General features: G+C 34.9%; 52 protein-coding genes (1 of these 52 running past the window's edge). 23 read left to right on the top strand and 29 right to left on the bottom strand.

Features of this window, described 5'->3' with window-relative positions; genetic code table 11:
• Positions 1–131 carry the end of a THC0290_0291 family protein gene (locus ACODSI_RS09240; protein WP_488916647.1) on the top strand. The gene continues 658 nt to the left of window position 1, outside the view, so 131 of the gene's 789 nt are visible here — the last part of the coding sequence; its start codon lies off the left edge, out of view; the stop codon is at positions 129–131.
• A 52-nt stretch (positions 132–183) separates the two neighbouring features.
• Here ACODSI_RS09240 and ACODSI_RS09235 read toward each other — a convergent pair whose 3' ends face one another.
• Positions 184–1,326: a cystathionine gamma-synthase gene (locus ACODSI_RS09235; RefSeq protein ID WP_488916559.1), complete on the bottom strand. Its 1,143-nt coding sequence runs from the start codon at positions 1,324–1,326 to the stop codon at positions 184–186.
• Between the two features lie 118 nt (positions 1,327–1,444).
• Here ACODSI_RS09235 and ACODSI_RS09230 point away from each other — a divergent pair, with 118 nt between their 5' ends.
• The 5 genes from ACODSI_RS09230 to ACODSI_RS09210 all read left to right on the top strand — a co-directional run bounded on the left by ACODSI_RS09230 (position 1,445) and on the right by ACODSI_RS09210 (position 5,418).
• The gene (locus ACODSI_RS09230; protein ID WP_488916558.1) at positions 1,445–2,146 is read left to right on the top strand and encodes a response regulator transcription factor; all 702 of its coding nucleotides are present in this window, start codon (positions 1,445–1,447) and stop codon (positions 2,144–2,146) included.
• A 12-nt stretch (positions 2,147–2,158) separates the two neighbouring features.
• Positions 2,159–3,544 carry a sensor histidine kinase gene (locus ACODSI_RS09225; protein ID WP_488916557.1) on the top strand — a complete coding sequence of 462 codons (1,386 nt, stop codon included), beginning with the start codon at positions 2,159–2,161 and terminating at the stop codon, positions 3,542–3,544.
• A gap of 117 nt (positions 3,545–3,661) precedes the next feature.
• Positions 3,662–4,159, top strand: coding sequence for a hypothetical protein (locus ACODSI_RS09220; protein WP_488916556.1), 498 nt, complete (start codon positions 3,662–3,664; stop codon positions 4,157–4,159).
• 4 nt (positions 4,160–4,163) lie between these two features.
• Positions 4,164–4,619, top strand: coding sequence for a hypothetical protein (locus tag ACODSI_RS09215; protein ID WP_488916555.1), 456 nt, complete (start codon positions 4,164–4,166; stop codon positions 4,617–4,619).
• 4 nt (positions 4,620–4,623) lie between these two features.
• Positions 4,624–5,418 carry a YoaK family protein gene (locus tag ACODSI_RS09210; RefSeq protein WP_488916554.1) on the top strand — a complete coding sequence of 265 codons (795 nt, stop codon included), beginning with the start codon at positions 4,624–4,626 and terminating at the stop codon, positions 5,416–5,418.
• A 70-nt stretch (positions 5,419–5,488) separates the two neighbouring features.
• Here the strand turns inward: ACODSI_RS09210 and ACODSI_RS09205 are convergent, their stop codons facing one another.
• Together ACODSI_RS09205 and ACODSI_RS09200 are read right to left on the bottom strand one after the other, a co-directional pair.
• Complete coding sequence (locus ACODSI_RS09205) at positions 5,489–5,944, bottom strand: DinB family protein (RefSeq protein ID WP_488916553.1); 456 nt, start codon at positions 5,942–5,944, stop codon at positions 5,489–5,491.
• A 17-nt stretch (positions 5,945–5,961) separates the two neighbouring features.
• Positions 5,962–6,399 carry an acyl-CoA thioesterase gene (locus ACODSI_RS09200; protein ID WP_488916552.1) on the bottom strand — a complete coding sequence of 146 codons (438 nt, stop codon included), beginning with the start codon at positions 6,397–6,399 and terminating at the stop codon, positions 5,962–5,964.
• A gap of 70 nt (positions 6,400–6,469) precedes the next feature.
• Here ACODSI_RS09200 and ACODSI_RS09195 point away from each other — a divergent pair, with 70 nt between their 5' ends.
• From ACODSI_RS09195 to ACODSI_RS09155, 9 genes are all read left to right on the top strand, one after another.
• Positions 6,470–6,823 (top strand): arsenate reductase family protein, encoded by a 354-nt coding sequence (locus ACODSI_RS09195; RefSeq protein WP_488916551.1) that lies wholly within the window; start codon positions 6,470–6,472, stop codon positions 6,821–6,823.
• Positions 6,823–7,710, top strand: coding sequence for a DMT family transporter (locus tag ACODSI_RS09190; RefSeq protein WP_488916550.1), 888 nt, complete (start codon positions 6,823–6,825; stop codon positions 7,708–7,710). Before ACODSI_RS09195 ends, ACODSI_RS09190 begins: the two co-directional genes overlap by 1 nt.
• A 52-nt stretch (positions 7,711–7,762) precedes the next feature.
• Complete coding sequence (locus tag ACODSI_RS09185) at positions 7,763–8,623, top strand: YicC/YloC family endoribonuclease (protein WP_488916549.1); 861 nt, start codon at positions 7,763–7,765, stop codon at positions 8,621–8,623.
• A 77-nt stretch (positions 8,624–8,700) separates the two neighbouring features.
• Positions 8,701–9,285: a guanylate kinase gene (gmk, locus tag ACODSI_RS09180; protein WP_488916548.1), complete on the top strand. Its 585-nt coding sequence runs from the start codon at positions 8,701–8,703 to the stop codon at positions 9,283–9,285.
• 59 nt (positions 9,286–9,344) lie between these two features.
• Positions 9,345–9,926, top strand: a complete 582-nt coding sequence (nadD, locus tag ACODSI_RS09175; RefSeq protein ID WP_488916547.1) for a nicotinate (nicotinamide) nucleotide adenylyltransferase — start codon at positions 9,345–9,347, stop codon at positions 9,924–9,926.
• A 4-nt stretch (positions 9,927–9,930) separates the two neighbouring features.
• The gene (locus ACODSI_RS09170) at positions 9,931–10,593 is read left to right on the top strand and encodes a hypothetical protein (protein WP_488916546.1); all 663 of its coding nucleotides are present in this window, start codon (positions 9,931–9,933) and stop codon (positions 10,591–10,593) included.
• Between the two features lie 80 nt (positions 10,594–10,673).
• Positions 10,674–11,840, top strand: a complete 1,167-nt coding sequence (locus ACODSI_RS09165) for an iron-containing alcohol dehydrogenase (protein WP_488916545.1) — start codon at positions 10,674–10,676, stop codon at positions 11,838–11,840.
• 279 nt (positions 11,841–12,119) lie between these two features.
• Positions 12,120–13,115 (top strand): NAD(P)H-dependent glycerol-3-phosphate dehydrogenase, encoded by a 996-nt coding sequence (locus ACODSI_RS09160; protein ID WP_488916544.1) that lies wholly within the window; start codon positions 12,120–12,122, stop codon positions 13,113–13,115.
• Position 13,116: 1 nt separating this feature from the next.
• Positions 13,117–13,341 (top strand): hypothetical protein, encoded by a 225-nt coding sequence (locus ACODSI_RS09155; protein ID WP_488916543.1) that lies wholly within the window; start codon positions 13,117–13,119, stop codon positions 13,339–13,341.
• Here the strand turns inward: ACODSI_RS09155 and ACODSI_RS09150 are convergent, their stop codons facing one another.
• The 3 genes from ACODSI_RS09150 to ACODSI_RS09140 all read right to left on the bottom strand — a co-directional run bounded on the left by ACODSI_RS09150 (position 13,342) and on the right by ACODSI_RS09140 (position 15,284).
• Positions 13,342–13,749 carry a hypothetical protein gene (locus ACODSI_RS09150; protein ID WP_488916542.1) on the bottom strand — a complete coding sequence of 136 codons (408 nt, stop codon included), beginning with the start codon at positions 13,747–13,749 and terminating at the stop codon, positions 13,342–13,344. It lies immediately after the preceding gene.
• 50 nt (positions 13,750–13,799) lie between these two features.
• Positions 13,800–14,819: a phenylalanine--tRNA ligase subunit alpha gene (gene pheS / locus ACODSI_RS09145; RefSeq protein ID WP_488916541.1), complete on the bottom strand. Its 1,020-nt coding sequence runs from the start codon at positions 14,817–14,819 to the stop codon at positions 13,800–13,802.
• Between the two features lie 108 nt (positions 14,820–14,927).
• A complete protein-coding gene (locus tag ACODSI_RS09140) occupies positions 14,928–15,284 on the bottom strand; it encodes a hypothetical protein (RefSeq protein WP_488916540.1) in 357 nt (118 codons plus the stop codon).
• Between the two features lie 148 nt (positions 15,285–15,432).
• Here ACODSI_RS09140 and ACODSI_RS09135 point away from each other — a divergent pair, with 148 nt between their 5' ends.
• A complete protein-coding gene (locus tag ACODSI_RS09135; protein WP_488916539.1) occupies positions 15,433–15,918 on the top strand; it encodes a CvpA family protein in 486 nt (161 codons plus the stop codon).
• Here the strand turns inward: ACODSI_RS09135 and ACODSI_RS09130 are convergent.
• From ACODSI_RS09130 to ACODSI_RS09095, 8 genes are all read right to left on the bottom strand, one after another.
• Positions 15,915–16,658 (bottom strand): tetratricopeptide repeat protein, encoded by a 744-nt coding sequence (locus ACODSI_RS09130; protein WP_488916538.1) that lies wholly within the window; start codon positions 16,656–16,658, stop codon positions 15,915–15,917. The genes ACODSI_RS09135 and ACODSI_RS09130 overlap by 4 nt on opposite strands.
• A gap of 2 nt (positions 16,659–16,660) precedes the next feature.
• Positions 16,661–18,424, bottom strand: a complete 1,764-nt coding sequence (locus ACODSI_RS09125) for a BatD family protein (protein ID WP_488916537.1) — start codon at positions 18,422–18,424, stop codon at positions 16,661–16,663.
• Positions 18,425–18,489: 65 nt separating this feature from the next.
• Positions 18,490–19,305, bottom strand: a complete 816-nt coding sequence (locus tag ACODSI_RS09120; RefSeq protein WP_488916536.1) for a tetratricopeptide repeat protein — start codon at positions 19,303–19,305, stop codon at positions 18,490–18,492.
• Positions 19,298–20,347: a VWA domain-containing protein gene (locus tag ACODSI_RS09115; RefSeq protein WP_488916535.1), complete on the bottom strand. Its 1,050-nt coding sequence runs from the start codon at positions 20,345–20,347 to the stop codon at positions 19,298–19,300. Before ACODSI_RS09115 ends, ACODSI_RS09120 begins: the two co-directional genes overlap by 8 nt.
• A gap of 20 nt (positions 20,348–20,367) precedes the next feature.
• Positions 20,368–21,372 (bottom strand): vWA domain-containing protein, encoded by a 1,005-nt coding sequence (locus tag ACODSI_RS09110; RefSeq protein ID WP_488916534.1) that lies wholly within the window; start codon positions 21,370–21,372, stop codon positions 20,368–20,370.
• On the bottom strand, positions 21,372–23,030 hold the full coding sequence (locus tag ACODSI_RS09105) for a hypothetical protein (RefSeq protein WP_488916533.1): 1,659 nt from the start codon (positions 23,028–23,030) through the stop codon (positions 21,372–21,374). The genes ACODSI_RS09110 and ACODSI_RS09105 overlap by 1 nt, the downstream gene beginning before the upstream one ends.
• The gene (locus tag ACODSI_RS09100) at positions 23,031–23,900 is read right to left on the bottom strand and encodes a DUF58 domain-containing protein (RefSeq protein WP_488916532.1); all 870 of its coding nucleotides are present in this window, start codon (positions 23,898–23,900) and stop codon (positions 23,031–23,033) included.
• An 81-nt stretch (positions 23,901–23,981) separates the two neighbouring features.
• On the bottom strand, positions 23,982–24,986 hold the full coding sequence (locus tag ACODSI_RS09095; RefSeq protein WP_488916531.1) for an AAA family ATPase: 1,005 nt from the start codon (positions 24,984–24,986) through the stop codon (positions 23,982–23,984).
• 169 nt (positions 24,987–25,155) lie between these two features.
• Between ACODSI_RS09095 and ACODSI_RS09090 the strand changes: the two genes are divergently transcribed.
• Together ACODSI_RS09090 and ACODSI_RS09085 are read left to right on the top strand one after the other, a co-directional pair.
• Entirely contained in the window at positions 25,156–26,025 is an 870-nt protein-coding gene (locus ACODSI_RS09090) for an aldo/keto reductase (protein ID WP_488916530.1), read from the top strand.
• A 112-nt stretch (positions 26,026–26,137) separates the two neighbouring features.
• Positions 26,138–27,283 carry an ATP-binding protein gene (locus ACODSI_RS09085; protein ID WP_488916529.1) on the top strand — a complete coding sequence of 382 codons (1,146 nt, stop codon included), beginning with the start codon at positions 26,138–26,140 and terminating at the stop codon, positions 27,281–27,283.
• A 45-nt stretch (positions 27,284–27,328) separates the two neighbouring features.
• Here the strand turns inward: ACODSI_RS09085 and ACODSI_RS09080 are convergent, their stop codons facing one another.
• The 9 genes from ACODSI_RS09080 to ACODSI_RS09040 form a co-directional block, all read right to left on the bottom strand.
• Positions 27,329–29,023, bottom strand: a complete 1,695-nt coding sequence (locus ACODSI_RS09080) for an SPOR domain-containing protein (protein WP_488916528.1) — start codon at positions 29,021–29,023, stop codon at positions 27,329–27,331.
• A gap of 180 nt (positions 29,024–29,203) precedes the next feature.
• On the bottom strand, positions 29,204–30,340 hold the full coding sequence (locus tag ACODSI_RS09075; protein WP_488916527.1) for a hypothetical protein: 1,137 nt from the start codon (positions 30,338–30,340) through the stop codon (positions 29,204–29,206).
• A gap of 37 nt (positions 30,341–30,377) precedes the next feature.
• Positions 30,378–30,830 (bottom strand): hypothetical protein, encoded by a 453-nt coding sequence (locus tag ACODSI_RS09070; RefSeq protein WP_488916526.1) that lies wholly within the window; start codon positions 30,828–30,830, stop codon positions 30,378–30,380.
• Positions 30,831–30,853: 23 nt separating this feature from the next.
• Positions 30,854–31,309: a hypothetical protein gene (locus tag ACODSI_RS09065; protein WP_488916525.1), complete on the bottom strand. Its 456-nt coding sequence runs from the start codon at positions 31,307–31,309 to the stop codon at positions 30,854–30,856.
• A gap of 165 nt (positions 31,310–31,474) precedes the next feature.
• Positions 31,475–32,629 (bottom strand): hypothetical protein, encoded by a 1,155-nt coding sequence (locus tag ACODSI_RS09060; protein WP_488916524.1) that lies wholly within the window; start codon positions 32,627–32,629, stop codon positions 31,475–31,477.
• Positions 32,630–32,687: 58 nt separating this feature from the next.
• Positions 32,688–33,173, bottom strand: a complete 486-nt coding sequence (locus ACODSI_RS09055) for a hypothetical protein (RefSeq protein ID WP_488916523.1) — start codon at positions 33,171–33,173, stop codon at positions 32,688–32,690.
• Between the two features lie 248 nt (positions 33,174–33,421).
• Positions 33,422–34,084, bottom strand: a complete 663-nt coding sequence (locus tag ACODSI_RS09050) for a response regulator (RefSeq protein ID WP_488916522.1) — start codon at positions 34,082–34,084, stop codon at positions 33,422–33,424.
• Between the two features lie 36 nt (positions 34,085–34,120).
• A complete protein-coding gene (locus ACODSI_RS09045) occupies positions 34,121–35,986 on the bottom strand; it encodes a tetratricopeptide repeat-containing sensor histidine kinase (RefSeq protein WP_488916521.1) in 1,866 nt (621 codons plus the stop codon).
• A gap of 196 nt (positions 35,987–36,182) precedes the next feature.
• A complete protein-coding gene (locus ACODSI_RS09040; RefSeq protein WP_488916520.1) occupies positions 36,183–36,461 on the bottom strand; it encodes a hypothetical protein in 279 nt (92 codons plus the stop codon).
• Between the two features lie 207 nt (positions 36,462–36,668).
• Here ACODSI_RS09040 and ACODSI_RS09035 point away from each other — a divergent pair, with 207 nt between their 5' ends.
• From ACODSI_RS09035 to ACODSI_RS09025, 3 genes are read left to right on the top strand one after another with little or no spacing between them, the layout of a single operon-like run.
• Entirely contained in the window at positions 36,669–37,406 is a 738-nt protein-coding gene (locus tag ACODSI_RS09035; protein ID WP_488916519.1) for a metallophosphoesterase, read from the top strand.
• A 41-nt stretch (positions 37,407–37,447) separates the two neighbouring features.
• Entirely contained in the window at positions 37,448–37,942 is a 495-nt protein-coding gene (locus ACODSI_RS09030) for a DUF6646 family protein (protein WP_488916518.1), read from the top strand.
• Positions 37,943–37,954: 12 nt separating this feature from the next.
• The gene (locus ACODSI_RS09025; RefSeq protein WP_488916517.1) at positions 37,955–38,530 is read left to right on the top strand and encodes a PhnA domain-containing protein; all 576 of its coding nucleotides are present in this window, start codon (positions 37,955–37,957) and stop codon (positions 38,528–38,530) included.
• A gap of 112 nt (positions 38,531–38,642) precedes the next feature.
• Here ACODSI_RS09025 and amaB read toward each other — a convergent pair whose 3' ends face one another.
• The 3 genes from amaB to ACODSI_RS09010 all read right to left on the bottom strand — a co-directional run bounded on the left by amaB (position 38,643) and on the right by ACODSI_RS09010 (position 42,130).
• Positions 38,643–40,196, bottom strand: a complete 1,554-nt coding sequence (gene amaB, locus ACODSI_RS09020) for an L-piperidine-6-carboxylate dehydrogenase (RefSeq protein ID WP_488916516.1) — start codon at positions 40,194–40,196, stop codon at positions 38,643–38,645.
• Between the two features lie 212 nt (positions 40,197–40,408).
• Entirely contained in the window at positions 40,409–40,957 is a 549-nt protein-coding gene (locus tag ACODSI_RS09015; RefSeq protein WP_488916515.1) for a 3-hydroxyanthranilate 3,4-dioxygenase, read from the bottom strand.
• Positions 40,958–41,026: 69 nt separating this feature from the next.
• The gene (locus ACODSI_RS09010; protein ID WP_488916514.1) at positions 41,027–42,130 is read right to left on the bottom strand and encodes an endonuclease/exonuclease/phosphatase family protein; all 1,104 of its coding nucleotides are present in this window, start codon (positions 42,128–42,130) and stop codon (positions 41,027–41,029) included.
• Between the two features lie 136 nt (positions 42,131–42,266).
• Here ACODSI_RS09010 and ACODSI_RS09005 point away from each other — a divergent pair, with 136 nt between their 5' ends.
• Positions 42,267–45,119, top strand: a complete 2,853-nt coding sequence (locus tag ACODSI_RS09005; protein WP_488916513.1) for a carboxypeptidase-like regulatory domain-containing protein — start codon at positions 42,267–42,269, stop codon at positions 45,117–45,119.
• Between the two features lie 19 nt (positions 45,120–45,138).
• Entirely contained in the window at positions 45,139–46,464 is a 1,326-nt protein-coding gene (locus ACODSI_RS09000) for a DUF5689 domain-containing protein (protein WP_488916512.1), read from the top strand.
• A gap of 839 nt (positions 46,465–47,303) precedes the next feature.
• On the opposite strand, the gene ACODSI_RS08995 is transcribed toward ACODSI_RS09000, so the two are convergent.
• From ACODSI_RS08995 to ACODSI_RS08985, 3 genes are read right to left on the bottom strand one after another with little or no spacing between them, the layout of a single operon-like run.
• Positions 47,304–49,166, bottom strand: coding sequence for an OmpA family protein (locus ACODSI_RS08995; protein ID WP_488916511.1), 1,863 nt, complete (start codon positions 49,164–49,166; stop codon positions 47,304–47,306).
• Positions 49,167–49,185: 19 nt separating this feature from the next.
• A complete protein-coding gene (locus tag ACODSI_RS08990) occupies positions 49,186–50,109 on the bottom strand; it encodes a PorP/SprF family type IX secretion system membrane protein (RefSeq protein WP_488916510.1) in 924 nt (307 codons plus the stop codon).
• Between the two features lie 33 nt (positions 50,110–50,142).
• Complete coding sequence (locus tag ACODSI_RS08985; protein ID WP_488916509.1) at positions 50,143–57,618, bottom strand: T9SS type B sorting domain-containing protein; 7,476 nt, start codon at positions 57,616–57,618, stop codon at positions 50,143–50,145.
• Between the last annotated feature and the right edge of the window lie 53 nt (positions 57,619–57,671).

Genomic DNA, 57,671 nt, shown 5'->3' with positions numbered 1-57,671 from the left:
ATTTAAGATTCCAATATTACTTTTCAAACTGGGTAGATGGATTAAGCCCAGATCCAAGGGTTTATCTTGAAAACAGAGCCAACGACTGGAACATCTGGTTGAATTTTGGCTATATATACTACTTACAATAATAGATACTAAAACACATAAAAAAATCCCGATTCGTTTGAATCGGGATTTTTTTTATCTAAAAGCTTGTTCTAAATCGGCAAGCAAATCATCAATATCTTCAACACCAGTGCTAAGTCGAACTAAGTCGTCGGTAATTCCAACTTCAAGTCGTTTGTCTTCCGGAATAGAAGCATGTGTCATTAATGCTGGATGATTGGCTAAACTTTCAACACCACCCAAAGATTCGGCCAAAGTAAACACCTTTAATTTTTCTAAAAAGGAAATAGCATCTTCTTTTTTGCCTGATGTGAAAGTAAATGAAACCATTCCACCAAAACCACTCATTTGTTTTTTAGCAATATTATGATGTGGATGATCAGGCAAACCAGGATAATAAACGGTGGCCACTTCGGGATGATTACTCAAGAACTCGGCCACTTTCATTCCGTTTTCGCAATGTCTTTGCACACGCAAATGCAACGTTTTGATTCCTCTCAACACCAAATAACTATCCATTGGCCCAAGTGTTCCGCCAGTAGCAAATTGTTTAAAATGCAATTCGTCACCTAATTCTTTGTCTTTAATAATTAAAGCACCTGCAATAACATCAGAATGGCCGCCAAGGTATTTGGTAGCCGAGTGCATTACAATATCAGCACCTAAATCTAAAGGCTTTTGTAAATAAGGAGTTGCAAAAGTGTTATCCACTGCAAACAACAAATTATGCTTTTTAGTGATTTTAGCAATTTCTTGAATATCAGCTAATTTCATCAACGGATTGGTAGGTGTTTCTACCCAAACCAATTTAGTATTCTCATTGATTAACGACTGAAATTTGTCCAAATCGTTCATATCTACAAAATGAAACTTGATGCCGCTATCTTTGTACAAACGCGTAAACAATCGATACGTTCCACCGTATAAATCGTCCATGGCAATAATTTCATCACCGGCTTTGAACAAGCGCAATAAACAATCGGTTGCCGCTAAACCCGAAGCAAATGCCAAACCACGTGCTCCATTTTCAATTGAAGCTAAAGCGTCTTCTAATGCTTGACGTGTTGGGTTGGCAGCACGACTGTATTCGTAATCGCCAACAGGTTGTCCTGGACTGGTTTGTGCATACGTTGAGGTTTGAAAAACAGGTGTCATTACGGCACCAGTCACTTTTTCGTGGTGTTGTCCACCGTGTATTACTTTAGTATTGAATTTCATTTGAATTAAAATTAGAATACAAAGGTATTAACTTTGAACTATTTTTTTTAATTTGCACTAGCAATTGCAGATAATTATTTTCTTCATCTGCCGTTTTAAAATTCCATCATTTCCTTATATGAAAAAAATACTATTGGTTGAAGATGAAATAAGTGTCGTTTCTTTTATTAAAAAAGGACTAACCGAAGAATTTTTTGAGGTAAGTGTTGCGTTGGATGGAAAAACAGGATTACAATTGGCTACCGAAAATAATTTTGATGTAATCATTCTCGACATCATGTTGCCCGAGATGAATGGCTTAGAAGTTTGTAAAGCCATAAGAACAAACAATACACAAGTTCCTATTTTATTTTTAACCGCTCTTGGAACTCCCGAAAATATTGTTTTAGGACTAGAAAATGGCGCTGACGACTATTTGGTTAAACCATTCAAATTCATAGAATTAGTAGCTAGAATTCGGACTTTAATTCGTCGTGCCGAAGGAAGTTCCGCTGTCAAAACGGAAACACCAGACGAACACGTATATACATTTGGTGATTTAATTGTTAAAGATTATTCCAAAACCGTTACAAGAGCAAAAGAAGAAATTTCATTAACTACAACAGAGTACAAACTTTTACTTTATTTTCTAAAAAACAAAAACAAGGTACTATCGCGACTCGATATTCTTGAAGCCGTATGGGGTGTCGATTTTGATTTAGGAACCAATGTTGTTGATGTTTATGTCAATTATTTGCGTAAAAAAGTAGATGCTCAACCCGACGCAAAAATTATTCACACCGTAATAGGTATGGGCTATGTTTTGCGTGAGAATCAATAATACTATTGGTATATGAAAATCAAAAAGCGTTCTAGAACCACTTTATTGTTATTAATTCCGTTTCTAATTGTAGTAGTACTTTTTAGTATATTCATCTATTTTTCGATATCAAGCTATTCTGAAAAATACTTGTTTAGACTATTGGAAGCAAGAGCCAATAAGGTTGCTAAAGAAAAGCTAGATGGCAATACAACCTTTCTTGACAACGATTTATATGCTAATGATACTTCCGAAAAATTGCCTCATGAAAAAGATTACTTTTTTAAAATAAATCCCACAAAAAAATTCAGTGTTGAATCAAAAAAAACAGGATTAAAAGAAGAGTTCTTCAATAAGGTAATTCAGAATAACAATGCCGAATATATTTCAAAAAAATATTTGTATAAAGCCATTTTATACCATTCAAAATCTGGAGATTATATTGTAATTACTGCGGCAGAAAATTACTTTCAAATCAATCAAGCAGAAAACTTAATTAAAACATTGTTTTTTGCCATTGGAGCTGCTTTCTTATTAATGCTCTACATCGCTATTTATTTCAGTAAAAATATTTTCAAACCCATTTCAATCATTACCGAACAAGTTAAAGATATTAGCTCTGAAAACCTCCATTTACGATTAAACGACAGCAATAGAAACGACGAACTTAACGAATTGTCGAGCACTTTTAACGACATGTTAGACCGTATTGAAACTTCATTTGAAACTCAAAATAATTTCATCAGCAATGCCTCACACGAACTAAGAACGCCATTAACAGCCATTATTGGTGAAGCCGATGTGGTGCTGTCTAAACCAAGAACTGCTGAAGAATATACCGAATCGCTTAAAGTGATTTTAGCAGAAGCCGAAAAATTGGACAACAAAACAAAAGCCTTGTTGTTTTTAGCGCAAACTGGTTTTAATGGAAAAATACAAAAATTTGAAACAGTTCGAATGGACCAGCTTTTATGGGACGTTAAAGAAAATTTAGATACATTAAACAGTAAAAATAAAATTATAATCGATACCGAATTACTTCCAGAAAATCCGGCGAAACTTAAAATAAATGGCAATATGCAACTGCTTCATTTGGCATTAAGCAACATCATTAGCAACGGCTGTAAATATTCTAATTATAAAGACACTATCGTTTCCATTGGAGCTTCAGACGATTTTGTTTACGTAATCATTAAAGATTCTGGAATTGGAATTCCCGAAAACGAAATGCGCTACATTTACGACCCGTTTTTTAGAGCTTCCAACACCAAAAATTTTGAAGGATACGGAATTGGACTTCCTTTAACTAAAAACATCATCCGAATGCATCATGGTGGCATTCATGTTAACTCAACAGAAAACCAAGGAACGACAGTTCAACTTACTTTTCCAATTTTGAAAGAAAAAACAAGTCTGTAAATTCTAATCTCTTTTTAATCTCAAACTCGTTATTTTAATAACATTCTAATCTCAACTTAAGACCAGTCTAATATTGAGCTTCTAATTTTGCCTTGTAACAAAAAAACATTAGAAGCTATGAATAAAACAATCTTAATTCCAACCGACTTTTCAATTCAATCGTTAACTATTTTAAAGAATATTTTAACCAACAGTACTTCAAAATCAAAATTTAACATCGTTCTACTGCACGGATTGTACTTGGGTGATTCTATTCGCGATTTGTTGTTTTTTTCAAAATCAAAACAATTGGAATCAGTAATAACCAACGAATTTGAAGAAGCTCTTGAGGTTATCAGCAACAAATTTGACTCAAAAATTAGCTCGCTTACTATTGATTTATTTACGGGTTATACCCATGCTGCTTTTAACAATTATCTTGAAAGCAAAGCTATTGAACAAATTTATATTTCTGAATATCCCTTTAAAAAAACCAATACTAAAAGTTTTGATTTAATGCCTTTCATAAAAAAATGTGGCATCTCTACACTTAGTGTCGACACTGGAATTTTAGAAGAATCTTTTGAAAAAGGTAAAATAGCCGATGTCTTTGTAAATCAAATTTCTTTAGGATAAGCCTATGAAAACAATTTTCCATTATTTTTTATTCTTTGGTATCGGAATGATACTCTTTCTATCGCTCATAAGCGCTTCAAAAAATCCAGAAACGGCCATTGTTGGCTCATGGAACGAGCTGGCTTGGGAATATGAAAAGGTAAATAAAAACGATACTCTAAAAAGAGATTTTGACACCATCTCTACCTATGTAAAAGAAGTTGTAGGTCAAAATTTAATCATTCACAAAGCTGAAAAATGGGTGTTTCTACCCAAAGGAAAATTGCTTTTAAAAGGTAAAAATTATACTAAAGAAGTGAATTGGTGCATTAAAGGTCGCGGTAATATTTTAGAATTGAAATATGATAATGTAACCACCGAACATTACAACATTGGTGAAATCTCTAAAAACAAACTGACTTTAAATTTTGATTCTGATACCCACACACGAGGTATTGTTCGATTAACCTTTAAAAAATAAAATTATGCTTAGAAAATATAGCAATAGCAGATCGCTTACAGACAATATAAAATTAGGCTCGTTGTCGGCTTTTTCGGCCGGTATGGTTAATATTGGTTCGTTAATTTTATTTCTATCATTTTCATCCAATGTAACCGGGCATTATGCCATTCTAGCCTCCGAAATTGTTAAAGGAAATTACTATCAAATTGCCATTGTTTTTTCTTGGATTTTTTTATTCTTCTTTGGAAGTTTTGTTTCTAACTTTATCGTTATTCACCTCAACCAAATCAATAGTTATCTGGCGCATTCGATTCCGTTGTTTTTGGAAATCATTTGCTTAATGACGGTCGGAATTTATGGCGAATTTTTCTACACCGAAACACTAGCTGAAACTGAAATTCTGTTAGTAATTCTGCTCTTTGCTATGGGTTTACAAAACGGATTGACCGCTAGTATTTCAAATTTTTCTGTAAAAACTACGCATTTAACGGGTACCACAACCGATTTAGGTATCTTATTTTCGATGTTTACCAAAAAAGAATTCCGAAACAATACTGCCTTAGTTGGAAAAGCTAAATTATTAGTAGCCATAACAACTTCGTATCTAGTTGGCGCAATTCTAGCCGGATTTACCTGTGTTTATTTAGGTTTTAAAATGTTTTATCTGGTTAGTTTGGTCTTGGTTGTAATTATTGTTTATGACTTGTCTAAACTTCGAATCAAACAGTATTTTCATCAAAGAAAATTATTCAAACTCAACCTCGAAAATATGAAAACAGTAATGCACATTGATAAAGAAAAATCGGTGGCATCTTAAAAATTACCTTGAAGATGAAAATCCCCTAATAAGCTCACAAATTGCTTTTTCAGGGGATTTTCTATAGGTATTAAACAAACTTTCTAATCGTCAACATCATCCCAAAATGAATGCCTTCATGGTAGTTATTAAACAGAATTGCTTCCTCCAAATTCGCTAAATAAAATCCGGTTTGGGTTTGATATTCGTTAAATTTTTCAAAAACATTACTTTCATAATCGGCTCTAACTTGAGCTGCAGTTGCGACTAACAATTGCTTAATTTCATCCACTTCTGCTTGCGTTGCAGCCGCATCAGGTCGCGAACCGTTTCTGTATTTTTCAAAAAATTCGTCAGAAATTTTCATAGGCAAACCCGACAAAGCATAAATTAATTTTTGCTGGGATGCAATGACGTGACCGGCATTCCAAATTAAATTATTACTAAATCCATCCGGAATCGTATTCAATTGTTCCAACGAATAATTATCAATAATTTTAAGGTATAATGTTCTACTGGTTTCTAATATTCTAAAAGCTTCATTCATGTCTTAATTTTTTAAATTTATAAAAGAATAAAATCGTCTGTTTTCGGAATCGAATGCATCACATCTAAGGCAATTGCTGGAGTTGGTGTAGCTAGTTTTCTCAATTTAGTATCCATCCAAGCGCCGTCAATGGTGATTTTAGCACACAATAATCCATCTTGGTTGTGCAGCTCATGAACAATCGTCCATCGTGAGGCATCGGCTTTCATTTTGCCAATTTTAGTACTGATGGTGATTTTGTCATTCAAATGAATTTCTTTTCTAAAAACACATTCTTCTCGAAAAGCTATCGGGCCAAAATGTTGCTCTTGCATTACCTTCATCGTCAATCCTTGTTGGGCTAAAATCTCGATACGGTGTTGGGCTCCAAAATCGTAATACGCCGAATGACGCATGTGAAAATTAGGGTCTAAATCGGACCATCGAATCGATAATTCTTTAGTAAAAGTGCTCATTTATTGTAATTTTTTTACAAAAATACAGATTATAAGTTCGAAAAGAATTTCCTTTGCAAAAAGAATTCTCATGACAAACAAAATATACTATTTAGCTTCCTGTGATACGTGTAGAAAAATCATAAAATCACTCCCAAATTCAGATAAATTAGCATTTCACGACATCCGTCAAAATCCAATTACCGAACAAGAGTTGGAAGAAATGTATGCGCTTTCTAGAAGTTATGAAGCACTTTTCAGCAAAAAAGCACAATTGTATAAATCGATGGATTTAAAAAATAAATCGTTGACCGAAGCCGATTTCAAAAAATACCTTTTAGAACATTACACGTTTTTAAGTCGTCCTGTCTTTATAATTGACGGCCAAATTTACATCGGAAACGGCCAAAAAAACATCATAGAAGTTATTAAAGCGTTATCCTAATGTCTAAAAGAACTTGGGCCTTGGTTGCCGCCACAATAGTTTCCATAATTTATGGGGTTACCTTTACCATTGCCAAAGACGTAATGCCAAAATATGTCGAACCGTTTGGATTTATCACCATGCGAGTGGGTGGTTCGGTGGTATTATTTTGGTTGATTTCTTTTTTTGGCCCCAAAGAAAAAATTGCCAAAGAAGATTTTCCTCGAATTGTAGCGGCTGCGTTATTTGGCGTTGCCTTAAACATGCTCACATTTTTTAAAGGTTTGAGTTATACTTCTCCCATTATGGGCGCCGTTTTAATGGTAACTACACCCATGATTGTGCTCGTTCTTTCGGCTTTTATCATGAAGGAACGCATGCAAAAAAGAAAGGTTTTCGGATTACTGTTAGGATTGGCCGGAACGGTAACGTTAATTCTGTATGGAAAATCGGTTGTGAATGCACCCAACGCCACTTTGGGAAATTTACTGGTGTTTATCAATGCGGTTTCTTATGGTTTTTATCTGATTTTAGTGAAGAAATTAATGGATAAATACAATGCCTTTACGTTTGTAAAATGGATTTACACCTTCGGATTTATCATGGTATTGCCGTTTGGCTGGAACGAATTTCATGCAATTGAATGGGCAACTATACCAACAGCTATTTTCTGGAAAATTGGATTTGTGGTCGTGTTTTCAACCTTTTTAACCTATTTATTGAATTTGGTTTCCATGCGTGAATTAAAACCCACAACCGTAGCTGTTTTTATCTATTTACAACCGCTTTTTGCTACCATTTTTGCCGTAGGATTAGGAAAAGACGAATTGAGTTTGATCAAATTACTTTCAGCTGTTTTAATATTCACTGGAGTTTATTTAGTTACTCAAAAGAAACCTAATGCCTAACAACTAACAACTACAACCTTTTTCATATATTTGAAGTCTATAAAACATACGAATGATACAATCAATGACGGGTTTTGGGAAAGCCTCTTTGCAATTACCAACCAAAAAAATTACCGTAGAACTAAAATCACTAAACAGTAAAGGTTTAGATTTAAATACCAGAATGCCATCCGTTTACCGCGAAATGGAATTGGGTTTACGCAATCAAATTTCACAACGATTGGAACGTGGGAAAATTGATTTTTCGCTATACATCGAAGTGACTGGTGAAGAAACATCATCTAAAATCAATGTGCCAATTGTGAAAGGATACATCAATCAGATGAAAGCAGTGATTCCAAATGCCGATGAAACTGAATTGATGAAAATGGCAGTTAGAATGCCCGATGCACTCAAAACAGAACGCGACGAAATTGATGAAAACGAGTGGAAACACATTCAAAAAGTAATTGACGAAGCGCTAGAAAATATCGCTAATTTTAGAAAAGACGAAGGCGTTTCATTGGAAAAAGAGTTCTTGCATCGCATCGCCAACATTATGACGTTGATGAACAATGCCGTGGCTTATGATTCTGAACGTGTTGAAACCGTAAAAAACCGATTGAAAACTGCACTAGACGAACTTCAAGTAAATGTAGATCAAAATCGTTTCGAACAAGAATTGATTTTTTATTTAGAAAAATACGATATTACGGAAGAGAAAGTTCGATTGGAAAATCATTTGAATTATTTCATCGAAACCCTTGCTGGAACGGAAGCTAACGGTAGAAAATTAGGTTTCATCACGCAAGAAATGGGACGTGAAATCAATACCATGGGTTCTAAATCCAATCATGCTGAAATGCAAAAATTGGTCGTGATGATGAAAGACGAATTGGAGAAAATTAAGGAACAAGTTTTAAATGTTTTATAAAATTTTGCCACTAATTTCACAAATTATCGCAAATTAATTTGTGGAAATCCGTGTAATTCGTGGCTAAAAAATTAACTATGCAAAAAGGAAAATTATTAGTTTTCTCAGCACCATCAGGTTCAGGAAAAACCACTATAGTAAGGCATTTATTGCAGCAAGACGATTTGAATTTGGAATTTTCCATTTCGGCAGCTACTCGCGAACCTCGCGGCCAAGAAGTTGATGGAAAAGACTATTATTTCATGTCGATTGCTGATTTCAAAAAGCACATCAAAGCCGAAGATTTTGTAGAATGGGAAGAAGTGTATCGCGATAATTTCTATGGAACCTTAAAAAGCGAAGTAGAACGCATTTGGGCCAAAGGCAAAAACGTAATTTTCGATATTGATGTCGCCGGCGGATTGCGTATTAAATCGAAATTTCCTCAAGAAACCTTAGCTGTTTTTGTGAAACCGCCTAGCGTTGACGAACTCAAACGAAGACTAAAAGAACGCTCAACCGAAACCGACGACAAAATCAATATGCGCATTGCTAAAGCACACGTAGAACTGGCAACAGCGCCACAATTTGATAAAATCATTAAAAATTATGATTTGGATGTGGCTAAAGCGGAGGCCTATGAATTAGTGAAAAATTTTATAAACACTGATTTCACAAATTAGCACAGATTGATTAATTTTTTCTGTGAAAATCGGTGTAATCTGTGTTCAAATAAGTAAGAATGAAAATAGGATTGTATTTCGGAACCTTCAACCCCATTCACGTTGGGCACATGATTATTGCCAATCACATGGCAGAACACTCTGATTTAGATCAAATTTGGATGGTAGTCACGCCACACAATCCGCACAAACAAAAAAACACTTTATTAGACGATTACCAACGGTTGCATTTGGTAAATCTTGCGACAGAAGACTATCCAAAAATTAAGCCTTCTGATATTGAATTCAAGTTACCACAACCCAATTATACGGTAAATACCTTAGCGCATTTAAACGATAAATATCCGCAACACGAGTTTTGTTTGATTATGGGTGAAGACAATCTGAATTCGCTTCACAAATGGAAAAACTACGAATTCATTCTAGAAAATCACGACATCTATGTCTATCCAAGATTGAATTCTGGCGACATTGATGAGCAATTTATTAATCACACTAAAATTCATCGTATTGGCGCACCAGTACTAGAACTTTCTTCTACTTTCATCCGCGAAAGCATCAAAAACAAAAAAAATATTCGTCCGTTATTGCCCGAAAAAGTTTGGGAATATGTGGATCATAATAATTTTTATAGGAAGTAAACTTATGTTTCGGGGAGAAATATTTATTCCAAAAAAGAAACCTTTTTTTAATTTAACTTTATCAGAAAAGTTGAGTTGGGGGCCATTCATGGGTGTTTTAATTTGTTATTTCATTTCTCTTTTGGACGAAAAATGGAATGCAAGTGGAATAAAACATTATTTGAACGAACATGTATTCGTATATCAACTATTTGGTGTTGTTTTTGGAGTTACGTTAATTGTTAGTTTTTTTATACGATTTCAAGAATTTGAAAACTTAAATGGCGAATTAAAGGGTAAATTGATTATTGATGAAAGCGAGATAACCATTGATAATAAAATCTATGAGCTATCAAAAATTCAAGATTTGAAAATTAAGATAATCGATTACTATGGACAACGAACTTATTACACAAAACATGGACCTTATTATTATCAGGGAATAAATAACGCCCTAAGTTTTAATTACGATAATGAATTGATTGCAATTAATTTTCAAATCTTCTCTGAAAGACATATTTATGATTTAAGAGTGCTTCTTTTAAATATTATTTGTAAAGAAAAAATCCCTTTTCAAATAAACTATTTAAAAATTATTTCTGATGAATATAAAGACACTCCTACATACAAAAATTTTACTCAAAAACTTTTATCTGAAAAACGTGTAGTTTATTCTGAAACCATATAAAGTAATAAGCAGAACTTAACATTCCTTTACCACTTGTTCGTTCAATCGTTTTGTAGATTTGTGTTCTAAATATTTTTACTATGAACAATTTCGAATTATACAATCCTGTCAATTATATTTTTGGCAAAGGACAAATAGAAAAACTAAGTACATTAGTTCCAAAAAGCGCTAAAATTCTAGTAGCGTATGGTGGCGGAAGCATTTTTAAAAATGGTGTTCACGACCAAGTAAAAGCCGCACTTTCAGGTTTTGAAATTGTCGAATTTGGTGGCATCGAACCCAATCCGAGATTTGAAACCTTGATGAAAGCGGTTCAAATCATTCGCGAACAAAACATCGATTTTATTTTAGCTGTTGGTGGCGGAAGCGTAATTGATGGTGTGAAATTTATTTCGGCAGCTGTACACTTTGAAGGTGACGAAGCCGACATTCTTAAAAAGAGAATTTTATTTACCGATGTGTCTAAAGTAATTCCTTTTGGAACCGTTTTAACCTTACCGGCAACAGGTTCTGAAATGAATTCTGGAGCTGTTGTAACTATTGAAGCAACCCAAGAAAAGCTAACACTTGGCGGAAGTGCTTTGTTTCCAAAATTCTCTATTGTTGATCCAACAGTGATTACTTCGTTACCCAAAAGACAATTGCAAAATGGTGTGGTTGACGCATTTACACACGTAATGGAACAATACTTAACCTATACCCATGATGCGCTTTTGCAAGACCGATTTGCCGAAAGCATTTTGAAAACTTTAATTGAAGTTGGTCCTAGTGTAGTTGAAAATCCGAGTGATTACAAATTGGCTTCTAACTTTGTTTGGAGTGCTACAATGGCTTTAAACGGATTGATTCAAAAAGGCGTTCCAAGCGATTGGGCAACCCATATGATTGGTCACGAATTAACCGCTTTATATGAAATTGATCACGCCAGAACCTTGGCGATTATTGGTCCGAACTTATACAAAGTAATGTTTGAAACCAAAAAAGAAAAATTAGCACAATATGGCGAACGCGTTTGGAATATTACCGGAAATTCTATCGAAGAAAAAGCGCATTTAGCTATTGAAAAGACCATCGAATTTTTCCACACCATGGGAATGAAAACCAAGATTTCTGAAAATGCAGAAAATATAGAAAACACCGCCAATTTTATTGTAAATCGTTTTGAAGAACGCGGTTGGAACGGTTTGGGTGAAAAACAAAACATTACCTTAGAAAAAGTGAGAGAAATTGTAGAAATGAGTTACTAATTACTGTTCTAATACTTTAAATCAAAAGGCGTTCAAGAATTAGTTCCTGAACGCCTTTTTCACCCCAAAACAAAATTTTAACTAACCTAAACCTTATGAAATTAACTTAACTAAAATCATATAGTATAATAACGATGTGTTAGTTGTGTTATTGCTTTGAAAATCATAATAATAAGTTAAAATTTAAAACATCGGCTGCATCAATTTTAATCTAGCCACAGCGTTATCGTTACCCTTTAAATAAATTTCAGTATTTTTGGTTCATCAAACAAACAAATAATGAATCAGAATCCAAAGTTTGCAGTAATTGGTGGCGGAAGTTGGGCCACTGCAATTGCAAAAATGCTGTGTGTTAACCTCAACGAAATTGCTTGGTACATGAGAAACCAATCGGCAATTGACCATATTAAAGCCTACAAACACAATCCCAATTATTTAAGTTCGGTAGAATTTGACACCAATAAACTTAAACTAACGGCAGATATCAATGAAGCGGTGGCTTACGCCGATTATATCATTTTTGCCATTCCATCAGCTTTTTTAAGTGCCGAATTGGAAAAACTTACGGTTAGTTTAAAAGACAAAGTCATTTTCTCGGCCATTAAAGGAATTGTTCCTGAAACATTCTTAATTGTTGGCGAACATTTTCATAAAAACTTTGACATTCCTTATGACAATATTGGGGTTATTACAGGTCCATGTCACGCAGAAGAAGTAGCCTTAGAGCGACTTTCTTACTTAACTATTGCTTGTGGCGATTCTAGCAAAGCTAAGGTTGTTGCTAAAATATTGGCTGGAAATTACATCAAAACAAAAATTTCAGATGATATTATTGGAACGGAATATGCAGCGATGTTGAAAAACATTTATGCTATTGCGGCTGGAATTGCGCACGGATTGGGTTATGGCGACAACTTTCAATCGGTGATTATGAGTAATGCCATTCGCGAGATGAAAAAATTCATCAGAAAAGTACACAAAATGAAACGTAACATCAATAACTCTGCTTATTTGGGCGATTTGTTGGTTACAGGATATTCGGTGTTTTCTAGAAATAGAATGTTCGGAAACATGATTGGAAAAGGCTACACCGTTAAATCGGCGATGATGGAAATGAGCATGGTTGCCGAAGGCTATTATGCCGTAAAAAGCGCTTACAAATTAAACCAGGAATACCAAGCCAAAACCCCAATTATTGATGCCGTTTATGCCATTTTGTATGAAGGAAAAGACGCCAAAAGTACCTTTAAAAAACTAACCGAAAAATTAGACTAAGATGAGTGAAAGATGGAAATATCAAATACTGTCGGGTGGATTTTGGGGTATTTTTATGATTATTTTCAATATTTTGTTTGAAATCAAAGAAAAACCTTTTATGACACAAATCTCTAATCCAAATTTCTACCTTAGAGCGTTTTTTTATTTGGTAACCGGAATATTTCTTTTGGGATATGTTAACTGGAAACAGAAAGAAAAACAGAAAAACTCTAAGGAAAACTAATTACCTCACAATCACTCCATCTACAAACAAAATAGGCACTTCCTCTACATAATCTGGAGTTATGGTTTGAGCACGGAAGATGAATTTTTTGTCGTATAACGTGCTTCCAATGAAATAGGTAACCATAAATTCGTTGTTCAATCGAAGTACACTGGTTTCCACCATTTCAATCTTCACTACAGAAACTGCCGGCACATTGGGAAAAGCATGGCGCAAAAGCGACGTTTTTTTCATTTCGCCATCTAGCGTTCCGAATGCTTTTGAAACCACCATTACGCCGTCTAAATCGTAGTCGGAATCGTTTACCAAATACACATACCAAACCTTTTCCATAAAGTCGTCACTCCATTCTTGAACGGCGGCTAGGAAAACGTTTTCTACTTCTGGGATGGTGATATCGGATTTCATTTTTTTAAATAAACCCTAGCAGAGTTTTGAACTCTGCTAGGGTTGTTAATTTATATACTTGATTTAAACTGCTCTAAGAATCGAACATCATTTTCAAAAAACATTCTGATGTCGCCAATTTGGTGTAACAGCATAGCTATACGCTCAATTCCCATTCCGAAGGCAAAACCTGAAAATTCTTCAGGATTGATGCCACAGTTTTTCAAAACGTTTGGATCAACCATACCGCAACCGCCAATTTCCAACCAACCAGTTCCTTTTGTGATACGATAATCCGTTTCGGTTTTTAAACCCCAATAAATATCAATTTCGGCACTTGGTTCGGTAAACGGAAAGTAACTCGGACGCAAGCGAATTTTTGATTTTCCGAACATTTCTTTAGTAAAATAAAGTAATGTTTGTTTCAAATCAGCAAACGACACATCTTTGTCAATGTACAAGCCTTCCACTTGATGGAAAATACAGTGCGAACGAGACGAAATAGCTTCATTACGAAAAACTCTTCCCGGTGAAATGGTACGAATAGGTGGTTTGTTGTTTTCCATGTAACGCACTTGTACTGATGATGTGTGTGTACGCAACAATACATCAGGATTGGTTTGAATGAAAAACGTATCTTGCATGTCGCGTGCTGGATGGTATTCGGGCAAGTTTAATGCGGTAAAATTATGCCAATCGTCTTCTATTTCAGGACCTTCCGAAACGTTGAATCCAATGGTAGAAAAAATATCGATGATTTGATTTTTAACAATAGAAATAGGATGACGTGAACCAATAACTAATGGCTCACCTGGACGCGATAAATCACCGTAAAACCCTTTTACTTCTTCTTTGCTTTCTAGCTCTTCTTGAATGGTTTTTACACGTTCTTCAGCAACGGCTTTTAAGGTATTGATTACTTGTCCGAAGTCTTTCTTTTGGTCGTTTGGAATGTTTTTAAACTCGGTAAAAAGTTCTTTTAACAAACCCTTACTTCCTAAATATTTAATACGGAATTGTTCTAAAGCTTCTTTGTTTTTTTCGTTGAATGCTTTAGCTTCCTCAATATGCTGTTTGATCTTATCTATCATCTGTCGTTCTTTGAAGGTGCAAATTTAAGTTTTTTTAGTGATTAGTAATAAGTGATTAGTATAAAAGTTAGCAATAAAACTCTTCACTTTTCACTATTTACTTTTCGCTCAATCAATAAGTTCTTTTTCAACGAAATAATTCACAATAGCATCTTTCATCAAAATGGTTTGTTCGCCAGCTTTTAATGATGGTAATTCTTCTTTAATACGGTAATGAGGCCAACCGTCTTTATCGAAAAAATCGAATTCATAATAACCATAAGGTTCCAATAAACGACATATTGCGATGTGCATTAGGTTGACTTTTTCATCTTTGGCAAAAACACGTTTGAATTGCCCCAATTCTTGCACTCCAATTAAGTATATAATGGCGTCTAAATCGAGTAGTTCGCCTTCCGCAAATTGATTGGAAAGGAGAGCTACTACTTTTTCCCAGCGCTCTTTAAGTTGTATATCTCTTGACATTTTTTAGAAAATAGAAGAAAGAGAAAAGAATAAAGACTTTTCGTCTAACTTATTGATGGTGCAAATATATCACATTTAGCTGCTTTTCTATGGGTAATAGATTCTATATTCTTTTCTGTTATCTTTGCCGCTCAATTTTAGAGAAATTATGGGATTTATTGATATTGTTTTGGCTGCTTTTTTAATTTTTGGATTGATTCGTGGATTGCGAAACGGTCTTATAGTAGAATTTGCTTCCTTCATTTCATTTTTTGTTGGAATTTACCTTACTGTAAAATTTTCTTCCCTATTTGGCGATAGCAAAACAGCCAAAGTCATTGCTTTTATTTTTATTTTAGTATTGGTTATGATTGGAATTTATCTGTTAGCCAAAGTGCTTTCTAAAATTGCCAGTAGTTTGTTTTTAGGTTGGTTAAATACATTGGGCGGTGCCTTTTTTGCCGTATTAAAAACCGTTTTATTTCTAGGAGTAGTACTAAGTTTGTTTCAAAAAGTAAACCTCAACAACGCATTAATTTCCAAAAAAACGCAAGAAAAATCATTGCTGTTCAATCCTGTGTTGAAAACATCTGAGTTTATGTTACCCGTTTTAACCGATTGGTTTAAAGATTTGGGAAAGAAAGTTACGAATTAATTCAACTCTTTTAGCGCATCTTCTTCTATCCAACCTGTTGTTTCATCGGTTAGTTGTACTTTTTTCCAATTGGCTACACTTTCCAAAATAGAAACTTTGGCGCCTTCATGAAGTAAAATAGTTTCAGTTGCTGATGACTTTGGTTCGCCTTTTACCGAAGCTTTTTCTGCAAAAACAATGGCGGTTCTGTCGTTTAAAATTCTGTTTTTCTCATAAATCCCAGAGAAAATACTGATGGCAATTCCGAACAAAACCACAAACATTCCAGTGAAATATATTCGTTTTTTAGAAGCTGTTCCTGAAAAATAATATCCGATAAAAAATCCTAAAAATACAAATGCAAAACCAATGGCAATCCACGCCCAAGTATTGTAATTGTAGCTCGAGGTGAAATCTTCTATTAGTTTATGAAATCCTACTTTTGGAACAATTTTGATGTCGTCTATGGTCATTTTTCGAGCGAAATCTAAATTGGTTTTAATTTCGTCATCGTTCGGATTGAGCTGTAATGCTTTTTCATAATTGAAAATCGCTGGCGCTACTTTATGTAGTTTATAATAACAATTTCCAAGGTTGAAATACACTTCTGCCGATTGTTTCCCTGAGGCCAAAACACTTTCGTAATTAGTAATGGCTTCTTGGTAGTTTTCTTTTTGATACGATTGATTTCCTTTGTCAAAATCATCTTGAGCCCAAAGCATTTGAGAAATCAATAAAAATATATAGATTGTATTTTTCATGGCTATGCTAATTGCTTTTCTAAACTGGATATTATTTCAACGGCTTTGTCATAATCTTGCTGAATGGTAACACTAGTTGATGGGGCATATCGTGCCAATTCACAGCTTTCAGTTAACGTAATAAATTCTTTTACTGTTTCGTGATTAGCCTTTTTCGACAGCAGAATTTCGGTAATTTTATCCTTACTCATTTCTGAAGTTTCGATACTCAATTTGGCCTTTAAGAAATTGTGCATGGCTTTTTCTAACGCAATATAAAATGGCTCTTTATCATTGCGGTGTTTTTGAGCTTCCGACAAATATTTCTTCGCCAAAGCATTCGATTTTTTCTTTTGATTTCCAACCACATCGGCATCTTCAGCTTCTTTTCTTTTTCTAAAAAGAATCAACACTGGAATCGCTAAAAAGGGCAACGCCATCAGTGTATAAAACAATCCCGATCCTAAGAAATCATCTTCTTCTATGGGTTTTAAGGTTGTTTTTTGTTTGATGTAAGCAAATGTTTTATTGGCTGAAGCGGCCACTTTTTGATTTCCAGCAACAGTTGGAGATACATTTGATAATCCCGGACCGTCCAAAACATTCAATACTATTTTGGGTGACACAATGGTTTTATAACTTCCTGTGCCCAAATCGAAATACGAAAAACGCAAAGGTTTTATAGGAAAATTGCCTTTAGACTGCGGAATAATGGTGTATTTATCGGCAATGCTTCCTGTCATTCCAGTAAGTGGTGTACTTACATTTTCAGAATGCTCTGGATCATACATTTCTAATGTTGACGGCACTTCTGGTTTTGGCAAACTGAATAATTTTAAGTTTCCAACTCCACTTACACTCACATCCAAATCCAATGATTCGCCAAATTTTAATTCGGTTTTGGAAGGCGTAACTTTGAAATTGAATTTTCCAACAGCACCCGAAAAATCGACTGGTTTTCCTGCTTCTGGTAAAGGCTTCACGGTAATCACTTTACTTCCGGCTGATACTCGTTTGCTGTCGTCAACCACTTGTACTTGTCCGAAATAATTTGGTCTTCCTCTAGGAACTTGGCAATCGATGTCTAACGAAAGGGGTTCTATTTCTAGTTTACCCGATTTTTGGGGATATAAAACTGTTTTTCGAAGCACAACATAGCGGTAGCGTTCGCCTTTAAACAGGCCTTCTTCGGCCACCAACTGTTTGATGTCAATGTTTTGGCTCCAAAAATCGTTGTACTTTGGTTTATTCAATTCGCGCCAATTGGTTATCCCAATATTGTAACTAAAATACAATTTGTAAACCACCGTTATCGGTTCGTTTACATAAGGATTGGTTTTAGAAATATCGGCAACTAAATACAAATTATCATCGGCACGAACTGTGGCAGGTTCGTCTGGATCATTGGGCAAATTAACCGCATTTGTTACGTTAATTCTAATAGGAAGTGTTTTATAGTTTTGACCGTTAATCTCAATTACCGCTTGCTTGATGACCAAATTTCCTTTTCGTAAAGGTTGCAAAAAGTAAGTATATGATTTTTGAAATGAACTTCTGCCATTAACCCACGCCTGACTGATGGATTGGTTTGGACCGCCAACTACTCTAAACCCACAAGCTTCAAAATTGGGCGGAATAAAATTATCGCCATCGTCATTCATGGAGAACTCAATACGTACTCTTTCGTTTAAACCCAAAGTGTTCTTACTCGCAATGGCTTCAAATTTTACTTGAGCTAAAAGCGTGTTGGATATAAATAAAACAATAAATACAAGTATTCTTTTCATCTTTCTTTCATTCATGTTGATATTCAAAAAAATTCAATATCATTATTTCAAATTCAATTTAAAAATTACCAATCTTTTTCTGGTTTTTTCGGATTGGATGGTACTTTTTTGGAGTTCACTTTTTCTTGAACTTTTTTCTCTTCGTTGTTTACAGCGTCCAATAAATTTTTAATGCGTTGTTTGGACGCACCACTGGGTTGTTGTGGCTGGTTTCCATCACCATTGTCTTGGTTATCTGGATTGTCACCCTCTTTATTATCTTTATTTTGACCTTGGTTTTGACCTTGATTCTGATTTTGATTTTTAGAATCGCCTTTATTTTGGTCTTTATTCTGGTTTTGACCTTTGTTCTGGTCTTTATTATCCTGATTTTTATTGTCTTTATTCTCTTTTGGCGGTGGTGGTGGACTGTTTTTAGGTGGCGGTGGATTATTTTTTGGCGGTGGCGGTGGCGGATTGTCTTTTAGCATTTTTTTGGCCAAAGCATAATTATAACGTGTCTCTTCATCCGAAGGATTATTCCGTAAGGCGTTTTTATAAGCATCAACGGCTTGGGAATATTCTTTTTGATGCATCAAAATATTTCCAAGATTATGATATGCCTGATGTTTTTCTTTCTTGTTTTTAGATTCTTTGATCACTTTTTCAAAGTAATGTTTAGCCTCTAAAGGTTGTTTTTGTTTGTAAATGCTAGTGCCTAAGTTATAAGTTGAAATGTGTTTCTTTTTAAATTTAGCCTGAGACAAACGGTAATTAGCTTCGGCATCGATGTAATTTTTGTTGTCGAAATTTTCATTTCCTACAGGCAAATAGTTATCTTTTTCTTGGGCTTTAACAACCAAAGAAAACAGCATCAAACCATATAAAAATACTTTATTCATGATCTTTTTCATTAAATAAATTCATTTTTCTCACCCACTTTGTTTTGCGTTCCAATAAGAAAATATCCAAAAACAACAGAAAAAATCCAAAGCCCAAAAACCATTGAAATTGCGATTTAAAATCAGTTAAAATGGTGCCTCCTAATTCCGATTTTTGAGTAGCATCTAATAATTTTTTTACATAATCAACTACCGTTCTAGTAACGTTTCCGTCAACATAACCGCCGCCTTTAGTTGCTTTGGCGATGGTGGATAGCACTGCAGCATTTCTTTTGGTAATCACCACTTTACCGTCATTGTCTTTCTGATAACTTTCTACAATTCCATTTTTTTTCAATGGAATGGGGCCACCTTTTTCGGTTCCAACACCTACCGTAACAATTTTTAATCCAACTTTTTCGGCCTCTTCGGCAGCACTTTCGGCATTATTGGAATGATCTTCACCGTCTGAAATGATGATGAGTAGTTTGCGAGTTCGGTCTTTTTTATCGAAAAAATCGTTAGATGCCAATTCGATAGCTTGATCAATTGACGTGCCTTGAGAGGAAATAATTCCTGGATTCATGGTTTGCAAAAACATCTTTGCTACGGCATAATCAGACGTCATTGGCAACACTGGAAAGGCACTTCCCGAATAAGCGATGATTCCGATTTTATCTCCACCCAACTGATTGATTAATTGGGAAACAATTTGCTTACTTTTTTCCAAACGATTGGGCGCTACATCTTGTGCAAGCATACTTTTGGAAACGTCTATGGCAAAAACAATATCAATTCCTTGGCGTTTTACTTTTTCAACTTTGGAACCCATTTTCGGATTGACAAGGGCAATTATCAGAAAAGTCAATCCTAAAAGGAACACTGTTAATTTTAATATGGGTTTGAAAACCGATTTCTCTGGACTTAATTTTCGAATTAATGCCAAATCACCAAATTCTCGTTGTTTTTTTCGTTTCCAATACTGCACGTATAGAAATAGCAGTACCAAAATTGGTATGACTAACAACAGATACAGATATCCTTTTTCTTCTAATTCGTACATATTCGATTATGAATTCGTAATTATATAAAACTTTTAAAAATGGTGTTTCTCAACAACACTTCAATCAATAATAAAATTCCAGCTATCCACACAAAAGGGCGAAATTTCTCGTCGTAATCATAATACTTCAATTCCTGAATTTCGGTGGTTTCTAGCTTATTAATTTCATTATAAATGCTTTCTAATTTGCTATTACTATTGGCTCTGTAATATTTTCCTCCTGTATTTTTAGCAATGGTTTTCATGAGTTTTTCATCAATTTCTACGGGCAGTAATTTGTATAAAAAATCGCGCCCATTGGGAGCAAATTGGTATGGAAATTCTGCCATTCCGTTGGAACCAATTCCGATTGTATAGACTTTAATTCCGTATTCTTTAGCAATATCCGAAGCTGTTTCGGGCTCAATAAATCCGGAATTGTTTACACCATCTGTTAGTAAAATAATAACTTTACTTTTGGCCTTACTGTCTTTCAATCGATTTACAGCGGTAGTTAATCCCATCCCGATTCCAGTTCCGTCTTGAAGCACTTGATCGTATTTAATATCTTGAATGGCTTTTTTAACCATTAATTTATCACTAGTTACAGGTGTTTTAGTATAGGCTTCTGCGGCGTAAACCACTACACCAATTCGGTCGTTTGGACGTCCATCGACAAAATTAATGGCTACTTTTTTCAAAGCTTCCATACGATTGGGTTTCAAATCTCTGGCCAACATACTGCTCGAAAGATCGATTGCCATTACGATATCAATGCCTTTAGTCGTTTTGGTTTCGTTGCTAATATCGACTGTTCTTGGTCGTGCTAAGGCAATTATTAACGAACTTAACGCCAACAATCGCAACACATTTACATACGGTTTTACTTTTGACAAAAGTGATTTAGACGATTTAAATCCGCTAACCGAACTTATTTTTAAGGTTGGTGTTTGTTCATTGCGCTTCCAAAACAACCAAAAGGCCACCAATGGAATGAGCGTAAATAACCAAAAGAATTCTGGGTGTAAAAAGCTTATTTTTTCCATTATTCTTCGTCTATTTTAAGTTCCACCGAATTGATCACGCGATCTAAAACCTTTTTCCCAAACTTGTCTCCTTCTTTGTGAGATACAATAATTTGTTGCAATCCGCCGTCTTGTTTGAACAACAAAATTTCGTAATACATTTTTTGAGTAGAATTGTCTTCTTTGTTCAAAATGGTCATCGTTCCATAGGCTTTTGTGCCTGTAACGCCTTTATCAGTATTAAAATCTTCTTGTTTGAAAAGAATGTTTTGAGCGCCTTTCGATTCCCAAAGCTTCGTTATGCCTTCTAAAACAGTATCAAAATTTATTTCGACTGGCTTTGATGGCTCGTTTTCTTTTGTTTCTTCTTTGTATTTATAAGTGGCGACCTCAACATAAAACGGCTCTGAAAGACTACCATAACTAAACATTTGCATTTCTTTCAAAACAGCATACGTTTCTTTAGGAAGTGCTTTTGAGGCATCCAATCGTTTCAATACTTTTGGCGTTTCAATTTTCACACCTGGATTTCCGTATTCGCTGTAAATCCATTCGCCTTCCGATAATTCACGAGTTGGATTGCCCAGCACATAATCTTTTACATTGTCATACCCTTTGATGTAGACAAAAATCGATGCCGAAATGGCGAGAATTCCAATGACAATTCCGACGATGATTAGCGTTCTTTTTTGCTTTTCTTTTTTCAATTTTTTCAAACGCGCTAATTCTTTTTGCTGCTCATTCCATGCTTCAAGTTCATCGTCTTCTTCCACAACTTCTGGAATGGCTTTATGAATGGTAACAATAGTATTTGAGATGCGTTTTTTATCGGCTTCAATTTCAAAATCCAATGGTTTTTCTTTGGCAAATTTCACCAAATCGGCTTGCATCAGTACTTTTTCGAGATTTTCTAAGGTTTCTTTAGACAACTTCAACTTCTTTTGATTGGCAACTTTTCTCAAAGCTACAATGAGTTCTGAAGTCGTGCTTTCCATCGCCGGAATTTGAATTTCTTCTTCAATATACGTTCGGGCAATATTGGTCAATTCCGAATAATATGACTTCACATCACCGCGTTGCCAAAGTTCCTTTTTTTCTAATTGTTGTAACAACGACGTGGCTTTTTCAATAGGAGAAGTGAAAACAATTTCAGGTTCTTTTTCGGTTTTTTTGTGGAATTTCTTGAACAATAAAAATCCTAGAACTCCTATTAAAATTAGGCCTAAAGCAGCCACAAGATACTTCCACCAATCGGATTCTTTTTCAACAGGAATGACTTCTTTAATGTCGTATAATTTTTGTTTTAACGTATCTACTTTTACATTGAAAACTTCTACTTTTAAACTGTCTGAAAGATTGGATTTGCCATTAATTAAAACCGAAACTCTCGGAATGGTATAGCTTCCCGAATCGAATTGAGTCAATCCGTATTTCTTAATTAATTCGTATCGATCGTTGGTTTTTATGGTATCAACTTTATACGATTCGATTACTTCTAAAGCACCAAAATTTTTAGCTTTTGGAAAAACTACTTTATCTTTTTTGTTGACTGATGCTTTTAACGTAAGCTTGAACTCGGCACCAATTTTATTGCGAGTTGTGTCAATAGACGTCGTGACTTTTTGAGCAAAAAGCGATGTTGTCATTAGAAAGAATAGTAGGTGCAATTTCATTTTCATTTATCCTCTCGATTTAAAATAACCCAATAACTTGGTTACATAACTTTCGTCAACACGCGTATTTACGGTTCCTGAGCCGCATTTAGAAAAAATATCTTTGAAATAATTTACTTTATTCTGATAATTTTTTTCATAATTCATTCGAACCGATTTAGAACTGGTATTGACCACTAAAATCTCTCCCGATTCGGCATCTTCCATCTCAACCATTCCAATATTTGGCATCTTCTCTTCTCGAATATCATAGACGCGAACTCCGGTAATATCGTGCTTTTTACCCGCAATTTTCAAGGTTTTTTCATAATCGTCGTCTACCATAAAATCGGAAATCAAAAACACAATGGTTTTCTTTTTTTGGGTTGACGATAAAAACTTTAAGGCTTGAGACAAATCGGTTTTCTTGCTTTTGGGTTGAAACTCGATTAATTCTCTAATGATTCGAAGTACGTGCGATTTCCCTTTTTTAGGTGGAATGTACAATTCGATAGCATCAGAAAACAAAATCAATCCAATTTTATCGTTGTTTTGAGTTGCTGAAAAGGCCATGGTTGCGGCAATTTCGGTTACAATTTCACTTTTCAGTTGGTTTTTCGTTCCGAAACTTTCCGAACCCGAAATGTCTACCATTAGCATCATGGTTAATTCGCGTTCTTCTTCAAAAACTTTTACATACGGTTCGTTGTATCGTGCGGTAACATTCCAATCGATGGCACGAATGTCATCGCCAAATTGGTATTGACGCACTTCCGAAAAAGTCATACCACGACCTTTAAACGACGTGTGGTATTCGCCCGAAAAGATGTGATCGCTCAATCTTCGGGTTTTGATTTCTATTTTACGAACTTTTTTGAGTAGGTCTTTGGTTTCCATGTGATTAGTGATTAGTGACTAGTGATCAGTAATTAGTAAAAGCCTCGGCTAATAATTAATTACTTTTTACTAATTACTTTTTTATGGAACTTCAATTTCGTTTACTATTTTGTTGATGATGTCAACCGAAGTGATATTTTCGGCTTCTGCTTCATAGGTAACTCCAATTCTGTGACGCAACACATCGTGAACCACAGCGCGAACATCCTCTGGAATTACATAACCACGACGTTTGATAAAAGCATAACATTTGGCAGCAGTTGCCAAATTAATACTTCCACGAGGTGATGAACCAAAACTGATTAAAGGTTTCAGATTTTCTAATCTGTATTTTTCTGGATAACGAGTAGCAAAAATGATATCCAAAATATATTTCTCGATTTTTTCGTCCATGTACACTTCACGAACGGCTTCTTGGGCGCGCAAAATTTGTTCTACCGAAACTACAGCATTTACTTTTTCATAGGCGCCTTTCAAATTTTGACGAATAACCAATCGTTCCTCATCCATTTTTGGATAATCGATTACGGTTTTCAGCATAAAACGATCGACTTGTGCTTCTGGTAACGGATACGTTCCTTCTTGTTCAATAGGGTTTTGAGTCGCCAATACTAAAAATGGCTTTTCTAGTTTAAACGTAGTATCGCCAATGGTTACTTGCTTTTCTTGCATCGCTTCCAACAAAGCCGACTGCACTTTGGCAGGCGCACGATTGATCTCATCGGCCAAGACAAAGTTGGCAAAAATTGGTCCTTTTTTAATAGAAAATTCGTTGGCTTTGATGTTGTAAATCATCGTTCCAACCACATCCGCTGGCAACAAATCGGGTGTAAACTGAATGCGGCTAAAACTTCCTTGAACAGCTTGTGATAACGTATTTATGGCTAATGTTTTTGCCAATCCAGGAACTCCTTCAAGTAAAATGTGACCTTGTCCTAAAAGTCCAATCAACAACCGTTCAACCATGTGTTTCTGACCTACAATGACTTTGTTCATTTCCAATGCCAATAAGTCAATGAATGCACTTTCTTTTTCAATTTTTTCATTGATTGCTCTAATGTCTAAAGCAGCACCATTTTCTTCCATAAATTCTATTTTTTTCGAGGCACAATTAAGTTCAAAATTTTAACATTTCAAAATTGAAAATTTAATTAGGAAAGGAATGTTAATAATGCGTTAAAACTTACTTCCATTTCTGGTTTTTAAGGATGATTTATGATTTTGTTTTAGTAATTTTAGGCTTTTAAAGACAATTATGGGAAAAACGAAATTATCTCCAATTATAGCTGGAACCATGAATTGGGGTATTTGGGATAAAAACCTTAGCACTTCTGAAATGGTTCATCTGATGCATGTGTGTATCGAAAACAAAATCACAACGTTTGATCATGCCGATATTTATGGTGATTACACAACCGAAGCACAGTTTGGAAAAGCATTTGGCGAAAGCAAAATTGATCGCAGTAAAATGCAGTTGATTTCAAAATGTGGTATCCAACATACCGGCGGAAGAAACAATACCATCAAGCATTACGACTACTCCAAAGAGTATATTATTTGGTCGGTTGAAAATTCATTGAAAAACTTACAAACGGATTATTTAGACGTTTTGTTGTTGCATCGTCCAAGTCCGTTGATGGTCGCTGATGAAATTGCAGAAGCGGTTGAAAAACTCAAATCGGAAGGCAAAATTATCGATTTTGGTTTGTCTAATTTTACGTCACCTCAAACCGAATTGATTCTTCAAAAAACCGAAATTAGTTACAACCAAATTCAGTTTTCGGCTACGCATTACGAAGCGATGTTAGACGGCAGTTTGAATTATATGCAAATTCACGATATCATTCCGATGTCCTGGAATCCGCTGGGAACCGTTTTTCGGGAAGATATTGATCAAACCCGAAGATTGAAAAAAATATTGGTGCAATTAGTAGAAAAATATGGTGTTGGTTCGGATACTATTTTATTGGCTTGGGTGTTGAAACATCCTGCGGCCGTGCTTCCTGTTGCTGGCACTGTAAATGTGGCCCGAATTCAAGCATTGATGAAAGCGGTAGCATTGCCGTTAGACACCTTAGATTGGTTCGCTATTTGGACTGAAAGTATGGGAAATAGTGTTCCTTAAAGTACAAAGTTAAAAATACAAAGTTAAAAGTAGAAGAATAAAGTTTGTGTAAAACTTCTTATGGAAATTACACCAATACTTTGTACTTCGTATTTCGTAAATCGTACTTAGCATGATAAACAAACGGCTTCTCATTAAAAATCTGCTTGCTCACAACGATGAGAGCAGTTTTTATGACAAGAAGCGGCAGTTGAATTTGCATACTAAAGAAGGAAAAGCCAAGTTTTTAAAACACATTTGTGCGCTTTCCAATTCCAATCCTTCCAACAATTCTTATATAGTTGTAGGTGTTGAAGATCAAGATAATGCGATTACCGGCGACGACTTTTTTGACGACAGTCGCATTCAGAATTTAGTTAACGCTTTTTTAGAAAATCCACCTAAAATTCAGTACGAAAATGTACCATTTCCCAACTTACCCAAAGACAAAGTGGTGGGTTTGGTTACGATTAAACCCAAGTCGAAAACTTCGTATTTCAAGAAAAACATTCATACCATTTTGGCGAACACCGTTTTTGTGAGAAGAGGCAGCAATTCGATGCCTACGGAAGAAAAAATTCCGTATTCCAAACAAAATATTGAAACGGTCATTAGCATCGAAAACAATTCGAGAAACAGCATTGCACATACGCTTGATAGCGTGATTGATTTTATCAACAACCGACACAAAGGCATGCAATCAGAATACCGAGTATTTAAAGAATTATTTGTGATTTGTTGGGCCGGAATTCCGAGGAAAATTCGAGACAAAGTGTTTCTTTCTCGCGTAGATATCGAATTGGTCAACGAACAAGTAAAACTGTTTTATTCAGCACAAGACGACGTAACCATTACGTTTGACGAAAACACGTTTACCATTACCGAATATGTTCCGTTGGGATTGAACGACAAAACCAGTTATTATCCTTTGGAGCAACAAAAAATTTCGTTTTTCGATAACGGTTATTATAAAATAGAAACGGAGATGCTTTTTGAACCGCCTCAATACAACAGAAAAGTATTATTTCACATTTACAATTCCAATTTATCGTTACTTACCAAACTGCAAAAAGGCTTAGAGCTAAACGAACGAGAAGCTATTGATTTAGAAAACTTGCCTTCTACTTTGATGATTTGCTTTTTGAATGGTTTTGAGGATGCCAAACACAAATTAATTGACGCTAAACCGCTGTTAAAGCAGTATAAAAATCATTTAGTTTATGTTAATTTTAAAGAAGTGATGCGCGTTTTACGGAAAGTAAAATACAGTGGAAAATAAAAAACGACAGGTGTTAGCTGTCGTTTTTTTAATAAGGAACTATATTTACTCATTAATCGTCATGATCCACAAATCGTCGAAATAAGTATTGTTTATATTGGAATCATACATCGCCGAAGCCTCTTCAAAAATATCATGTTTGCTCACATAAACGTATCTAAAATGATTTATTGGTTTGATAAAATACTGTGCGTTGATGCCTTTCTTTTGTAAAATTTTTATAAAACGATTGGCATTGGATGGTTTTGAAAACACATTAGCAATAATGTAATAGCCTTTGGGTTCGTTGGGCACTGAAATCGCTGGACTCAAAATGGCTTTTTTGCGTTGTGGAAACGCTTTTTCTTCTTTACTTATTGTTTTTTCTACAGCAACCGATTTGGTTTCAACCACTGCTTTTTCTTTGGTAGCAATCGGTTTAGACGTTTCTTGTTTTGGTTGAATTGGGTTTGTTATTACTGTGTTAGTTGCTTTTTCCTCTGCTTTTACCTTGTTTTCCGTTTGTTGCACTTGAGCTAGTTTAGCCACTAAACGTGGTCTTTTTACATTTTCAACATCAGTTTGTACCATTTCTTTTACCTCATCGGCAAACGTTTCTTTAGCTTGCACTACTTCGACTTCAAAGGCATTGAAAAACATAAAAAATCGATCGCCTGATGTTTTTAATCTAACGGTGGCATCATGGGTATTGTTTCCTATTACCAAATTTTCGGGATTGTCAATCGTCATGATAAAAGCATCATACCCTAAAGAATTGGTACTGTTAGGAACGCGATTCATAACCACCGTATCTTCAATAGAAATCGCACTATTAAAAACATTGGTTTTGTCGTGAAGTGTATTCGAAAGTTGTGTAAATTTATCGGTTTCTGATGCTTTAAACAACAGTTGATCGCCTTTCAATCGGGCATCACCTTCTAGCGCGCTACACGCAATTTTAGCCGTTACTTTTCCTTCAGAAAGGGTTTGAAAACCTGTAAAAGAAATATCAACAGACTTATCGGTAATGCCGGCAAAACCATCGTAGGAAGTAATAAATTTATCTTTCATGGTTTTATCTTCATACACAAAAAAGATAGACCAACCGGCAGCAACGCCACCACTAATTTGACCTACGGTAGCTTTGATATCTGCAACGGTATAGGTTCCGAATGGATTTTCGGTATTCAACACCAAATTGGTAATGTCTGCATAAAGAACATATGGTGCACTTTCTTTAAAATCGGGTGCCTTGATGCCGTCAAATATAAGTTCACCTGCTATGGTTGTGTATTGTTCTTGATTGGGCAATTTGATTTTTATTTTATCAAATGCTTCTCGGTTGGCGTCAATAGCTTTAAATTTTTCTTTTTTAGCTAATTTACTGCTGTTGCACAAGTAGGTAGCCGACCAATACAAACCGGCATACACTATTTTTTTGGAAGACGGATTTTCTACCACCAAATCGGCGCTGCTGGATGAAAACGTAGTGGCGTCGTCATCTATATCTATATAATTCATTTCAAACTCGTCGTTGAGTTTGCCACGATTGGTGTTTTCGTTATAAGGTAATTTTGTGCCTTCACTACCTTCCGATCTATTTACAATGTTATTGGCAATTAATGTCATATCCCCATTAACATGCCCTTGATAACGCACTTTAAAAGGTGTGGCTTGTTGGGCAAAAGTGCTGAAAACACCCGTAAAAAGTACTGTTACTAATAACGTTTTTGGGCTTGTATTGAATAATGTAGAACGCATTGTTTGGTTTATTTATTGGTGAACCAAACATATAAAAATAAATTTTAACAACCATTTTTATTTTTAGGGTTGTTTATAGCTATCTATTAAATAAAAAAACGACAGCTGTCAACTGTCGTTTTTAATTAGAAAAAAATTAACCCAATTTTTAACTTAATAACTGCTTTGGGAAGAAATGATTTAATCAAATTCATTCAATCCGTATAGTATTTCTTTCATTTTAGTACCGTTGATTTCTACAGGTTTGTAGGCCACATTAAATTTATCGATGGCTACATCTATGTCGGCTTTTAATTTTTTGTATTCTAGTGGTAGCTTGGTTTCACATTGTTTCTCATGTTCGTAGCTACTAAGTATGATTTTAAATTTTTCATAAAACTTTCCGCCTTGATCAATAAAATTATTGTACTGTCCGATAAATTGCAACAAGCGATCAATTGGAAATTCTAAATTGACTTGCATTTTGTATTGCGATGTTCCGGCAGCAGTTTTCATTTTAGATAAATAGTCCTCCATTTTTTGAGTGATCGTTTCCCAATCATCGTTAGAACGACATTTTGCAAGTGTAGATTCATACCCTATGGGTTTGGTATAATCTTTAAATAGCAGTTCGATGTCTGCTTTCATTTTGTCGTTGCTTTTTTGCAAAAAAGCGGTTTCAAAATAAATGGTATTCAAGTCGTTCTGCATTCGAAGCGTAAAATCTAAAATACAATCGACATTGGCTAGTTCCTTCTCTTTTTCATCTTTGGTCAACGACGAACCAATCATGTTGGTAAACGTTTGAACCAGAGAAACGATAGTATTGGAACCTAAAACCGAAGTCAAATCAAAACTTGATTTTTTATCTTTTTTAGCAGCCACCAATTCTTTTAATTTTTCATACTCTGGATATTGGTTGGGATTGGAAATTTTATTGATTTCATTGAAGGTACTCACAGAAGCAAAATGATGGTCCAAACCCAACACTTTTTCATACAAAATCTTAATAATTTGAAGTCCTTTTAGGTATCTAATTTTAGAGATTTCTCCAGCGCCATCATTTTTTAATTCGATGATTTCTGTTTTAATTCGATCTTTTTCCACCAATAAATCCACCTTTTGCTCGGTACTGTATGCTACTGCGAGCGCTCTATTTATTTTGTCTAATTCACATTGTTTGGCCTCAATTAAAGCATCATATTTTAACGCAACACTATGAATTTCCATAATCAATTCGGCCATCAATTGATTGGGATTATCGTTAGGTTCTACTGCAAAAGCAGGTATTTTTACTAACAAAAGGAGTAAAAACAATAAGGACGTTATTTTTTTCATGATGATTGCTTTTGATGTTCTTGAGTTCTCAAAAAACTTATCTATAAGCTGATAACTCGATGGTTACTTGAACTTTGTCTTTGATGATTTGCAGAGGATAACTGCCTCTTTTGATCATTCTGAAACCGGTATCCATGTCTAAATAAATCATAGTATCGATATCAAAAATATAATCTTGGTCTTGCACAAAAACCAATTCTTCGTTGGGTGCAATTCTGGAAAGTTCTTTCCCGAATAAAAGTTTTTGATCATCTACTGAAAGTTTACTCGATTCTACTTCGATGATCATGGATTTGGAGGTTACTTTAATAATGTTGTAGGTTTTCATAGTGCTTTTGTTTACTGTTTCTGAAGTTATTGAATAACATATTCCGCTACCACCCATGCAATCCCTTCCTCTTATGTCTATTTGTAATGGTTTACTTGTTTCTTGAGCTGACGCTAGAATTGAAAATAATACTGTTGCAATTGTGATGACTATGCGTATCATGAATAAAGGTTTTAAGTTATTGATTAATTTACAGTTACTTTTTGAACAAAACACAATATTTGATACCATTTGCAATCCTGTTTAGTAGCCTTATCGTTAAACGAATTGCTGTCTTGTACAACTCCACCAAAAATTGTAATTCCGTCGTTAGAATCACTCTTTGAATTGGCTATCACCAGTAAAGCATTAGTCATTTCAGGACCATTGTAATTCTTAATGATTTGGTCGCTAGTACTACCTATGCAGAGATAATCAAAGGCTTTACTCAACAAAGCAGTTCCTTCGGTTGTGTTGCTCCAGGTACCCAAAAGAGCTTTTTCAAAATCCTTGTAATTTTGCCCCTTTTGATAAGATGGTTTTACCTTTTCGACAAATAGCGCCATAGCATTGGCCAATTGATCTTTAGTTATCGACGACACAGTTTGTGCTTTTAAGGCAAATGTTATCAAGAGCAATACGATGGTGACATGTGTTTTCATTTGGTACAAATTAAATCGTGATATGTTTCGATTTGATTTGGTAAAATTAGTCTGCCTCTTGAAGATGTTTTTACACTTTTAGTGTAAAAAATGTTAAGATTTGGAAGCCGCATAAAAAATGACAATCGTTTGGGGATTGTCATTCGGGAATCTTTTTCGATTATTTTATTTTACAGGCGGAAGAATTTCAAGCTGTAAGGTGTCCCAGTTTTGAGTTTTATTTAATATCTCCTGCATTTCGCAGATGTTCTCTGGAGTTACTTTGGTGTTGTTTATGGCGGTTATTTCGTCGCCTACATTGTATTTAGTTTCAAGTGTGTTCTTTGCCATGAATTTAAGTTTGTGATTCTCTGCTACAACTATGTATTTTTTGGTATAGGTTGATTTCGTATCCAAATCAAGACTGTTCTTTTTTACGTATAATCTCTTATTCTTGGCGTCTATTATCCAATTAAATCCTTTGATAAAACCCATACCTACATTTTGCGCTTTTATCGATTGAGAAACGGTAATGGTGGTTGTATAAATGGTGTTGTTGAATGACACTTCTTTATCATTAAAAAAATAATCCGTGATGTTTTTGGAGGTTCCCGAAAGCGTTCTGTATAGATTTCCTTGGTAGCTTTGGTGGGGTTCTTCTAAAAAAGTAATATCTTTATTAAAAGGTATGCTAAAAGAACCATTATAACCCGTATCCATTTTGAACTTGTATTCTACACCATTTATGGAAATAAAAATCGACAACCATCGATCATTGAATTCTGATTTAACTTCGCTATAACCGTTTTGAATTAACCCACTTAACTGTTCGATTTTGTAATTACTAATGGTTAATTGATCAAAATCTAATGCTGTAATGTAATCATCATATCCAAAAAAGTCGTATCCATAAAGACCTACTTTATTATTTTTTACTTCTTTTGGGATACAATCATACCGCGCCATAGATTGATTGTAAATTGGAACTACAAGAAACGCTTTATTAGTACTAGAGGCTAAATTGTTGTTCATTTTCAAGGCAACAAATGCGCTTCTGGTGGTATTATTGTCTGCTGATTTCACCGATCCAAAAGTGCCTTTCTCTCTTTTATAATAGTTTGGAATCGCTAGAGTATCGAAAATTACGGAAGAAGTTGCGCCTAAATCTACTTGAAACGTTTGAGGGTAATCTTCAATAGTACAATTCATTAAGATGCAGTTGTTTTTTAACTCAATTTTTTCTGAGGCATAATTTAGTTTTAAATCTTGTTTAGAAACTATTTTTATTGTTTTACAAGAAGTTAATGCAACTAAAGAAGATAATAGAATTGTTTTTTTCATGGATTTATATTTTTAAAATAGGCTAAACAAATAATTGTTTAGCCTATTTTTAAATTAATTAGCAAGGGAATACACTACACCAAGCAGCAACAACTTCAGCAACTTGTTCTAATATTGTTACAACATTTTCAAGTGAACATCCTAACCAATGCCAAAACCCTTGTCCTCTGCAAGGCTTAAGTTCTTTTCGAGCTGTTTCTGAAGTAAATCCAAAAACCTTTTCACCTCTGCTAACTTTTTCTACTAGAGCTTTAACCTCTGTGCCTTTATATGAGCATAAAATTTCTGTTCCAGTAGTACCTTTTTCAAGATAATTATATACCGTTACAATAAAATCCATTTCTTCATCAGATGGTTTTGAATCTCCAAATACATTTTTTACAAATTCATCTTGACTCGTTCCTTTTTCATACTCATTTGCTCTAGCTGCTTCAACAAAAGAAGCCATTACACCTCTATATTGAGCAGTTTCAAAAGTTGATTGTGCATTTCCAACTAAACCAAACATAACTGTGGCAATTAAGCCGAATACTAATTTTTTCATAATAAATAAAATTTTAAAGTTTTTTAAATCTGAAACCTTTTCAGATTGTTATTAATAATTGTTTTTTTTATAACAAAAAATTCTCGAGTAATTTGTTATGTCAAAACTACTATAACCTTGAAGTGTGGAAGTACACTAAAAGTGTAAAAAACGTTAAAATTATATTTATTAATAATGCCTGTTCGAGTTGGAATTACTTTATGTCTAAAACTATGTGATTCCTCTTTAGTCGGAATGACAAAACGGAATTAGATTAGGCCTAAGGCTCTACATTCTTTTAAAATGTCTTCGTCACTGCCTTTTTCTATACCAAGCAAGTCTTTTATTTTACTTTTTCTTTTTTTGATAGTGTCTTCAGAGACATTCATTTTATTGGCAATGGTTTTAATTTGAAATCCTTCTGCCAATAATACTATTATTTCTCGGTCTAAACTATCTAAAAATCCTTTAGTAAATAACGGCTCTTTTATCCTATCATGTACTATAGGAGTGAAATAGGTTTCTCCTGAAAGTACTTTTTCAAAAGCTTCAATTAAATGAGGTGGTTTGTAATCGCTTTTGACCAATAATCCGTTGGGTTGGATTTTTTTTACCACATTGTATAATCTAATGGCGTCAAAATGGGCCGTTAGCATAATAATTTTAGTGTTGGGCATGTGTTTTCGAATTAAAATGCCCAAGTCTTCACCATTGTGAATTTTTTGTTCGGCAAATTCTGGAATAGAATAGTCTAGAAAAACAAGATCAAAAGCAGATGAATTGTTTGGATTGGTTATAATTGTATAAGCTTCTTCGCAGTTATAAGCTTCTTTGGTTTCAATAGTATGTTGTTCTTTATTGAGTGACAACATGGCTTTATAGCCTTCAATCATTCCAGGATGATCGTCAATCATCAAAATTTTTACCACCATAAAATAACAAGTTATATCCTACGTGAAAGTAATAAACTAAAATGGAATAATCAAATTTATTTTGGTGCCTTGTTTTGGTGCTGATTCAATAGTAATTTTCCCTTTTAATTCAACAACTCTGGTCTTCATGTTTTGGAGTCCAATTCCATTCTTTTTTTGATTGGTGTCAAATCCATTTCCGTTGTCTGAAATACTAATTTCCAGTTGATTATCCTCCGATTTTGACATGAAAACGGCTACTGCTGTTGCTTCGGCATATTTTTCAATATTTTGCAATGACTCTTGAAGAATTCGGTATAAATTTATTTTAACCACGTTATTGACCAAGTCCCAATTTACGGCATCACTCACTCGAAGTGTAAACTGAATTTGAGAGTGATTTTCTATTTTGGCAAAAAGTTCTTTTACAATTCCAATAAAATTGGCATTATCAGAAAACAAATTGGAGTTTAAATCGTGTGCTATGGTTCTAATTTCTTGTTCCACTGTTTGAATTTCGTCTATTTGTTTGGCAAATAATTCGTCTTCTATTAAATTGGCTTTATACAATGCGGCATATAAATTTAAGCGCACTGCCGATAATTTTCCCATGACACCATCGTGAAGTTCGAGCGAAATACGTTGTTTTTCAATATTTTTGCCTTCTTGAATTTGCTGCTGTTGATCAATCATCAATTGATAAATGGCTTCGTTGGCTTTTTGCTGTTCTTGTTTGAGCACTAATTCACGTGTTTTGGCTTTTTGTGATTTATTCATGAACCATAAAATAAGTACTAATAATGATAATACGGCAAATCCAGTAATGACCCAAATTCTAATGAGAAGCTGATTGTTTTGTTTTTTAACCACGTCTTTTTCAGAAGTTATTTCATCGGTTTCAAACTCAATTCTGGCAAATTTGTCGCGAGTAGCACGTTCTACGCTTTGCAGACTGTCGTTTAATTGAATGTACCGATCCGAATAAAACGTTTCTTCACTTGGATTGGCTAATTGTAAAAGTTTAATAATCTTTAACTCGTCTTCAAAGATGCTGTTTCGATGTGCTTGTAGTTGTGCTTCTTTTAAATAGCTATTGGCTTTTAATGTGTCTTTTTGAGCCAAATAATACTCGCCAATATACGTTTTTGAGGTTATCTGAATTGGAATGCTTTGAATGCTATCGCCTATTTTTAAGGTTTCTTGAAATTGTTTTAACACCGAGTTGTCTCCGAGTTTGAATTTGGAATAAGAAATAGTATTTGTTAAATAAGCATATACAGCTATGTCTTTTTTTCTAACCTTATCTATATTTACTTTTGCTTTGAGATAATTTATGCTTTTTTGGAATTGATTTTGTTTTTGATAAATCGCAGCTATGTAATTATAAATTTGATATTTAAAAATATCTCTAGAAGATACCTCGCTCAAGTTATTGGAAGTTTTTAATGCTTTTTCATAATATTCTATTGCTTTTATGTTGTTATTCATACCAACCAAAGAATTGGCAATAGTGATAAAACAATTATACTCCAGCTCGAAATTATTTTTTTTGATTGCAATTTTTAAAGCTTTTATTGCCTCTTTCTCAGCTTCTGCAAAATTATGTTGACTCCAAAGGATATTTGATTTGTATTGAATAAGAGTCTCTAGAAAAGGTTTATTCTTATGTTTTAAAGATAATTTTTGTGCTTTTGTATAACTATAATAGGCACTATCATTAAAGAATTTATTTGAATAATAAAACCCCATATTCATATTGGCCGAAATAACACCAATAGTGTCATGTATTTTAATAGATTTTTTTTCTATTTCTTTGGATAGTTTAAAATAGCTTTTAAAATCATGATCAACTGAAAGACATTCATATGCCAAAACTAAAGCCTTTTGTCTTATAATTGTATCGTATTTTTTTGTAATCAACATTTGGATCCCTTCCTGATAATTTTTTTTCTTTTGATTATCAGATTTAAGAGAATAATTGCTTTGATTGTGCTTGCAACAAGACAAAAGAAGTAGGCTAAATAATAAAAGTGTTTTTAATTTCAAAGTAATCATATTATTTTCAAAAATAAGGAATATAAATAATAAAGGGACAAAATAATTGTCCCTTTATAAATACTTAAGGAGTTTTTGGTGGTGGTGGTGTTACAACTGGCGGAACAATTTCGCCTGTATCTGTTGTTGTTGTAGTTGTATTCGTTGTAGGAACAGTAATAATAGAATCTTTTCTTTGAAAATACACCTCTTTAGCCGTTTTAGGTTTTGGCTGCATCTCTATTTCATCGGCTGTACAAGACACTAAAAGTGTGGTAGTAGTAAGAGTTACTAAAAATAAAATACGTGTTTTATAGAACGATTTAACAATTAAACTTGAGTAAGAATTGAAATTGGTTTTCATAGTTTCTAAATTTAAATAAGACAATAGTTTTCAGTGCAATCGCATTCATAAATAGTGCGTTACGGTTTTGATTTCTTTAATTAGAATTTCGTTGTTGTGGTAATATTACATAGCAAAACTACCTTGATTGGAATTGTTGGCTTTACGTTAAAAGTGTAAAAAATGTTAAAATTTGAATTACTTTTGCGAAAGACTTTATATTAAAAAATGAGCAGAACACTTGTAATTGGAGATATTCACGGCGGATTGCGCGCTTTACACCAAATTATGGAACGCGCTAACGTAACCACAACAGATACTTTAATTTTTTTAGGCGATTATGTAGATGGTTGGAGTCAATCACCACAAGTGTTGGATTTTTTAATTGACTTGGGAACCAAACAAAAGTGCTACTTTATTCGTGGCAATCACGATGAATTACTGTTAGATTGGTTGACTGGAAATACTAAAAACTTTAATGAAACTATGTGGTACAAACACGGTGGTGAAGCCACTGTTATAGCCTATTCTAAAGTTTCTGATACTACTAAAAATAAGCACATTGAATTCTTAACATCGTTACAGAATTATTATTTAGACGAACACAATCGTTTATTCATTCACGCCGGTTTTACCAATATGAATGGCGTTGCCTATGAATATTTTCCGAAATTGTTTTATTGGGATAGAACCTTATGGGAAACCGCTTTAGCCTTAAATGAAAACTTAGAAAAGGACAGTCCGTTTTACCCTAAACGATTCACCTTGTATGATGAAATTTATATTGGGCACACCCCTGTAACCCGAATTGAGCAAACAGTTCCAATACAAAAAGCGTGTATTTGGAATGTCGATACAGGTGCTGCCTTTACAGGACCATTAACCATTATGGATGTAGCTACTAAAAAAATATGGCAAAGCGAACCACTTAACCAGTTGTATCCTACGGAAAAAGGAAGGAATTAGAGCAAAAACCCTTATATTTGCACTTTAAAATCCATATAAAGATGAAAAAAATAATTATAGCCTTGCTGGTGTTGTCGTCTGGTTTTGTCAACGCACAAGCTTTTAAAGGAAAAGGAGACGTTAAAGGTCAAGTGGGCTTAAACCTTCAAAGTGGTGGAACAGGAATTACCGTTACTTCTGATTTTGGTATTGGCGAAAATATGTCTTTAGGACTTGTTGGAGTTTATATGTTAAATGCCAACAGAATAGATGACATCAAACCACGTTTTGAAGATCGTGCCGATTTAAGAGTTCGTTTTAACGCCAATATTGGTAATGTTTTAAAATTACCTGATAATGTTGATGTGTATCCTGGATTGAGTTTGGGTTTACGAAATTTTGGTGGACATATTGGAACGAGATATTTCTTTACCAATGGTTTTGGCCTCTTTGCTGAAGCTAGTTTTCCTTTAGCAAGTTATGATTCTGAAGTTCATGGTTTTGAATATTACAACAACCAATTTGTGTTCCATATTGGTGCTTCCTTTAATTTATAAGAAACAATTGAAATGAGCATCGTAACAGAAAAAAGGTTAAAAGACAGAAGTGGTTCAGTTTGTGAAATCAGCGGAAGCGATGAAAACTTAGTCGTATATTTAGTAGCGCCCAAAACAGAAGACATTCCTGAAAATTGTATACTTATTACTAAAGCGTTAAAAGATCAAATAGAAAATCCAGAAACAACCAATGCTAACGATTGGCGTGGTTTAAGCGATAGTATGTGGAATGAAAATCTTCCGGTGCAAATCGTTTCTTGGAGAATGCATGCCCGATTGAAAAACATGGATATGTTAGAAATGATGTATCTCGATGAAGATGCCTTAGAATGGGCGAAAGCTACCGGCGAAGCCGATGATGATGAAGGAAAAATAGTGCATAAAGATTCTAACGGTAATGTTTTACTAGATGGTGATTCGGTTGTTTTAATTAAAGATTTAGATGTGAAAGGCGCAACCTTTACTGCTAAACGCGGTGCAGCTGTGCACAACATCAAATTGGTTTGGGACGATGCCAACTTAATTGAAGGCCGTGTTGAAAACCAAAACATTTATATTCTAACGCAATACGTTAAGAAAACGAAATAAAACACAGATTTCACAGATTTTAGATAAAAACATAGTTTAAAAAATAAAAAAGTCCCGAATTATCGGGACTTTTTTGTCTATGCTCTTTTATCTTTTTTCTATTATCTGAAAACTACAAATCAAATTTAATTCCTTGTGCCAATGGCAATTGATCTGAATAGTTAATCGTATTGGTTTGTCTTCTCATATATACTTTCCAAGCATCTGAACCCGATTCGCGACCGCCACCAGTTTCTTTCTCACCACCAAATGCACCTCCAATTTCAGCACCAGAAGTTCCAATGTTTACGTTAGCAATTCCACAATCTGAACCAGCAAAAGATAAGAATTTTTCAGCTTCTTTCATTTCATTAGTCATAATAGCAGACGATAACCCTTGAGCTACACCATTTTGAAGTGCTATAGCGTTTTCAACTTCGCCACTGTATTTCATTAAATATAAAATTGGCGCAAACGTTTCGTGTTGTACAATTTCAAAAGAATTGTTGGCTTCAATTATCGCAGGTTTTACATAACAACCCGATTCGTAACCTTCACCAGAAAGAACGCCTCCTTCAACCAATACTTTTCCACCTTCTGCTTTTGCTTTTTCAATAGCTGCTAAATACGTATTCACAGCATCCGTATCTATTAAAGGTCCGATATGATTCTTTTGATCTAAAGGGTTTCCAATAGTCAATTGACCATAAGCCCCAACAATCGCATCTCTTACTTTATCATAAACCGATTCGTGAATGATTAATCGTCTTGTAGAAGTACAACGTTGTCCAGCAGTACCCACAGCACCAAAAACAGCACCCGGAACTACCACTTTTAAATCGGCTGTTGGTGTAATAATGATCGCATTGTTTCCGCCCAATTCTAATAATGATTTTCCGAAACGTTGTGCCACGGTAGTTCCAACAATTCTTCCCATTCTGGTAGAACCAGTAGCAGAAATTAACGGAATTCTAGCATCAGTCGTCATCATTTCACCTACTTTATAATCCCCATTGATGATACAAGAAATTCCTTCTGGTAAATTATTGGCTTTTAAAACTCCAGCAATAATATTTTGACACGCAATAGAACACAAAGGTGCTTTTTCAGAAGCCTTCCACACACAAACATCACCACAAATCCATGCTAAAGCCGTGTTCCAAGACCAAACGGCTACCGGAAAGTTGAACGCAGAGATAATACCAACCACACCAATGGGGTGCCATTGTTCTCTCATCACGTGACCAGGACGTTCTGATGGAATGGTTTGTCCGTTCAATTGACGAGATAAACCTACTGCAAAATCACAGATGTCGATCATCTCTTGCACTTCTCCGTAACCCTCTTGAAGGGATTTACCCATTTCATACGAAACTAATTTCCCTAGAGGCTCTTTCAATTCTCTTAATTTATTTCCAAATTGACGAACAATTTCACCACGCTGTGGTGCAGGCATTGCTCTAAAAGTTAGGAAAGCAGCCGTTGCAGTTTGCATTACTTTTTCGTAATCTTCGGCTGTAGTTGTTTTTACTTTTCCAATAAGTTGTCCGTCTACTGGCGAATAACTTTCTATAAGATCTCCATTTGAAAAATGATTATTTCCTGTGGAAGTTCCTTCGTTAATGGCTTTTACACCAAGTATTTCAAGTGCTTCGGTCATTCCGAATTGTTGAGCAATTGTTGACATTGTATGTTTTATTTGTTTGTTTTTATAAATTTTTTACAAAAATAGTAGTTTATTTTGAATATTTGGTAATTAGCCCGGATGGAAATGGAAAGCTTTGTGAAGTGAAAATGTATTTTTTTCTTACGCTAAAAAAGCGACCTTAGAAGCTCTTTTTAGCGTGTAGAAAAAAGAATTTTCACGAGCAAACTTGTAATGTACAGCCGGAATAGCTTCTAAAAACTTTCCTTTTTATCGATAAACTTAGGATTCGTTTCCATTACTGTGCCGCATTTAGTGCAGGTTCTTTTTGCTTCCGAATTGTAGTATTCTTTAAAATGCGGTAGGAAATCTTTTTCAATATCGTGCAATTCAAAATAGGCTTCGTGCAATTTGTGATTGCAGTTGTCACAAAACCAGAGCAACCCATCGGTAAATCCTTTTCCGGCTCTTTTTCTTTCAATCACCAATCCTATAGAATTTTCGCTACGGTTGGGCGAATGTGGCACTTTGGCTGGCAAGAGAAACATGTCGCCTGCCGAAAGATTCATAGCTTTTTTAACACCATCTTCTTGAATGTAAACCGTTATGTTTCCTTCTAATTGATAGAATAATTCTTCTGTTTCGTTGTAATGGTAGTCTTTTCGGGCGTTGGGTCCGGCCACAATCATCACGATATAATCACCCGAATCAACATAAATATTTTTATTGCCTACTGGTGGTTTTAGAAGATGTTGGTTGTCTTTAATCCATTGATTGAGATTGAAGGGTTGTTGAATTGCCATGATGCTTTATTTTTTACGAAAGTACTAAAAATAAAAAAAGGCTAGTGTAAGACTAACCTTTTTATTGTTTTATTTTGTTTCTTTTATGAGGTAAATATAGGCTGGAAAGTGGTCACTGTATCCTACTTCGTTCATAGAGTGTCGCAACGGATAGCCTTTGTATTGCCCTGTGGTTTGAATCATATAAGGTTTGTTCCAAATTCCGGCTTTCCAATAACGGAACGAAGAATAATCATTACGCGTTAATGGTTCGGTTACCATAATCTGGTCAAAAATATCTCCGGCGTCTCTATAGAATAGCGTTGCATTTCCGTCTTTTGCCATTTGCTCAAATGGGTTGTAAACATCACCAGAAGCTTTTAATTCGGTTTTTTTAAGTTTGGCTCCCAAGGCTACTTTAACACTTCTGTTGTAAGAACCATCATTTAAATCACCCATGGTAATGACTTTAGCATTTGGGTTAATTTTAACTAAAGAGTCAATAATTTTTCTGTTTAAAGCTCCAGCAGCTTCACGAAACGGTGAACTTTTCTTTTCACCTCCCGAACGCGATGGCCAGTGGTTTACAATGATATTGATTTCTTCACCGTCAAGAAAACCAGTCACTAATAATTGATCACGAGTATACACTCTTTCAGAAGCATTATCGGTAGTTACTTTATCGTCTGTTTCTTCTTCTTTTTCTTTTTTAGATACTTTAGCTTCTTGTTTTTTGTAAATAATCAACGGAATATTTACATAACTAGTAGGCTTGAAATGTTTTTTTTGATACAATAACGCCACGTCAATTCCTCTTTTATCGGGTGAATCAAAGTGAACAATACCATAATCACTACTAATTAATTTAGGTTGTTTGATCAAATCTTCCAAAACGCCTCTGTTTTCAATTTCAGCACCACCAATAAATGTAGGAGAATTTGGATTTTCTCCTGTCCCGATTTCGGATAAAACTTTGGCTAGGTTTTCTAATTTTTGTTTGTATTTTTTGGAAGTCCAGTTTTGAACTCCGTTGGGCAACCATTCTTCATCCATATTTGGACCATTAATGGTGTCGAATAAATTCTCAAAGTTGTAGAATGCCACAGTATGAATAATGTATTTTTTTGCCTGTGCATTTGCCCCAGTTATTGCGAATAACACAACGAAAAGGGCAATTAGATTTTTAATTTTCATAAATTGTATATTAATTTAATATCAAGTTTATTACAAACTTTGCGCCAAAAGTAAATAATATTATTAAAAGATGTACATTTGTAGGCTGTTAAGTTTTTATTAAGACTCAGCAATTGAAAATTAACTTTATTTATTTATGAAAAAACTTGTTATTAGTATTTTATTTGTAATGCAGGTTGTTTTTGTTTTTGCTCAATCTGGAACTGGGTTTTCGGGTAAGGTAGTGGATTCAAAAACACAAAAACCATTACAAAATGTTGTGGCATCTGTTCAAAACTCAAATCTTACAGAGGTTACTGATTCTGAAGGAAAATTTACTTTTAAAAATGCTCCTGAAGGAACTCAATTATTACTTATTAAAACGGTTGGTTATAAAGACCAACTACTTTCTGTTGACGTTGTCAAAGGAAAAATCTCTGATTTGGGTGTAATTGTTATGAGTGAAGACATTACTCAAGAACAACAATTAAGTTTAATAACTATTACCGATACCGATTTAGGCGATGACAATAGTGGTTCTGAAAGCACCGCTGGATTATTACAGGCTTCTAGAGACGTTTTTCAACAAGCAGCTGCCTTCAATTGGGGCCAAGCTCGTTTTAGAATGCGTGGATTAGACAGTGAGTATGGTACTACCATGATCAATGGAATAACCATGAATAAAATCTATGACGGAAGACCACAATACAGTAACTGGGGTGGTTTAAATGATGCTACAAGAAATCAAGAATTTACTAATGGTTCGTCTCCATCTGATTATACTTTTGGAAATATTTTAGGTACTAACGAAATCAACACAAGAGCTTCATTATACAGAAAAGGAAACAGAATTTCTGTTTCTGGAACCAATACTAATTACAACGGAAGATTAATGGGAACCATTGCTTCTGGTATGCGAAATGATGGTTGGGCTTATGTAATTTCGGCTTCAAGACGTTTTGCTAACGAAGGATATTTTGAAGGAACAACATATAATGCAAATTCATTTTTTGCCAGTTTAGAACGTAAAATTTCTTCGAACAACACCCTAAACTTTACTTCAATTTATGCTAATAACAGAAGAAGTAAAAATTCACCAAACACTAAAGAAGTAACTGATTTAGCTGGTGTACAATACAATTCGTATTGGGGATGGCAAGATGGCTACAAAAGAAATTCAAGAATTAAAGAAATTGAAGAGCCTATTTTCATGTTAAGTGATTATTGGAAAATCACTCCAAAAACAAACTTAAACATGAATGTTTCGTATCAATTTGGTAAAATAGGAAACAGCAGAATTGATTACCAAGGAGTGAACAATCCTGATCCAACCTATTACAAAAACATGCCTAGTTATTTTACTTCATTGTATGAAACTGATCCTGCTACTGTAATATTAAATGACCCAACAGCATACCAACCAGGTGGTTTAGGAGGTATTCCAGACCCAGATTATGCTGGTGCTGCAAATGCTCCGTTTTTAACGAACAGACAAATGGACTGGACCAATATGTATCGTGCCAACGCACAAGCTAATGCTAATGGTGAAGGTGCTAAATATGTATTGTATGAAGATCGTACTGATGATAAACAATTAACTGCTAATGCCATTTTAAGTTCTCAATTGGCGGACAATATTGTGTTAAACGCAGGAGGTTCATTTGTTAATTTAAAATCACACAATTTTAAAAACTTATTGGACTTATTAGGTGGAAATTATTTTAATGATATTACACTTTTTGGATCTGGAGCTCAACAACAAACCGATTTGAACAATCCAAATAAAGCTGTAAAAAAAGGTGATATTTATGGATACAACTACAACTTGTATGCTAATAAAATTGATGCTTTTACACAATTTAAATTTACATACAAAAAAGTTGATTTTTATTTAGGTCAATCATTTTCTCGTTCAGAATATGAAAGAGAAGGATTGTATAGAAACGGATATTACGCAACAAATTCTTTTGGATATAGTGGTAAAAAATCATTTGACAACTTTGGTTTCAAAGGTGGTTTAACCTACAAAATTACAGGAAGACAATTCTTAACTTTCAACGGTGTATATATGACTAAAGCACCTAATTTAAGAAATACGTTTAATAATGCTCGTGTAAACAACAACACTACAACTGGATTAAGCAGTGAAACCATTTCAAGTGCTGATGCAAGTTACATCATTAATGCGCCAAAGTTTAAAGCTAGACTTACAGCATTTTTCTCAAGAATCACTAACCAAACGGAAACCTCATTCTTCTTTGGTGACGGTGCAGGAATTGATGATCCTACTACTGATACTAACGAAAGTAATGCATTTGTTGCTGAAACTGTTTCAGGAATCGCTAAGAAAAATATGGGTGTAGAATTGGGTATGGAATATCCTATCACATCAACCCTTAAAGTAACTGCTGCTGCAACATACGGACAGTACATTTACGACAATAATCCAAATGTTACTATTAGTGTTGATCGTTTGGCTACAGCTACGAACACCAACCCTATAGCTAATTATGGTATAGCACATCTTAAAAATTACAAACAATCGGGAACACCACAAGCGGCTGGTTCTATTGGTTTAGAATACAGAGACCCAAAATTTTGGTGGATTGGTGCTAACGCTAACTATTTAGCAAACAATTACATTGACATTGCCCCAATTACAAGAACCGATCGTTTTTATATTGACTCTGTAAATGGTGGCGTTCCTTTCCCAGAAGCAACACAAGCTAGAGGAGATGAATTGCTTAAACAAGAAAAATTTAATAACTTCGCTTTAGTTAACGTTACTGGAGGGAAATCTTGGAAAATTGGAACACAAACACTTGGCTTCTTTGCTAGTATCAACAATGTATTCAACCAAAGTTATAAAACAGGAGGATATGAGCAAGCGAGAAACTCTAGCTATAGAGAATTAAATCAAGATGTTTCTAGCGGAACACCAGCTTTTGCTCCAAAATACTTCTATGGATATGGAAGAACCTTTTTCGTAAATCTTTACCTTAATTTCTAAAAAACAAAAAAAATATAATATGAAAACAACATTTTTAAAATCAGCTTTTTTGACGGTGCTAACTGCTGGAATGTTTTCCAGCTGTGTAAAAGACGATAATTATGCAACGCCAGATTTGGCTACTTGTACCGAAACGTCATTAGTGAAAAATAGAGAAGTATCTGACATCAATGCAGGTGCAATCGTTGCTTTACACCAAAACATCACTGTTGGTGTTTCTGACGTAATTGAAGCGTATGCCGTATCAAGTGATATTGGTGGGAACTTCTTTAAATCAATCTCATTTCAAACTTTAGATGGTTCTAGAGCGTTCAGTGTTCCTGTTGATGCAACCAATACTTTCATCAACTATGAACCAGGAAGAAAAGTTTTAATTAAAATGGACGGTTTGTATACTGACGTAAAATACGGTGGTGTAAGAATTGGTGGATTATATGCTAACTCATCTGGTGGTGCTGAAGTAGGAAGATTACCTGAAGCTGATTTTAAAGCTTCTGTTCAACGTTCATGTACTGTTGTTGATGAAGATGCTTTAGTACAACACGTAACTATCGCTCAAGCTATGACAGATGCCTACTTAAACAAATTAATAGAATTTGACAATGTAGAATTTGCTGCAACTGACATCACTACTACTTACTATGATGTAAACAATGATTTAGGTGGTGCTACTAACCATACTTTAATCGACTTAAATGGTAATGGTGTTATCTTCAGAACTAGTGCTTATGCTAATTTTGCTGCCAAAATGGTTGCTGGTGGAAGCGGAAAAGTAAGAGGTATCATGACTAAATACGGTACAGATTACCAATTTATGGTAAGAAAAGAAAGTGACATCAAATTAGATGGTGCTCGTTTCACACCTTTATTAAACGAAGCTTTTACAGCAGGTATTGGTGATTGGACAACATACAGTGTTACTGGTGCTCAAGTATGGACATACAGCTCAACTTTTGGAAACCCAGGTGGTATGATGAAAATGTCTGGTTTTGCTACAACTAATAATGCGAATGAAGATTGGTTAATTTCTCCAGCTCAAGATTTATCTACATTAACAAGTGCTACTTTATCATTAGATAACGCTTATAAATTTACAGGCAACCCAATTGAAATTAAAATTTCTAACAACTATACTAGTGGTGATCCAACAGCAGCTACTTGGACAACTTTAACTGGAGCTACGCTTTCTACTGGGAATTATGTTTACGCTAACTCAGGTCAATTAAACATTAGTGCTTTTACAGGTGCTGGTAACAATAACGTACACGTAGCTATTAGATATACTTCTACAGCTTCTGCTGCTTCTACTTGGGAAGTGGATAACGTAAAAATTACTGGAAACTAATCTTTCTAGATCTTTTTAATAAAAAAGCCGTCCAATTGGACGGCTTTTTTTTATTATGCTTATACCATACGTTGTAATTATTAAAATCAATCTAAAATAGTAAGAACATATCATTGATTTAGCGTATTGTTATTTTATTATTTTCAGGTTTTTAATAACAATTAGTAATTAAAAAATAGTAGGATTGAATATAAATATTAAAAGTATAAGAAACCTCTATGCTCATAAAAAACTCATAACTTATGAACAGCAGTATTTCTATTAACTTTGTTAAAAAACATTACCGTTTAGATAAACCTAAGAGCTACACAAAACACAAAAAAATCCTTAAAAAACGTAACTTAATTTATGCCCAATGCAAATAACCTCCTGCTGAATGCAAATAGACTCCTGCTAAATGCAAATGAACACCTGCCGAATGCAAATAACCTCCTGCTAAATGCTAATAGACACCTGACAAATGCAAATGAACTCCTGCTGAATGCAAATAGACTCCTGCCGGGTTCAACAAAGCATATTCAAAAACCAATTAGCTATTTACTAAAAGAGAAACTAAACCAATAGAAAGGTTTCTGCTTTAAGAAATAATAAGGAATTAAACATCTTTTTATATTTAGTAAACCAAAATCGTGACTAGACATTAGAAACATAAAATAATAATTCATATGATAACGATTAATCTAAACGGCTTCAATAATGCCCTTTTCTTTGAATCTAAGCAAGTATTTTGCTTTAATCGACGCATAATGAATTTAAAAAATAATTCAACCTTAAAGTCGTAAAAAACAAAAGGCCTTGTTATATCTAACAAGGCCTTTTGTAAATTAAAACTGATTCTATTATTTTACAATCAAGAATTCAGAACGTCTGTTTTGAGAGTATTGCTCTTCAGTACATGGCTTACAAACCACTTTTGGTTCGGTTTCACCAAAACCTTTACCTGAAATTCTTTCTGCAGGAATTCCTTTAGAAATAATATATTGAACGGTAGCTTTTGCTCTTCTATCTGATAATATCAAGTTGTAAGCATCACTTCCTCTACTATCGGTATGTGATTTAGCAAAGATAACCAACTTGTCGTTGTTTTTCATTACTTGAACTAACTTATCCAATTCGAAAGCACCCTCTTGCGTGATGTTGCTTTTGTCAAATTCGAAGTAAATCGGTTTTAATACAATCTCTGTTGGTGTTACAATCACGTCAATTGGTTGCAATGCTGCATCCACTCTAGCAGTTGGTCCTTTGCTTTGAGCTACAGTGAATACATTTCCTTCGAAACCATCTTTAGAAGCTTGAATCGAGTAAGGCTTGCTACACTCAACTCTAAAGTTTACTTCACCTTTATCGTTAGACATTTCTGTAGAAATTACATTTTTCTTTTCATCAACAATAGCTACTTTAGCATTAGACAAGATTTCTCCTGTTTTAGCATTGGTAACCACTACTAATAAATCAACTGCACAAATTGGTGTTGCGCTAAAGATATCGTCATTACCATTTCTATTACTAGAAAGGAATCCTAAGTTTTTAGCTTTATTAAAAGTGAAATCAAAATCGTCTTTTTCTGTATTGATTGGTTTACCCATATTCACAGCTTCTGTACCTTTAGATAAATCAACTTGAAAAACGTCTAAACCACCTAAACCTGGTTTACCGTTAGAGGCAAAATATAATGTAGTATTGTCATCTGCAATAAAAGGAAAGTTTTCGTTACCTTCTGTATTTACTTTTGATCCTAAATTTTCTGGCTCACCATAAGAGTCTCCGTTAATAGAAACCTGCCAAATATCTACTCCACCAATACTTCCTGGGCGGTTAGATGAGAAGTATAATGTTTTACCATCTCTACTCAATGAAGGATTTCCAGTTGAATATTCTTTGCTGTTAAAAGGCAACAGTTTGATATCACCCCAAGTTTCTCCATTTTTAGTTGCTTTGTACAAATAAATTTGGCTGAATTTAGAATTCAAAGATTTTACTTTTTCGAATGCTTTATCTTTAAAACTTTCTGTTGAAAAATAGCAAGTATTTCCGTCTGTTGAAATCGTTAATGTACCATCGTGGAATCTAGAATTTAATTCTGAAATAGCCGTTGGTTCAGAATACGTTCCATTATCACCCAAAACAGATTTATAGATATCTAAAAAGGGTTCGTTCGTCCAGCCGTAGTTTTTCTTAGCGCCATTTCTAGCACTTGAAAAATAAACAGTATTATCATACATAACAGCCCCAAAATCAGATTTATCAGAACTTAATGTTACCGCATTTACAGTATATCTAGCATCTTTTCCTAAAATTTTAGGAACGTAGTTTGGATTTTCTTTGAATGCTTTAGCTCTTAAATCATTTGGTGCAAGAGCAGCAAATTTTGTCATTTGTTTGTTAGCCTCTTCGTATTTCCCATTAGCTTTCAACATTTGAGCATATCTAAAATAGGTTTCAGCATCTTGCTCGGTGGCCGTAGCTTTAGCATACCATGTTGCTGCCTCTGTAGTGTTGAACATATTGTAATACGTATCCGCTAGTTGTTTATAAACGTAGGCGTCTCCTTTACCATTGTCAACCAATTTTTGATATTCTTTTGCTGCAGAAACATATTCAAACTTACTAAATAGTTTGTCTGCCGCTTTCGTGTCTTTATTTTGCGCAAAAATAGAACTGCTTAGTGCTACAAAACTTAATGCTATATATAGATTTTTCATTGTTTACTTTTATTTTATGTTAGAAATATCTTGGAGAACGTGAAACTTTTTTCGGGAAATTCAAATCGAATAGAATCATAACCTCGTGAGATGAAGGCGTTGTTACTTTCAAATCAGAGATAATGTGATCGTAAGCATATCCAATTCTTAATCCTGGTGTAATAGCATAATTTACCATTGCTCCAAAGGAATCTTGATTTCTATAAGTTCCTCCTATTTCAAATTTTTCATTGAAAAGAAAGTTAGCAGATACATCTACAGAAGTTGGCGCATTAAAAGCCGACTTAATCATTGTAGAAGGTTTGAATTTTAAATTTGGATTCAATTGGAAAACATAACCACCTGTTAAGAAATAGTGTAAGGTTTCAGTTCCGTAACGAAGACCATTATAACTTAAATAACTTGATTTAAGCATGTTTGGCACAGAGAAAGCCACATAGTACTTATTTGTGTAATAAAAAAGTCCAGAACCAATATTTAAAAATGATTTACTTGAATTTTGTTGGAATGCTGGGTCATTTAAATCTGGTACGTGACCGTCACCAATTTCTGAAAACAAACCTACTTTGTGAAAAGTTGCTCCTCCTTTCATACCAAAAGCAAGTTTATGTTCACCTCCAAGGCTCAATGTGTATGAGAAATCTGCATACAAATTTGTTTCTTCAACTGGTCCAATTTTATCATTTATGGCAGAAAGACCAAGTCCAACATTTTTTCCAACAGGACTGTTGATGAAGAATGTACCTGTAGTAGGTGCATCTTCAATATTTACCCATTGTTTTCTGTAGAGTAAACCACCTGTCATGTTTTCTTTAGATCCGGCATAAGCTGGATTCATAACACTCATGTTATACATATACTGAGTGTAGTGTGGGTCTTGTTGTGCACTGACATCGATCAATGTCATAAAAGCAAACGCAGTTAAGAAATATAATTTTTTCATTGTTTTGAAATTTATCATTTTATAATTAGTTTGTTATTTATTTTCTCTGTTTATATAAATCCAACCTGTTTTACTTGACTGATTGTTTTTAAATTCAATTACATAATAGTAGGTTCCATCTGGAAGTTCATTATCTGAATCCGATTGACCATGCCATTGGTTGGTGTAATCTCCTTTAGAATATACCTTAGTTCCGTATCTATTAAATATACTAAGTTGTTGTACACCTAAAGACGTTAAATCAAACGAATCATTTAAGCCATCTCCATTTGGAGAAATACCTCTTTGAATATCACAATAAGTTCTTGTAATAGTAATCGTATGACTTTGAATACAACCGTCAGATGAAACATCTACTGAGAACATTAATGGCAGTGTTTCTACTACAGTAGTGGAATTTAAATATTCCGTTACATTGAACGTTGAACTGTTAGAACCAACAGATGTTGTTCCGTAATACCAGCTATAAATAGCAGAGCTAGCATTAAACGAACCTGTTGTAGGTACGACTTCTAAAGTATAATTATTACCAACACATCCTTCTGATATAGCAAAATCAAAAGCAGGTACAAAAGCAGCAATTCCTGATGCACTTAAACTAACACAGCCTGTAGTTGTATCGGTAATTACAACAGAATATGTTCCAGCTACAGCAGTAGTAAAGGTATCAACATTACCTGGATTAGTTGCTCCTGTTGGAACAGTCCATACATAAGTATAAGTACCTGTTGTAGTTGGAACCGCAGAAATAGTAGCTTGTGAACCTTGACAAACCGTTTCTCCAGTTACAGTAACAACTGGATTTGGATTAACAGTTAAAGTACCTGTCGCACTTACACTAGAACATCCTGTCGTTGTATCGGTAATAATAACATCATAATTACCTGCCACAGAAGCATTGAATGTAGCAACATTTCCTGGGTTTGTTGCTCCTGAAGGTACTGTCCAAACATAAGTATAGGTTCCTGATGTACCAGGTGTAGCTGTGATAGGAGCAGAACTTCCCTGACATACCGTTGTGCTGTTAACAGACACGGTTGGTGTTGGATTTATAGTTACTACACCAGAAGCACTTGCACTTGTACATCCAGTCGTTGTATTTGTAATTACAACAGAATAGGTTCCTGCAACAGTAGTTGTAAATGAGGCGACATCACCCGGATTTACAGCTCCAGTAGGAACTGTCCAAACATAAGAATAGGTATCAACTGAACCTGGAGTAGCAGTAATTGTTGCCGCAGTTCCTTGACAAACAGATGGACTGTTTACGGTAACCGTTGGCAAAGGATTAATTACTAACGTAAACTGTGAACTACTTGCTAATAAACATAAAGTTGTATTTGCACTAACACTATATGTTATTGTATAAGTACCAGGAGTTGATGTTGTTAAATCAACAACACCAGTAGAAGGATCTATTGTTAATCCAGCTGGAGTTGCTGTATAAGTACCTCCTGTTGTAAATCCTGTAGCTGTAGTATCTGGTGTCAATGTAGAAGACACATTAATACACACTGGAGAGGTATAACTTATTGTAGTTACTGAAGGATTTTGAACTACTGGATCTAATACCACTGTAACACCCGTAGAAATACAACCTGTTGCTGTATCTTGAACAGTAATAATGTGACTTCCTGGTGTCAATCCTGTAAATATTGGATTAGACTGATAAGTTCCACCATCAACATTATATTGATATGTATTTGTTGTTGTTAGTGGTGTAAAACTTCCAATGTTTGAGTAATCATTGTTAGAACATGCCGTTGTACCTGTTCCGGCATAATCATAAATATCCCAATCATTATTGTTATAATTTGTGTTAGGAACTGTGGCGTTATTTTTTCTTCTAAAATCTCCTCCTTCAGTACCTACAATTGCAGGTGCCCAGTTATTAGAACCAAATGTTCCCCAACTGTCTATAAGAGTTGATCCGTTAAATAATCCAAAATGATCGTTCCCATTAGCACTAAAGTTAACAGAACCTGAACCGCTAGTTTGTGCAGCTAGAGAACCGTCTGCTCCTGGAGTAGAAGGACAATAATTGTCATTTCCTAAAGCTACAACATAAGTACTTCCTGAAGCTAAGTTTACATTGTTTAATGGTAATGTAAATGAGTATGCTCCTCCATTACTAGCTGTTTTTACTGAGTAATTAGATAAATTAATTGTTGATCCTGTACCATTATAAAGTTCAATATAAGATAATGAACCTGCATTAGAATCCGTAGCTTCTGATATAAATAAATCAGTAGGTAAAACACCCACACTTGAAACCGGAGCGGTAACTTGAACTACTCCTGTAGGAACCGCACATGTTGGCTGAGTAACAACTACAACTGTTGGTGTAGCTACTGAATTAACAGTTACATTTATAGAAATTGGTCCCGAACATTGACCAGCATCTGGAGTAAACACATAAGTGTTTGTCCCTGCCACACTAGTATCAATTGTAGACGGACTCCAAGTACCTGTCACTGGAGTAGTATTATTTGAAGAAGTTGACAACAAAGGAGCCGTATCACCAACACAAAGTGGTGCTATTGCTGTAAATGTTGGAACCACTGTTGGATTTATAGTTACTGTTCCTGAGGCAGGAAGAGACGGACAGTTTAATGTAGTAAATGAAACTGCATCAATAAAGTTTCCAACCGTGTTATTTCCAGAACCTGAACTTACAGACACGAATCTAACTGTATAATTTGAAACACCATTATTAGGGAACGTATATACTACTGTACTATAAACCCATGCAGCTGGTTGAGCTGAAAATTGGCCTAAGCTAACATATGGTCCGCCTACTGGTCCAACTTGTAATTCCATTACATCTGTTCCTGAAAATCTTCCTCTATGAGCAAACGAAATATCAACCGTTGATCCTGGTAAAACAGAGAAATTTTGATATAAAGAAGAAACTTGGTTCGCATTTAATTCAACGAATTGAGTTCCCGAGTAAGAAGTTACTCCTTCATTACCACTCGACCAAACTTCTATGATACCATCTGTTGCTGTTGTTTGCCAACAATTGAAACTAGATTGGTTTACAAAAGACATTCCTCCTGATGGAACACCACATGGATCTTCAAAATCTTGATTACAAAAATTGTTACTAGTATTAACACTTACAGTATAGGTTCCTGGTGTAGTTGTAGGGAATGTAGAAACATTACCTGGGTTAGTTGCACCAGCCGGAACTGACCATGTATAAGTATAGTTTGCCGAAGGAGCTACCGTTGCTGTAACCGTAGCCGTTTGTCCTTGACAAATTGTAGGACTATTAACGGTTATAGTTGGTGTAGGATTAATAATCACTACTGAAGAAACTGATACGCTAGAACATCCCGTTGTTGTATCCGTAATAATTACAGAATAGGTTCCTGATAAAGAGGCATCAAAAGTATTAACATTGCCTGGATCAGAAGCTCCTGTAGGAACCGTCCAAGCATAGGAATAAGTTCCTGAATTTCCTGGAGTAGCAATCACGGTTGCAGGATTACCCTCGCAAACCATTGGGTTATTAACCGTTACTGTTGGCGTAGGATTAATTACTACAGTTGATGTTGCCGATGAACTCGTACAGCCTGTAGCAACACTAGTAACAGTAACTGAATAAGTACCCGATAAAGCAGCATTAAATGAAGCTACGTTACCTGGATTAACTGCTCCAGTTGGAACCGTCCATGTGTAAACATAATTACCTGCAACATCAGGTGTAGCAGTTATAGTTGCAGGAGAACCTTGACAAACAGTTACGCTGTTAACAGTTACAGATGGTAATGCTGGGTCAACTAATACAATAGGAGTATTATATGAATAAGAACAACTGTTAATTTCCAATAAGAAATTAGAATAAGTTCCTGAATTTAATCCAGTAAGAGTAATTTCACCCGAAGCATTTGTTGTTATGGTTGTTGGTCCTACAACAACTGTATCGTCATTATAAGTTAAACTATAATTTGTTCCCGGTGCTAAACCTGAAATTGTTATAGTCCCATCAGTACCTGAACAGGTTGTTGGATTAGTACTTGCATATGCTGGTTGGTTTTGAATTGTAAATGTAGCCATATAATTTGCTCCATTATTATCAACCAAAACAGTTTCATTACATAATGATGTTGAAGAAGCACTTCCTGAAACATCATAATATACTTCTAAAACATAATTTCCAGGAGGATATAAGGTTAAATCCACCGGAGAATATGGAGTAGTGGTTCCGTTTGCAACCACTCTTTGCCATTTTTGATCACCAGCTTGACATGGCCCTCCTGATGGGAACGTTGCTCCTCCACAGTTATCAAAGAATGGTAAATCCATTACATTAAAGGTTCCTGGTGTAGTTGCTTGAGGATAAATTCTATAATTTAAACGAGCACTACATACATTAGAAGACGCATTTTTAAAAGTCTTAACTTCAGCTCCTCTAAGTATTAACGAACTTGAGTTTTGAACATATGTTCCTAAATTTGTGTTTGGAAAAATATTAGCCGCTGGACCAATAATGTCTGTTCCAGAACCAACTGTATTAAAAAAGTTAGAAGTAGCACAATTCGTCAACCAAACTGCACTTGCATAACTTCCAAAAGAACAGTTTGTATTTACAGTAACATTAAGAGTCACCGTTGAACTACATTGACCTGGATCTGGTGTAAATGTATACGTACCAGATGCTGTGTTACTTACAGTAGATGGTGACCACGAACCTGTTATTCCGTTTTGTGAAGTCGTTGGTAAAACTGGTGCAGTAGCTCCAGAACATATCGGTGCTGGACTTAAAAACAAAGGTGTAACTCCAGGGTTAACCGTAATGTCCATCGTTGTAGGTGTAGCACACTGTGTAATATCTGGTGTGAATGTATATGTTGTCGTTCCCGGAGGAGTATTACTCACCGTTGATGGAGACCATGTACCTGTTATACCATTTTGTGATGTTGTTGGTAAAACTGGTGCAGTAGTTCCATCACAAAAAGATGGAATTTGATTAAATGTTGGTGTTTGAACAGCTGTAACAACCAAAGTTTGTGTACTTGAAGCCGATTGTGGACACAAAGGATTATTATCTGTAGAAGTAGCCGTAAAACTATAAGTTCCTACTGCAGTTGGGGTAAATACAACTGTACTTCCAGATGTTGTGTTTAGTCCTGTTGCTGGCGTCCAAGTATAAACTCCGTTTCCACCACTTGCATTTAAAGTAGCTGATTGACCTAAACAAACGGTATTTGTTGTAGTTGAAGTTGTCGTATTGATTAATACCGGCGTTTGAATTCCAGAATTAGAAGCAATTACATAACTACAAACATCTCCTGCAAAACCGTCAACCATTATATAATATGCATTACCTGGTGTTAATCCCGATGCGGAAATATTAGTTGAACCGACTGGTACATTTCCAGGACTCCAACACGTTAAATTAGTTACTGGTCCTGAACCACAAGTGGCAGCACTAAATAACATAATTTGAATACCTCCATTTGTTTGACTACTTGTAACCCAAACATCAAATGATATGGTGCTTGATGTTGCAATAAATGTCAAAAATGAATTGTTTTCTAATGAACCACAAAATGCAGTTGTTAATTCTGGCCAAGTATGAGTTGGTGAGTAAGATGCTGAAGTGTTTCCACAGTATCCATTTAAGTTACAAATTGGAGTTGCTGTCGCACAACTATTTCCTGCTGGTGTATTGTTGATACAACTTGGTGGTGGAACTGGTGTTCCGATACACAAACTAAATGCAGACGTTTGGTTAGCCGTACTTGTATACGTGTAAACTCTTACATAATATGTTTGTCCAGGAACAAGATTGTTTGCTGTACTGGTGTTTGGATCACTACAATATAATTGAGTTAATGAACCACATGTTCCAGAATATACCACATGAAATAAATCTGTAGTACTTCCAGTAATATTTAATAAACTGATGGTGTGAGTTGTACTAGTGGCTGTAAATTGAAACCAAACATCATCATCATGAGTTCCGCCACATGTTGTAGGATCTGCTGAATTTGTAGCTCCAATAACTGTACCACCTACTGTTTGAGTACATGTTGTAGTTGGATTAACTGGTGCAACAATGGCGTTAGCACATTCGTCGTTAGCAATTAATGTTGTAAATGAACCTACATTAGACCAGTTACTTATATCAGAACTACTACAAATAGCTCTAACATATACAATATAAGATGTACCAGAATTCAATCCTGTTGCAAGATATGGATTAGTATTGGTTAAAACACCTGTAGAAGCAGCCGTTGGTACTGGTGATCCTGCAGGCAAAATAAGAACTTCCCAAGTTGTTGCTGATCCAACCTCAGTCCATCCTATAGTTGCACTTGTTTGACCTTGATTTGAAACAACAACAGCGGTTGGTCTTGGACAAGTTGGCGGTGGAGCACAAGTCACGTTAGCAATCCAACCTGGATCATTAACTGAAGCATCACTTCTAAATCTAAACGTTAAACATCCTGTTGGACTTGATGAAGTGAATGGTCCAGGTAAATTTGCTCCTGTAAGATTTCCCCAATAAGAACCTGCCAATCCTCCAGGAACATTTCCTGCTGGATTTGTACTCGGTAGTAATTGAGAAGCTGTTGAATTACCATCATAAACATATAAGCCATCCCATGTCGCTTCAGTGAAAAAATCTGTAAATGTTACTGTAACCTGTTGTCCTGGTATTGTTGGACATATTGTAACTGTATAATCTGTGCTATTAGCATAATTTGCTGTAGCGCCTCCTGGATCTGTGAAAGTTCCTCCACAAGCAGGTGGTGCAATTTGTGTTTGTATGTTAACACCAACTGTCCATGTACTGCTGTCTGTTGGAGAACACACTGCTCTTACATATAAAGTATAACAGGTATCTGGTGTTAATCCAGTAAATGTATAGGTATTCGGGGTTGTAGGTGTAATAATGGTTCCTGTTGAAGTTGCTGTCGGTGCTGGTGAGGTACATGGCAACGCCAACACTTCAAATTGTGTAGCTGTGCTGTTGTTTGTCCAAGATAAAGTTCCAGAGTTAGAAGTAACTGCCGAAGCTAATGGAACTGTCGGTCCAGGACATGTTGGAGGAAGTGCACAAGTTACGTTGGCTACCCATCCAGGATTGTTTACAGAAGCATCACTTCTAAATCTAAAGGTTAAACATCCGTCAGGACTTGTTGATGTGAACGGTCCAGGAATAGTAGTCCCCCAATAAGAACCAGCTAAACCGCCGGGAACATTTCCTGCACCGTTAGCACTTGGTATTTGAGGAGCTGTTATAGAATTTCCGTTAAACACATACAAACCATCCCATGTTGCCTCAGTATTAAACGATGTAAATGTTACAGTTACAACTTGACCTGCAACTGTTGGACAAATAGTAACAGTCGAATCTGTGCTATTTGCATAGTTTGCTGTAGCGCCACCCGGATCTGTAAAAGTTCCGCCACATGCTGGTGGAGTAATTTGTGTTTGAATATTTGAACTTACCGACCAAACACTGCTGTCTGTAGCAGAACATACTGCTCTCACATATAAAGTGTAGCATGTGTCTGCGTTTAATCCAGTAAATGTATACGTGTTTG

The sequence above is a fragment of the Flavobacterium sp. FG139 genome (genome assembly GCF_057809695.1).
Note: the sequence above shows the minus strand (reverse complement) of the source record. Positions and strands in the feature narration are given on the sequence as shown.

Coding starts and splice junctions, on each gene's coding strand:
- ACODSI_RS09235 (WP_488916559.1), bottom strand. CDS start 1,326: ATGAAATTCAATACTAAAGTAATACACGGTGGACAACACCACGAAAAA.
- ACODSI_RS09230 (WP_488916558.1), top strand. CDS start 1,445: ATGAAAAAAATACTATTGGTTGAAGATGAAATAAGTGTCGTTTCTTTT.
- ACODSI_RS09225 (WP_488916557.1), top strand. CDS start 2,159: ATGAAAATCAAAAAGCGTTCTAGAACCACTTTATTGTTATTAATTCCG.
- ACODSI_RS09220 (WP_488916556.1), top strand. CDS start 3,662: ATGAATAAAACAATCTTAATTCCAACCGACTTTTCAATTCAATCGTTA.
- ACODSI_RS09215 (WP_488916555.1), top strand. CDS start 4,164: ATGAAAACAATTTTCCATTATTTTTTATTCTTTGGTATCGGAATGATA.
- ACODSI_RS09210 (WP_488916554.1), top strand. CDS start 4,624: ATGCTTAGAAAATATAGCAATAGCAGATCGCTTACAGACAATATAAAA.
- ACODSI_RS09205 (WP_488916553.1), bottom strand. CDS start 5,944: ATGAATGAAGCTTTTAGAATATTAGAAACCAGTAGAACATTATACCTT.
- ACODSI_RS09200 (WP_488916552.1), bottom strand. CDS start 6,399: ATGAGCACTTTTACTAAAGAATTATCGATTCGATGGTCCGATTTAGAC.
- ACODSI_RS09195 (WP_488916551.1), top strand. CDS start 6,470: ATGACAAACAAAATATACTATTTAGCTTCCTGTGATACGTGTAGAAAA.
- ACODSI_RS09190 (WP_488916550.1), top strand. CDS start 6,823: ATGTCTAAAAGAACTTGGGCCTTGGTTGCCGCCACAATAGTTTCCATA.
- ACODSI_RS09185 (WP_488916549.1), top strand. CDS start 7,763: ATGATACAATCAATGACGGGTTTTGGGAAAGCCTCTTTGCAATTACCA.
- gmk (WP_488916548.1), top strand. CDS start 8,701: ATGCAAAAAGGAAAATTATTAGTTTTCTCAGCACCATCAGGTTCAGGA.
- nadD (WP_488916547.1), top strand. CDS start 9,345: ATGAAAATAGGATTGTATTTCGGAACCTTCAACCCCATTCACGTTGGG.
- ACODSI_RS09170 (WP_488916546.1), top strand. CDS start 9,931: ATGTTTCGGGGAGAAATATTTATTCCAAAAAAGAAACCTTTTTTTAAT.
- ACODSI_RS09165 (WP_488916545.1), top strand. CDS start 10,674: ATGAACAATTTCGAATTATACAATCCTGTCAATTATATTTTTGGCAAA.
- ACODSI_RS09160 (WP_488916544.1), top strand. CDS start 12,120: ATGAATCAGAATCCAAAGTTTGCAGTAATTGGTGGCGGAAGTTGGGCC.
- ACODSI_RS09155 (WP_488916543.1), top strand. CDS start 13,117: ATGAGTGAAAGATGGAAATATCAAATACTGTCGGGTGGATTTTGGGGT.
- ACODSI_RS09150 (WP_488916542.1), bottom strand. CDS start 13,749: ATGAAATCCGATATCACCATCCCAGAAGTAGAAAACGTTTTCCTAGCC.
- pheS (WP_488916541.1), bottom strand. CDS start 14,819: ATGATAGATAAGATCAAACAGCATATTGAGGAAGCTAAAGCATTCAAC.
- ACODSI_RS09140 (WP_488916540.1), bottom strand. CDS start 15,284: ATGTCAAGAGATATACAACTTAAAGAGCGCTGGGAAAAAGTAGTAGCT.
- ACODSI_RS09135 (WP_488916539.1), top strand. CDS start 15,433: ATGGGATTTATTGATATTGTTTTGGCTGCTTTTTTAATTTTTGGATTG.
- ACODSI_RS09130 (WP_488916538.1), bottom strand. CDS start 16,658: ATGAAAAATACAATCTATATATTTTTATTGATTTCTCAAATGCTTTGG.
- ACODSI_RS09125 (WP_488916537.1), bottom strand. CDS start 18,424: ATGAAAAGAATACTTGTATTTATTGTTTTATTTATATCCAACACGCTT.
- ACODSI_RS09120 (WP_488916536.1), bottom strand. CDS start 19,305: ATGAATAAAGTATTTTTATATGGTTTGATGCTGTTTTCTTTGGTTGTT.
- ACODSI_RS09115 (WP_488916535.1), bottom strand. CDS start 20,347: ATGTACGAATTAGAAGAAAAAGGATATCTGTATCTGTTGTTAGTCATA.
- ACODSI_RS09110 (WP_488916534.1), bottom strand. CDS start 21,372: ATGGAAAAAATAAGCTTTTTACACCCAGAATTCTTTTGGTTATTTACG.
- ACODSI_RS09105 (WP_488916533.1), bottom strand. CDS start 23,030: ATGAAAATGAAATTGCACCTACTATTCTTTCTAATGACAACATCGCTT.
- ACODSI_RS09100 (WP_488916532.1), bottom strand. CDS start 23,900: ATGGAAACCAAAGACCTACTCAAAAAAGTTCGTAAAATAGAAATCAAA.
- ACODSI_RS09095 (WP_488916531.1), bottom strand. CDS start 24,986: ATGGAAGAAAATGGTGCTGCTTTAGACATTAGAGCAATCAATGAAAAA.
- ACODSI_RS09090 (WP_488916530.1), top strand. CDS start 25,156: ATGGGAAAAACGAAATTATCTCCAATTATAGCTGGAACCATGAATTGG.
- ACODSI_RS09085 (WP_488916529.1), top strand. CDS start 26,138: ATGATAAACAAACGGCTTCTCATTAAAAATCTGCTTGCTCACAACGAT.
- ACODSI_RS09080 (WP_488916528.1), bottom strand. CDS start 29,023: ATGCGTTCTACATTATTCAATACAAGCCCAAAAACGTTATTAGTAACA.
- ACODSI_RS09075 (WP_488916527.1), bottom strand. CDS start 30,340: ATGAAAAAAATAACGTCCTTATTGTTTTTACTCCTTTTGTTAGTAAAA.
- ACODSI_RS09070 (WP_488916526.1), bottom strand. CDS start 30,830: ATGATACGCATAGTCATCACAATTGCAACAGTATTATTTTCAATTCTA.
- ACODSI_RS09065 (WP_488916525.1), bottom strand. CDS start 31,309: ATGAAAACACATGTCACCATCGTATTGCTCTTGATAACATTTGCCTTA.
- ACODSI_RS09060 (WP_488916524.1), bottom strand. CDS start 32,629: ATGAAAAAAACAATTCTATTATCTTCTTTAGTTGCATTAACTTCTTGT.
- ACODSI_RS09055 (WP_488916523.1), bottom strand. CDS start 33,173: ATGAAAAAATTAGTATTCGGCTTAATTGCCACAGTTATGTTTGGTTTA.
- ACODSI_RS09050 (WP_488916522.1), bottom strand. CDS start 34,084: ATGGTGGTAAAAATTTTGATGATTGACGATCATCCTGGAATGATTGAA.
- ACODSI_RS09045 (WP_488916521.1), bottom strand. CDS start 35,986: ATGTTGATTACAAAAAAATACGATACAATTATAAGACAAAAGGCTTTA.
- ACODSI_RS09040 (WP_488916520.1), bottom strand. CDS start 36,461: ATGAAAACCAATTTCAATTCTTACTCAAGTTTAATTGTTAAATCGTTC.
- ACODSI_RS09035 (WP_488916519.1), top strand. CDS start 36,669: ATGAGCAGAACACTTGTAATTGGAGATATTCACGGCGGATTGCGCGCT.
- ACODSI_RS09030 (WP_488916518.1), top strand. CDS start 37,448: ATGAAAAAAATAATTATAGCCTTGCTGGTGTTGTCGTCTGGTTTTGTC.
- ACODSI_RS09025 (WP_488916517.1), top strand. CDS start 37,955: ATGAGCATCGTAACAGAAAAAAGGTTAAAAGACAGAAGTGGTTCAGTT.
- amaB (WP_488916516.1), bottom strand. CDS start 40,196: ATGTCAACAATTGCTCAACAATTCGGAATGACCGAAGCACTTGAAATA.
- ACODSI_RS09015 (WP_488916515.1), bottom strand. CDS start 40,957: ATGGCAATTCAACAACCCTTCAATCTCAATCAATGGATTAAAGACAAC.
- ACODSI_RS09010 (WP_488916514.1), bottom strand. CDS start 42,130: ATGAAAATTAAAAATCTAATTGCCCTTTTCGTTGTGTTATTCGCAATA.
- ACODSI_RS09005 (WP_488916513.1), top strand. CDS start 42,267: ATGAAAAAACTTGTTATTAGTATTTTATTTGTAATGCAGGTTGTTTTT.
- ACODSI_RS09000 (WP_488916512.1), top strand. CDS start 45,139: ATGAAAACAACATTTTTAAAATCAGCTTTTTTGACGGTGCTAACTGCT.
- ACODSI_RS08995 (WP_488916511.1), bottom strand. CDS start 49,166: ATGAAAAATCTATATATAGCATTAAGTTTTGTAGCACTAAGCAGTTCT.
- ACODSI_RS08990 (WP_488916510.1), bottom strand. CDS start 50,109: ATGAAAAAATTATATTTCTTAACTGCGTTTGCTTTTATGACATTGATC.